Below are 57,671 nucleotides of genomic sequence, written 5' to 3' on the forward strand. Positions count from 1 at the left end.
TGCCCGACGAGTCTTCCGTGGACAGCGCGGCGACGAAGGCCTCCTGCGGCACCTCCACCCGCCCCACCATCTTCATCCGCTTCTTGCCTTCCTTCTGCTTCTCGAGCAGCTTCCGCTTACGCGTGATGTCACCGCCGTAGCACTTGGCGAGGACGTCCTTGCGGATGGCGCGGATGGTCTCGCGCGCGATGACGCGCGAACCGATGGCGGCCTGGATGGGCACCTCGAACTGCTGCCGCGGGATCAGCTCACGCAGCTTCGTGGCCATGCGCGTGCCGTACCCGTAGGCGTGGTCCTTGTGGACGATCGCACTGAAAGCGTCCACGGTCTCGCCCTGCAGCAGGATGTCGACCTTGACGAGCTCCGACATCTCCTCGCCGGACTCCTCGTAGTCCAGCGACGCGTACCCGCGCGTGCGGGACTTCAGCGAGTCGAAGAAGTCGAAGATGATCTCGCCGAGGGGCATCGTGTAGCGCAGCTCCACGCGGTCCTCGGACAGGTAGTCCATGCCGCCGAGCTGGCCGCGCTTGGACTGGCAGAGCTCCATGATCGCGCCGATGTAGTCGGACGGCGCGATGATGGTGCACTTCGTCACCGGCTCGTAGACCTCGGCGCGCTTGCCCTCCGGCCAGTCGGACGGGTTGGTCACGATGTGCTCGGCGCCGTCCTCCATGACGACGCGGTACACGACGTTCGGCGCGGTGGAGATCAGGTCCAGGCCGAACTCGCGCTCCAGGCGGTCCCGCGTGATCTCCAGGTGCAGCAGGCCGAGGAAGCCGCAGCGGAAGCCGAAGCCCAGGGCCGCCGAGGTCTCCGGCTCGTAGGTCAGCGCGGCGTCGTTGAGCTGCAGCTTGTCCAACGCCTCGCGCAGCTCCGGGTAGTCGGAGCCGTCGACCGGGTACAGGCCCGAGTAGACCATCGGGCGCGGCTCGCGGTAGCCCGCCAGCGGTTCCGAAGCGCCCTTCTTCTCGGACGTGACGGTGTCGCCGACCTTCGACTGACGGACGTCCTTCACGCCGGTGATCAGGTAGCCGACCTCGCCGACGCCGAGGCCGACCGACGGCTTGGGCTCCGGCGAGATGATGCCGACCTCGAGGATCTCGTGGGTCGCACCCGTCGACATCATCTTGATGCGCTCGCGGGGCGTGATCTTGCCGTCGACCACGCGGATGTAGGTGACGACGCCGCGGTAGGTGTCGTAGACCGAGTCGAAGATCATCGCGCGGGCCGGGGCGTCCGCCTCGCCGACGGGCGGCGGGACCTGCTTGACGACCTCGTTCAGCAGCTCGGCCACACCGAGGCCCGTCTTGGCGGAGACCCGCAGCACGTCCGACGGCTCGCAGCCGACGATGTGCGCGATCTCCTTCGAGTACTTGTCCGGGTCCGCGGCCGGCAGGTCGATCTTGTTGAGCACCGGGATGATGGTGAGGTCGTTCTCCATCGCCAGGTACAGGTTCGCCAGCGTCTGCGCCTCGATGCCCTGCGCGGCGTCCACCAGCAGCACCGCGCCCTCGCACGCCTCCAGCGCCCGCGACACCTCGTAGGTGAAGTCGACGTGGCCCGGCGTGTCGATCATGTGCAGGACGTGGTCCCGGCCGTCGACCTGCCACGGCAGGCGGACGTTCTGGGCCTTGATCGTGATGCCGCGTTCCCGCTCGATATCCATGCGGTCGAGGTACTGCGCGCGCATCGCCCGCTCCTCGACCACGCCGGTGAGCTGCAGCATCCGATCGGCCAGGGTCGACTTGCCGTGGTCGATGTGCGCGATGATGCAGAAGTTCCGGATCAGCTCCGGCGACGTGAACGTCTGGTCGGCGAACGTGCTCACTCAGATTCCTCGGGCAAGCGGGTGGGTGACCTTGCAATGGTCGCACGTCCACACCTGCGCCCGGCACGCAACGGCCTCCCCGGGACACCGGCCGGCGTCTCAGCGGGCGGAGACGTCTCGATTAGCGGTCGGACGAACGCGGGTGGCTAGCTTTCGCAAGTGGGACCGAAAATCGGGAAGGGGTCCTCATGCGAAAGACGTTGTCCGCCCTCATTCTGGTGGCCGCGACGCTTTCTGCCGGTGTCGCACCGGCCGTCGCCGAATCGAACGACGTGCACGTGATGTATTGGCAGAAACGTGGCAGCTACAGCGTGAAGAGCAGCTGCGACAAAGCACGCAACAACCTCATCGGTCTCGGTTATCCGCCGAGCTGGGTGAAGTGCGTGTACGAGAACCCATGGTGGGTCTGCTACCTCTGGGTGAAGTGAGCACCCGCTCGTCGCGCGCCAGGATCGCCTGCTCCAAGCGCTGGAGCTCGGTGCCCGGCTCGATGCCCAGCTCGTCGACGATCACCGAGCGCGCCCTGCGGTAGACGGCGAGGGCGTCGGCCGGGCAGCCGAGGCGGTACAGCGTGATCATCAACTGCCCGCACAGGCGTTCGCGCAACGGGTGCGCGGCGACCAGTTCCTCCAGCGCGTCGATGACGTCCTTGGCGGCGTCACGGGCCAGTTCGGCGTCGATGTAGTCCTCGTAGGCCCGCAGCCGGGCGGTCTCCAGCGCGACCAGCTCCGGCCAGTGGTAACCCAGCTCGGTCAGGTCCACCAGGGCCGGACCGCGCCAGAGGCCGAGCGCCGCGCGGAGGTGCTCGGCCGCCGAGTCGGCCTGTCCGTCCGCCAGCGCCGCCACGCCCTCGGCGGCGTACGCGCGAAAGACGGACAGGTCGACCACTCCCGGCCCGGCGCGCAGCGAGTAACCAGGCCGTTGGGTCAGCAGCATCGGCCCGAGCATCCGGCGCAATGACCAGACCATGTTCTGCATGATGTTGCGCGACGTCCTCGGCGGCCCTTCCGGCCACACGGCCTCGGTGATCCGGCTGGCCGGCACCACCTGGTTCACGTTCAACAGCAATATTCCGAGCAGTGCCCGCTTTTTCGCGCCACCGAGTTTCTGCACACGGCCGCGCATTGTGCATTCCAACGGGCCGAGCACCCGGAACATTATTTCCACGCCAGGCGACGCTAATGCCCGCCCTCGTTGCCAAAGTCCCGTGTGAGCGCAATCACGTGTTGACCTTCGATCTACTAGGATCCGCGCGTGCTTCAGAACGGTGAGGACCCCCGCCCGGCCAAGGGCGCGGTCCGGGAGATCTACGACGCGGCGGACGCCGTCAAGCTCGAGTACGAACCCGCGATGGACGGCGACGCCGATCCCGGCGAGGTCGTGTGGGCCTGGGTTCCCTTCGAGGAGGACCCCGCTCGCGGCAAGGACCGGCCGCTGCTGGTCGTCGGCCGCGCCAACGGTGACCTGGTCGCGCTGATGCTGTCGTCGAAGGAGCCGCGCCACGACTACGTGCAGCTGGGCGCCGGCGCGTGGGACCGCGAGGGCCGCCCGTCCTACCTGCGGCTGGACCGGGTGTTCGCGCTCGACAGCGATGACGACATCCGGCGCGAGGGCGCGGTGCTCGCGCCGGCCGCGTTCGGCCAGGTCGTCGACGCGCTGCGGGAGCGACACGGCTGGCGCTGACGCCCGCCGACAGTCGGTTGTGACGCACTGAGCGACGCCGCTAGAACTGGCTTGATCGTCAGTTCGATGGGGGAACATCGCATGCGTCTGCTCACCTTGTCCGTTGCCGCGCTGCTCCTGGCCGGTGTCGCCACACCGGCCGGGGCGGCGCCACCACCCGAACCGCCGACGGGGTGGAGCTATACCGGGTCACAGCTCGTCTGGACCGCGCCCGGCCCGGTGCCACCCGGCGGCGCCGCGGTCGAGTTCTGGGAGGGCGACCGGCTGCTCGGCCGCCCGCTGCCGTCCGCGGACCTGCGTTCGTTCACCCTGGACGGAGCCGAGATCAGCGGCGCCGGTGAGCTCCAGGTCCGGGCATCGGGCCGGCGGCTGGACGCCGAGGAACCGGTGCGGCCGACGAGCGCGCCGCCTCCCATCCCGGCACCGCTGCCCGCCGGCGAGGTGGACCCCGGCAAGCCCGGCCCGTTCCCCACTCGCACCGGCGAGTACGAGCTGGACCCGATCCAGGTGCCGGGATACGCGGCGCCGATCGAGATGCGCGCGGTGGTCGTCGCCCCGAAAGCCGCGCCCGGCGAACGGCCGCTCGCGCTGTTCCTGCACGGCAGGCACTACACCTGTTACGACGGCGACCACCCCACGATCGCGTGGCCGTGCACCGGGAACGAGCGGCCGGTGCCGAGCCACCGCGGTTACCTCCAGGCGCAGCAACTGCTCGCGTCCCAGGGCTACGTGACCGTGTCCATCTCGGCCAACGGCGTCAACGGACAGGACGCCGCCGATCCCGAGGCCGGAGCGGCGGCCCGGTCGGCGCTGGTCCGCGAACACCTGGCGAGGTGGGCCGGCTGGGCGGGCGCCGGGCGCCGGTCCGCGCCGGACATCGTGCGCACGGCACCGGCCGCCGACCTGTCGTCGGTCCTCCTCATCGGACACTCCCGCGGCGGCGAGGGCGTCAACCGCGCCGCCATCGACAGCATCAGCCCACCACCGGGCGGCGGCGCAGTCCGCTGGAAGATCCGCGGCACGCTGCTGATCGCCCCGACGATCTTCGGCCACAACCCGGCGCCGGACGTGCCGTCCGCGACCATCCTGCCCGGCTGCGACGGCGACGTGAGCGACCTGCAGGGCCAGCAGTACCTGGACGCGACCCGTGGTGTCAGCCGGGGCACCGCACTGCACAGCGCGCTGTACTTCGTGGGCGCGAACCACAACTTCTTCAACACCGAGTGGACGCCGGGCCAGGCGGTGGCCCCGGCGTTCGACGACTTCCCGCCCCAGTCCGGCGACGCGGTGTGCGCACCGGGCAAGCCCACCCGGCTGACCGCGACACAGCAACAGACCGCGGGCGCGACCTACATCGCGGCGGCCGCACGCCTGTTCCTCCGCGGCGACCAGCGCGTGTTGCCGTTGCTCGACGGCTCGGGCGTGCGCGCGCCGTCGGCCGGCCCGGCCCGCGTGCTGAGCCACGCCGTTGGCGGGGCGCGGACCGCGTTCGTCGTCCCGGACGACACGACGACGGCGAGCGGCAGTGCGCGGATGTGCGACCAGGTTCCCGCCAGCGCCACCACCGGCTGTGCGGACGGCGGCAGCTGGCGCACATCACCGCACTTCAACAGGTTCCACGGCATGGCACCGGAATCGGGCCGGCGCGCCGCGGCACTGAGCTGGTCCGCGGAGGGGGTGCCCGCGGTCGTCCGTCCCGGCCGGCCGGTGTCGCTCGCCGGGTCGCGCGATCTGGCGCTGCGGTTGATCGTTCCGCCGAACACCACCGGCAACCGCTTCGACGTGGCGATCATCGACACGAACGGCCGGCGCGCGCAGCTCGGCACGGTGCCGCTCGACGGTCTGCCCGCCACGGAACGCCTCTCCGCCAGGTGGGCACAGGAGGTTCGCGTTCCGTTGTCACGGACGGTCGATCTGGGCGCGGTCGCCGCGCTCGAACTCATCCCGCGCACCGCGAGCGGACAGGCCTGGCTCATCGACGCGTACGGGTGGGACAAGGGACTGCAGGCTCCGCACCCCGCCCGGCTGCCGCGGGTCGACGTGGGCACGTTGACCGTTGAGGAAGGCGACTCCGGTACGCGGACCGTCGAGGTTCCGGTCTCCGTCACGGGCGACGGCCCCGGCGCGGTGCGCCTGTTCGTCAGTGACGAGAAGGGCGCGTTCACCGAGCACATCGCGACCGTCCAACCGGGACAGCACACGATCGAAGTCCCGATGCGGGTCACCGGCAACACCCGGTGGGGTCGCGACCGCCGGCTCGGCGTGCTGGTCAAAGCCGTTCAGGGCACGGTCGTGGGCGGCCACACGGGCGGCCTCACCGTGCACGACGATGATCCGGAACCCACGCTCACGGTCACCCCGATCACCGACCGGGTCACCGAGGGCGGCGTGCTGAAGTGGCGCGTGACGCTGTCCGCCGCGGCCGACGACGCCGTCTTCCGGATCGCCGCACCGCTCGCGCCCGGTGGTCCCGAGCTGTCGAGCACCGACGTCGACGCCCGGTGGTTCCGGCAACGCGCCCACGGGGAGGATCCGCTGCCGTCCCGCCCGCTGTCCGCGACGACGCTGCAGGCGGGCGTGTACATCCCGCCGGGCGAGCTGAGCGCGGAGGTCACCGTGCCGACGGTCGCGGACGCCGAAACTGAAGCGGCCGAACAGGTCCGGCTGCGGCTGGCCCGCTACGACGCCGAGCTGACGGGCACGGTGACCGACCCCGCCTGAGTCAGGCCAGGCGGGTGATCTCCACGGTCACCTCCAGCGCGGACGCGGCGCCGCCCGAGTAGATCCCCTTGAGCGGCGCCACGTCGGCGTAGTCACGGCCCAGCGCGACCCATACGTGCCGCGGCCCGACCGGGATCGCGTTGGTCGGGTCGTAGCCCCACCACCCGCCCGTCCACGCCTCGATCCACGCGTGCGACTCGCCGCGCACGGTCTCCCGCAGCGCGCCGTCCTTCTTGGTGTGCAGGTATCCCGAGACGTACCGCGACGGAATCCCCATGGCGCGCAACAGCACCAGCGTGAGGTGCGCGAAGTCCTGGCAGACGCCCTTGCGTTCCCGCCACGCGTCGACCGCCGAGCTGTGCACGCCGGTGCTGCCCGGCTGGTACTTCAGCTGCTCCCACACCCACTGCGACGCGTCCAGCACAGCGTCCGCGGGTGTCTTGCCCTTCTTCAGATCGCGCGCGACGGACTGCAGCTCGCGGTTGCGCGGCGTGTAGAGCGTCGGTTCCAGGAACTCGGTGTAGCGATCGACCAGCGCCTCGGCCTTGACGTCCTGCCACGACCCGGTCGTCACCGGTTCGATCTCCGCACCCGTCTCCACCACGGACGACGCGACGACCTTGAGCTCCTTGTGCGGGGCGTGCAGGTCGAACGACGTGACCTCGGTGCCCCAGTAGTCGGTGTACCGGTAGGCACGGGTCGCCGGGTTGGTCTCGACGCGCGACACCACGACGTTCTGCCGCCGGTCGCCGCGCGGTGTCAGCCGGGCCTCGTTGTAGGACTGCACGACCGGCGTCTCGTAGCGATAGCCCGTCGTGTGAACGACCCTGACGCGCCACGACATCAGACCACCTCAGCGTTCGTCCAGGCGACCCACGGCGCCGAGTGGAAGTACTGCTTGGACACCGCGTCGCCCACGTCGCGCACGGTCTTCTGCAACGCGCCCAGCCGGCGTGGCAGGTCCTCCAGCAGGTCGTGCGGGCGCAGGAACTCCAGGTCGCTGCGGGCCCGGCCGAGCAGGCGCAACGCCTCCGCGCGTGCGCCGACGCGGACCGACGGCTGGTGGTCGAGCTGCTCCAGGCACGACTCGGCCTGCCGCAGCGCGTGGAAGACCGAACGCGGGAACAGCCGGTCCAGCAACAGGAACTGCACGACGCGGCCCGCGTCCAGCGCACCCCGGTAGGTGCGCAGGTACGTGTCGTGCGCGCCGGCGGACCGCAGCACCGTCACCCAGCCGGGAGAGGACGCCTTGTCACCGACGCGCGCGAGCAGCAACCGCACGATCATGTCGACGCGTTCGACAGAACGTCCGAGCACGAGGAAGCGCCAGCCGTCGTCGCGCGACATCGTGGAGTCCGCGAGACCGGCGAACATCGCCGCACGTTCCTCGACGAACGAGAAGAACGCGTGCGGGCCCATCGTGCGGGCGTAGCGCTGCCGTTCCGCGACGGCGTTCCACATCGCGTTGAGGCACTCCCACATTTCGGTCGAGACGACCTCACGGGCACCGCGCGTGTTCTCTCGCGCGCTGTTGACCGACGCGACGATTGAGGCGGGATTGTCCTTGGAGTACGCGACGAGCTCGGTCAGCGACCACACGTCGAACTGCGCGCCCTCTGGCGGTGTGATGCCCAGGACGTTGAGCAGCTGCCGCGACGTGCGGTCAGGATCGACCGTCGCGTCCTCGAGCAGCTGGTGGACCGAGACGTCGAGGATGCGCGCGGTGTCGTCCGCGCGTTCGACGTAGCGGCCGATCCAGTAGAGGGACTCCGCGTTCCGTGCCAGCATGTCGTCCCCTCACTGCTGCTGTTGCTGTTGTTGCTGGGACGTCGTGAGCTCCGGGCCCTGTTCGGCCGCGAACGCGTCCATGCCCGCGGAGGCGGCCAGGCCGGGTTCGGCGAGCTCACGTTCCACAGTGGACGACTTGGGCGCGAGCACCCAGGTGTCCTTGGAACCGCCACCCTGCGAGGAGTTCACGACGAGGCTGCCCTCCGGCAGCGCCACACGCGTGAGGCCACCCGGCAGGACGAAGACGAAGTTGCCGTCGTTGACCGCGAACGGCCGCAGGTCGACGTGCCGGGGCACCAGCTTGTCGCCGACCTTCGTGGGCACCGTGGACAGCTGCACGACCGGCTGCGCGATCCAGCCGCGCGGGTTGTTCTTGATCCGCTTGCGCAACGCCGTCAGCTCCTTCGCCGACGCGTCCGGCCCGAACACGATGCCGTAACCGCCGGAGCCCTCGACCGGCTTGAGCACCAGCTCGTCGAGCTTGTCCAGCACGTGCGCGCGCTCCTCGGGCAGCCAGCAGCGGAACGTGTCCACGTTGGGCAGCAACGGTTTCTCGCCCAGGTAGTACTGCAGGATCTCGGGCAGATAGGTGTAGACGAGCTTGTCGTCCGCGACGCCGTTGCCCACCGCGTTGGCGATGACAACGTTGCCCGCCCTGGCCGCGTTGAGCAGTCCGGCGATGCCGAGCACCGAGTCCGGCCGGAAGTGCACCGGGTCCAGGAAGTCGTCGTCGATGCGCCGGTAGATCACGTCGACCTGGCGTTCGCCCTCGGTGGTGCGCAGATAGACGAGGTTGTCGCGGCAGAACAGGTCGCGTCCCTCGACGAGCTCGACGCCCATCTGCCGCGCGAGCAGCGAGTGCTCGAAGTACGCCGAGTTCGCGAGACCCGGCGTGAGCACGACGACGTTCGGGTCGGCCGCGTTCGGCGCCGCGGCGTTGCGCAACGCCCGCAGCAGGTGCACCGCGTAGTCACCGACCGCGCGCACCCGGTGCCGGGCGAACAGGTCCGGGAAGACGCGCGCCATCGTGCGGCGGTTCTCCATCACGTAGGACACCCCGGACGGGCAGCGCAGGTTGTCCTCCAGCACGCGGAACGTGCCCTGCTCGTCACGCACGAGGTCCACGCCCGCGACGTGGATGCGGACGCCGTTGGGCGGGTTGATCCCGGCCGCCTCGCGGTGGAAGTGCTCGCATGACGTGATGAGCCGGCGCGGCAGCACCCCGTCGCGGATGATCTGCGCGTCGCCGTAGATGTCCGCGAGGAACATCTCCAGCGCGCGGACCCGTTGGACGATGCCGCGTTCCAGCTTCGTCCACTCCGACGCGGTGAGCACCCGCGGGATGAGGTCGAGCGGGAACGGCCGTTCCTGCCCGGACAGCGAGAACGTGATGCCCTGGTCCACGAACGCGCGCCCCAGTGCCTCCGACCGTGCGGTCAGATCGGCCACCTGGGAGGGCGCGATGGACTCGTACAAAGCCTTGTAAGCCGATCGCACGCCGCCGTTCTCGGCGGTGAACATCTCGTCGTACGCGCCTGCGTGCGGACGCTTCGGATCGAGATACCCGTTGAACAGCTCACCGAGGCGAGGCGCCGCGACCGTGCGGCTCCTGCGCAGTTCCGAAGTGCGAACTCGGCGTTCCATGGTCGACATCTTCACCCCGATGAAGGGTCCAGCGCACTACCCCGAGCGGAGAGAACCCGATTTCAGGGCATTCCCCGATGCGAGTGGCCGTGAGTGGTGGTGCCCTGGAGTCATGACGAATGCGCTGATGAAGGTGTTGGACCAGACGTTCGCCCATCCGTCGGGCCGGCTCGGCGAACTGGGCGGCAAGCTGATGGCGCGGATGAACGCCCCGGTCGAGGAGCAGGTCGTGTCCCTCGCCAAGCCCGCCGCCAACGAGACCGTCCTCGTCATCGGACCCGGACCGGGCGTCGGCCTGCGCGCCGCGGGCACCAGGGCCGCGCTCGCGATCGGCGTCGACCCGTCCGAGACGATGCTCACCGAGGCGCGGCACCGCTGCGCCGACCTCATCGCCGACGGCCGCGTCCAGCTCCGCCACGGCACGGCGGCCGCGACGGGCCAGGACACGGCGTCCGTCGACGTGGTCATCTCGGTCAACAACGTGCGCTTCTGGGAGGACCGCCGCGCCGCGTTCGCGGAGCTCGCCCGCGTGCTGCGGCCGAACGGCAGGCTCGTCGTGTCGATCACGCGCTGGATGCTGCCGATCACCGACCACGAGCTGGTGCAGGAGGCGCTCGCGGCGGGCTTCTCCGACGTGAACGTGGCGCTGCAGCGGTTCCCCGGCCCGGCGCCCGCCGTGCTACAGCTCACTGCGCGAGTCAGCCCGTAGCGGGTGGTCGTCGGGGACCTGGACGAGCACGATGTGCCGCCCGTCCGGGTCGATGAGCCACGCCTCGCGCAGCCCCCACGACTCGGTCTTGGGTGGCCTGATCAGGTGCTCCTCGAGCTCCTTGGCCGCCAGGTCGACGTCGCGGACCTGCAGCCACAGCTGCGTGGCCTCGGTCGGGGCTTCCTTGGCCTTGCCCGACACCTCGAGGAAGCCCTGACCGAGGAAGAACACCGTGCCGCCGGGGAACTCCCGGTAGATCGCGAGTTTCAGCTCGTCCCGATAGAAGGCGGTGGTCTCCGCCGGATCGGCCGACCTGATCAGTATCCGGCTGCTCAGTATCTCCATCTTGGGCATGATGCCCCGCATGGAGCCGAAGTTCTTCCCGACGCCCGCTGACTTCCGCTTATGGCTGAGCGCTCATCACTCGTCGGCGTCCGAACTGCTCGTCGGTTTCTACAAGAAGGACAGCGGCCGGCCGTCCATCACGTGGCCCGAGTCGGTGGACCAGGCGCTGTGCTTCGGCTGGATCGACGGTGTGCGCCGGTCGCTGGGGCCGGACGCGTACACGATCCGGTTCACGCCGCGGAAGGCCGGTTCGCACTGGTCCAACGTGAACATCGCGCGGGTGGCTGAACTGCGTGCCTCGGGGTTGATGACGCCCGCCGGGCTGGCGGCGTTCGAGGCGCGGTCTCCTGAGAGGTCGGGGCGAGCGTCCTTCGAACAGCAGGACGTCGCGCTGCCCTCGTCGTTCGTCGCCGAGTTTCAGGCGGCGGCGGGTGCGTGGGAGTTCTGGTTGGCGCAGCCTCCGGGGTATCGGAAGACTGCCACCTGGTGGGTGATCAGCGCCAAGCGCGAGGAGACGCGGCGCAAACGTTTGGCGACGCTGATCGAGGATTCCGCGAACGGGCTGCGGATCAAGGAGTTGCGCCGATGAGCCAGCGGTTCGTGCCGAAGGGCGGTGGCGGCAGCGACGAGCGCGACGACTCCGACGTCCCGGTCGCGCGGCTGGAACGCGAGTTCTCCATGCTGCCGATCGCCGATGTCGACGACCTGATGCGAGCGCTGGAAGGTCAGCAGATCCAGGTCCTGCCCGGACCGGCGGTCTCCGTGCGTGACGTGTTCGGCCGGGCGCAGCTCGAAACCTCGGGCGAGCCGCCGGTCCCCGTGACGGGACGGCAGGGCCACACCACCCCGTTGTCCGCGGTCACCTCCTGCTACCTCCCCGACGGGCGGACGGTGCTCGTGTCCGCGAGCGAAGGCGGCACGATCCGCCTGTGGGACGCACGCACCCAGGCCGCGCTGCGGGTGGCGGTTCCCGGCGACGCGACGCGTGCGGTCGTGGCGTTCGCGGGACCGGGCGGCTGGCCTTGGATCGCCTCCGGCGGTGACGATGGCAAGGTCCGGTACTGGGATCCCTACCTCGAGCCGCGCGCCCGCCTCGGCCAGGTGGTCACCCGCGGCCTGAGCGACCGGGCGGCCGAGGTGGACCTGCTGGGCCGCGGCGAGTTCACCAGGGCGCTCGGCGACACCCTGCGCAAGCCCGGCACGACCGAGGACTCCGGGCCCGCGGTGATCACGGTCGAAGGCCCGTGGGGTTCGGGGAAGAGCACGGTGCTGAACCTCGTGGCCGGGCAGTTCGGCCGTCCGGTGTTCATCCCGCCGAAGCTGCGGAAACTGACCGTGGCGGCGGCCGATGCCCTGTTGCGCAGCAACACGCCGCCGCCCGAGCTGCCCGCGGCACAGCCGGAATGGATCGAGGCGGCCGGCGAGATCGTCGTCACGTTCAACCCGTGGCAGTACCAGTCGAGCGACCAGGTGTGGGCCGGGCTCGCCCGAGCGATCACCCAGGCCGCGGAACGCGTGCTGGTTCCCACCGCCCTCAGGCGCGAGCGATATTGGTTCGGCTACAACGTGATCCGGGTCGATCGCCGGCATCTGCAGCGCGAGCTCTGGAAGCGGATTCTGTCGCCGTTCCTCAAGGTCGGCGTGCTGGGGCTGGGGCTCTCCGTGGTGTCCCAGCTCGCGAAGTGGCCGGTCCCGTTGCCCGTGCTCCTGGCGATTTCGGTGGCGCCGCTGGCTTTCGGGCTGCTGCACACGGCGGCGCGCTACCTGTTCGCGCGCGCGTCGGCGTTCCTGCCGGGCGAGCTCTTCGCCGGACCCGTGGCGTTCGCCGGTTCCACACCGGATCCGGTGGTCCGCGATCCGTACTACCAGGCCCGCTCCGGCTACCTGTACCTCGTGCAGCACGATGTCCGCGCGGTGCTGAAGGACCTCGAAGCCAGGGGACACCAGCTCATCGTCCTGATCGACGACCTCGACCGCTGCACGCCCCGCACGACCGCGGAGGTGTTCGAGGCGATCAACGTCTTCCTGTCGGGTGCGATGCCGCGCGCCAGGTTCGTCCTCGGCCTCGACCCGACGGTCGTCGCGTCCCATGTGGATCACGCCTACCGCGAACTGGCGGACGCTCGGGTGGTCACGCACCCCGACGACCCGAGCCCCGGCTGGACGTTCCTGCGCAAGCTGGTGCAGCTCCCGATCCGGCTGCCGCTGACCACCGAGGACAGCATCGGCCGCCTGCTGGACGGTCAGCTCGGCCCGGTCGACCAGCCGCACACGACCGGCATCGCCAGACCCCGACGACGCGAGCCGCGGGTGGGCGAGCCGCAGGTGGGCGAGCCCACGACCGTCGCTGCTCCGCCGAAGTCCGTGGACGAAGTCGTAATCGCCATCGAGCGGGATTCGAAGGTGCGGGAGGAACTGCACCGCAGGCTCGCCGCGCAGCCCGAGCACTCGGTGCGCGAGGAGAAGCGGCTGATCAACGTGTGGCAGTTCTACCTGCGCGTGCTCGCGTCGTCGGACGCCGAGCAGGCGTGCCACCTCGTGTCGGTGGCGGAGGTCGTCACGCGGTGGCCCGCCTACCAGCACCTGCTGCGCGGCCACTGGCGTGAGCTGGCCGAGGTGGTGGACGACGACGTGGCGTGGGGCGCTCTGGTCGCGAAGATCGGCTTCCGGCGGGAGGACGAGCGCGCGGCGAAGAACATCCGCGCGCTCCTCCAGGACTGCGACGCCGAGGCCGTCGCCGCGCTGGCCGACCGGCTCCTCTGATCCGTGCAACAAACCGGCGGGTCCGGACGTCTCAGACCGGTTGGCCTGAGTACCTGAGGAGTCGCCGATGACCGGCAACGACAAGAGTTACCGCTGGGTGCTCGCGTTCACCGGGCTCGCCATGTCGATCGTGGTGCACTTCGTCGCCATCCCGCTGCTGCCGACGGCGTTCAAGCTCGCGCTCGACCAGGGGCGAACCGGCACCTACGTCGTGGCGGACGATCCGGCATGTCGCAAGGCGACCTGCCGCACCGACGCGGGCACGTTCACGAGCGACGACGGCACCATACGTCGCGTAGGCGTCCGCATCTCGAGCAATCTGCCCAAGCCGCCGTACAAGGGCGACCGGATCCGTGTGGTGGATGTCGGAGACGCCGAGGTTTACCCGGACGACGGAGAACCGATATGGCTGTATCCGATCCTCATCACGCTTGTGACGTTCGGCGTGACGGTTCTCGCGTTGACGCTGTTGTGGCCCAGCCGGAAGAAAAGGCGGGACCGGCGCACCGGCCCCGCCTGAACCGTCAGGGCGCGTACGGGCCGACGTCCGCCTTCGTCAACGCCTTGCGCGACACCGAGCCGCCGAACTCGTCCGCGCCGACGTCCAACTTGCCGGTGCGGGAGTGCGGGTCGAAGTCGGTGGTGACGTACGGATACGCGCCCACCGCGGCGTCGATCGCCGGACTGCCGGCCGACAGGTGCAACAGTCCGTTGGCGTCCCGCGCCAACCGGGGATCGGCCGAGCGGTAACCGTTGGACGGCATGGCACCGCCGGTGCCACCCCAGATGATGTTGCCCTCGTACTTCACGATCGAGCCGCTGTGCATGCTCACCAGGCCACCGGAGCCCTGGATGACGTTGTTCGCCAGCACGCAGTCCTTCGGCTTGAACGGACCGCCGTCGCTGTCGACCACCGGCCCCGCGCCCAGCAGCGTGTTGAACGCCACCGTCACGCGGTCCGGCCGGTCGTGCAGCTTCGAGGTGGGCCCGCTGTCCGCCTCCTTGCCGGAACCGAACACCATCGCCCTGTCCCTGGTGTTCTCGACGTAGTTGTTGACGATCTTGTGGTCGTTGCCGTGGAACCGGATGCCGGTCTGGAACAACACGTTGCCGTCCACCAGGGTGCGGTGGCCGTGCCGCAGCACGAGGAAACCCCTGCTGTCCCGGATCGTGTTGTACCGCACGACGTTGTCCGACGACTTCACCGAGATCGCCTCGGCGTCGCCGTTCGCCTTCTCGAAGAGGTTGTGCTCCAGCAGGGTGTTGGCGGAGTTCTGCTGCCGGTCGCTGTTGCCGATCCGGACCGACTCACCGCCGTTGCCGCCGTTGAACCTGTGGTTGAAGAAGTAGTTGTGGTGCGCCCACGTCCGCTTCGCAATGCCGCGCGGCGGGCCGCCGACGTGCAGGTACACGCCCTCGTTCGTCCGGTTCTGGAACGTGTTGTGGTCGACTTCGACGTCGTCTCCGTTGACCTCGATCCAGCCGCCCGCGTCGTCCGGGATGACCGGCACGTCGATCTCGAGGTTGTTGCGGGTGATCCGGATCTTCCTCGCATCCACCGGGACGCTGAGCCTGCCCTTGTGCCGCAACGTGAAGCCCTCGATCACGACGTCGCTCACGCCCGAACCGAACACGAAGCCCGCGGACCCGCGGATCTCGGCCTTGCCGACGTGTGCGGCGGCGACCGTGATGCCGGACTTGCGGATCGTGATCGCCTTCGTGGACGTGTAGACGCCGTCCGCCAGTTCGATCCGGTCACCGGGCGAGGCGTTGTCGATCGCCGTCTGCAATGCGGCGAGGCTGGTGACCGGCGCACCGGCGGGCACGGCGATCACCATGCCCGCCAGCAGCAACGCGACCGCGATCATGGCGCGCTCGGGCCGACGTCGGCCTTGGTCAGGGCCTTGCGCGACACCGAGCCGCCGTACTCGTCGGCGCCCACGTCGAGCTTGCCCGAGCGGTCGTGCGGGTCGAAGTCCTTCGTGACGTACGGGTACAGGCCCTGCGCCGCGTCGATCGCGGGGCTGCCCGCGCCGAGGTGGTACAGGCCGTTGGCGTCACGGACCAGCTTCGGGTCGACGGACTTGTAGCCCGACGCCGGAATGCTGCCCGCGGAGCCACCGAACACGATGTTGCCCTCGTACTTGACCGTCGAACCCTGGCGGATGTCGGTCAGGGTGCCCGTGCCCTTGATGATGTTGTTGGACACGATGCAGTCCTTGGGCAGGTACTTGCCGCCGTCGCTGTCGATCACCGCACCGGTGCCGAGGACGGTGTTGAACGCGACCGTGACGCGGTCTGGGCGGTCGTGCTCCTTGGACGTCGGCCCGCTGTCGGCCTCACTGCCCGAACCGAACACGATGGCGCGGTCGCGGGTGTTCTCCACGTAGTTGTTGATGACCTTGTGGTCGTTGCCGTGGAAGCGGATGCCGGTCTGGAACAGGGCGTTGCCCTCGACGACGCTGCGGTTGCCGTGCCGCAGCACGATGAAGCCGCGGCTGTCGCGGATCGTGTTGTAGCGGACGATGTTGTCCGACGACTTGATCGAGATCGCCTCGGAGTCGCCGTCCGCCTTCTCGAACAGGTTCAGCTCGACGATCGCGTTCGCGGACTTCGACTGCTTGTGGCTGTAGCCGAGCCGGATCGACTCGCCGCCGTTCGAGCCCTTGAACTGGTGGTTGTAGAAGAAGTTGTGGTGGATCCACGAGCGCTTGGCGATGTCGCTGCCGGGCCCGGTGATCTGCAGGTACACGCCTTCGTTCGTGCGGTTCTGGAACAGGTTGTGGTCGATCTGGACGTCGTCGGCGCTCACCGAGAGCGACGCGCCGGACTTGTTGCCCGTGTAGGTGTTGCGGGTGATGCGGGTGGCCTTCGCCTCGGGCGGCACGGACATGCCGTCGTTGTTGTCGAAGACGAAGCCCTCCACGACGACGTGCCGCACCTTGCCGAGCTTGATGGCCGACGAGCCGGTGAGCACCACGCCGCCGGTTCGTTGCGCGGCGAGGGTGACACCGGGCTTGTTGATCGTGATGGTCTGGTCCGTCAGCCGGACGCCGTCCGCGACCTCGACCCGTTGGCCGGGCCTCGCGGAGTCGATCGCCGACTGCAGCGCCGACGCGCTGGACACGTGCACGACAGCGGCCGTCGCGGGTGTCTGGACGAGGAAGGACAGGAGAACAGCCGCGCTGAGCGCGACGCAGGGACGGTTCACGCCAACTCCCCACAGAGGATCAGGTAGTTGGCGGCGGTACCCAAAGCTACCGCAGGATGCCTGCGGGTGGGCTAGTGCGAAAGAGCCCGAGTGCCACGTCGAGGGATTTCACGCGCTTCAAATGTGGCACTTCGGCCAGGTCGAACCATGCTGCGAGGTCCGTGCTCCCGTCCGTCTCATTTCGCAATTCGCCACCAACGATCCGGACCTTGTAGAAGATCCGCAACGCGTGGTAATCGCGATCCGGCTCCTCGCGGTGCTCGGAGTCGATGCCCAGCAGCCGTTCGACCTCGACGTCGAACCCCGTCTCCTCCTCCAGCTCGCGGATCACCGCGTCGTGCGGGTGCTCGCCGTGGTCGATGCCGCCGCCGGGCAGGATCCACAACTTCTCGTCCGGGCCGAGCCACCGCGCCAGCAGGATTCGTTCGTCCTGGACACACACGCCGTACGCCGCCACCCGCTGCCGCTGGACCTTCATGCCTGCAGAGCCTAGAAGGCGGGCGGCGTGCGGAGGTGCCAATCGGTGATGTCCTGATAGGCCGCCGCCAGCGAGGCCAGCCGCTGCTCGGTGCGCGGCGGTCCGACCAGCTGGGCGCCCAGCGGCATGCCGGAGGCGCTGAAACCGCAGGGAAAGGCGATGGCGGGCAGTCCCGCGACGCCGGCGGGCACCGTGAACGCCATCAGCACCGCGACGAGCGGCAGACCGTCGATGTGTTCGGCGCCGTGGGGCAGTTCGGGCACCGGCACCGTCGGCATGAGGATGGCGTCCACGCGCTCGAACAGCGTCGCGTACTCGCGCTTGATCGCCGCACGCACCCGTTGGGCGTGCAGGAAGTCCGTGACCGGCACGGCCCGGCCGACCTCCAGGAAGGTCTCGATGTCGGCCGCGAAACCGCCCTGGTGGTCCCGGAACTGGGCGGCGCCCTCCGCGAACTGCAGCACGGACGCGACCGCTCCCGTGATCTCCAGCGACGGCAGCTCGACGGGTTCGATCTGAACGCCCAGCGCACGCATCCGTTTCAGGGCGTCGGCGATGTCAGGGTGCTCGACGACGCCGAGCCGGACGACCCCGGTGTCGATCCGCCGCAGCGGCTCCTGTTCCCCCAGCAGAACCTGGAGCAGCAGCCAGCAGTCCGCCGCGCTGCGCGCCATCGGGCCCACCGTGTCGAACGACGGCGCCAGCGCCATGACGCCATCGCGCGGCACCAGGCCGTGCGTCGGCCGGATCGCCGTGGTGCCACAGAACGCGGACGGCAGACGCAGTGACCCGCCGGTGTCCGTGCCGAGTGCGGCGGGCACCTGCCGGGCGGCCAGCGCGGCCGCACTTCCGCCGGACGAACCCGAGGTCATCCGGGCGGGGTTCCACGGGTTGCGGCTGTGCGGAGTGGACACACCGGCCGCGATCTCGTGCGTCGCGGTCTTGCCGACGAGAATGCCGCCCGCGGCCCGGATTCTCGCCACCACCGTCGCGTCCCAGGGCGCCATGCGGCCTGCGTACACCGCGCTGCCGCGTTCGGTCGCGAGGCCGTTCGTGTCGATCAGATCCTTGACGCCGAAGGGAATTCCGTACAGCGGGCCGCTCGGCCACGCGCCGTCCGCGACGCCCGCCTGTGCCCGTGCCGCGTCCTCGGCGAGCCGGACGAACGCGCCGATGACGTGATCGGTCTCGTGGATGCGAGTGAGACAGGCATCCACCAGTTCCAGCGGGGAGATCTTGCCTTGGCAGATGGCCGCCGCCGCTTCGAGCACGCCGAGCTCGCACGGCTCGACGTCCCGTATCGCGACCGGCAACGGGTCGCCGGACGGCAACAGCCGCGCTTCGGGTTCCGGTGCGTCGTCGGCGCCTTCGACACCGGCGAGGAGCTCGATGGCTCCGGCGAGCAGGGCGCGCGCGACGTCGATCACACCGCAGACCCTACTTGGCGCCGCGCCGAAAAAAGTGATATCACTTAGCTAGTCATTCGATAGACAAAGGGGGCGCCATGAGCGCGACGACGGACAGTGTGGTTCGGATGCCCGCGCCGGTCGTACGGGAACGGAAGGCCAACGACCTGCCGGGGATCGCGATGTTCTTCGCGGGACTGGCGGTGATCGCGGCCGGGGGCTGGATGTTCGCGACCGCCGTGGGCGACGGCTCGGACCCGGAGCCGGGATTCGCCGTGTTCGGCATGCTGGTCGTCATCGCGGGCGTGATCGTGCTGCGCGGACTGTTCACGGTCGCGCCGGGTGAGGCGCGCGTCCTGCAGTTCCTCGGCCGCTACGTGGGCACCGTCCGCTCGGACGGTCTGCGGTGGGCGAACCCGTTCACCACGCGCGAGAAGATCTCGACGCGGATCCGCAACCACGAGACCGCGACGCTGAAGGTCAACGACGCCGACGGCAATCCGATCGAGATCGCCGCCGTGGTGGTGTGGCAGGTCGAGGACACCGCGCGGGCGCGGTTCGAGGTCGACAACTTCGTGAAGTTCGTCGGCATCCAGACGGAGACCGCGGTGCGGCACATCGCGACCAGCTACCCGTACGACAGCCACGAGGAGCACGGCCTGTCGTTGCGGGAGAACGCGGACGAGATCACCGAGACGCTGTCGATCGAGATCGCCGCGCGCGTCGAGTCGGCCGGCGTGCGGGTGATCGAGTCGCGGCTGACCCACCTGGCGTACGCGCCGGAGATCGCCCAGGCCATGCTGCAACGCCAGCAGGCGGGCGCGGTCGTGGCGGCCCGCACCCGGATCGTGGAGGGAGCGGTGGGCATGGTGGAGCTCGCACTGGCCAGGCTGGCCGAGCAGGAGGTCGTGGAGCTGGACGAGGAGCGCAAGGCCGCGATGGTGTCCAACCTGCTGGTCGTGCTGTGCGGCGACCGATCGACCCAGCCCGTCGTCAACACCGGGTCGCTGTACACCTGAGATGGCGGACCGAAAGAGCGTTCTGCTCCGGCTCGACCCGGCCGTGCACGACGCGCTGACCCGGTGGGCGAACGACGAGCTGCGCAGCACCAACGCGCAGATCGAGTTCCTGCTCCGGCGTGCGCTGGCCGACGCGGGACGGCTGCCCAGCGAGGCGAAACAGCAGCCTCGCCGGGGCAGGCCGCCCAAGGGGCAGACCGGCTGACGTGCCGGTTCACCTGCATGAAACCGCTTCCACAAGATTTCCTCCTTTCGGTCCTGTCGGGTGCGTCCGGCCCCACGCCAAGGTGGGTCCGGGCGCCCGGACCGTGGAGGAGAGTTCGCGATGTTTTCCCGCAGGCGCGCCTTGTTCGGCGTGCTCAGCGCAACCGTTCTGATCACCTCTTTGAGTCAGGCCGGCGGCCAGGCGTCCGGTCTCGAGACCTACCGCGACGCCTCCGCTCCGGTGGACCGGCGGGTGGACGACCTGCTCCGGCGGATGACGCTGGAGGAGAAGGCCGGGCAGATGACGCAGATCCGCGTGGGCAAGCTGCGCGGTGACTGCCAGTACGCCAACGGCCCGTTGCGCGACGACTGCATGAAGACCGTGCTGCAGGACGCGCACGTCGGGTCGATCCTGTCCGGCGGTGGCGACTTCCCGGTGGAGAACACGCCGCGCGCGTGGGCCGAGACCACCAACGCCATCCAGAAGTTCGCTCTGGACCACGGCCGGCTGAAGATTCCCGTGCTGTACGGCGCGGACGGCGTGCACGGCCACTCGAACGTGGTGAGCGCGACGATGTTCCCGCACCAGATCGGCTTGGGCGCGACCTGGGACCCGGCACTGCTGGAGCAGCTCGGGCAGTCGACGTCGCGGGCGATGCGCGCGACCGGCGTGTTCTGGAACTTCGCCCCCGTGTCCGACGTCGCCCGCGACACCCGCTGGGGTCGTTACTACGAGACGTACAGCGAAGATCCTTACCTGGCCGGGACTCTGGCCGCCGCCAACGTGCGCGGGCAACAGTCTCATGTGGACGACACGGCGCAGCTGACCGCCACCGCCAAGCACTTCGCGGGCTACTCGCAGCCGTTGAACGGCCACGACCGCTCCCCCGCGCAACTGCCGGTGCGCCTGCTGCAGGACACCTTCCTGCCGTCGTTCCAGGCGCAGTTCGACGCCGGTGTGCGCACCGTGATGATCAACTCCGGGGCGGTCAACGGCGTGCCCGTGCACGCGTCCCGGTTCATGCCGCAGACCGAGCTGCGCGAGCGGATGGGCTTCAAGGGCGTAGCGGTCAGCGACTGGCAGGACATGCGGTATCTGGTCGACCGCTACCACGTGGCGCCGGACTACCGTGCGGCGATCGCGCTTTCGGTGAACGCGGGTGTCGACATGGCGATGGAGCCGTCCAACGCCGGCGAGTTCACCTCGTTGCTGCTGGAGAACGTGCGCAGCGGTGCGGTCTCGCGCGGGCGGATCGACCAGGCCGTGCGGCGGATCCTCCGGTTGAAGTTCGACCTGGGTCTGTTCGAGAAGCCCTTCGTCGATCCTTCCAAGGCGAACGCGATCGTCGACGGCGCGGATCGTGCGCTGGCTCGCTCCGCTGCCTCCGAAGGCACGGTGCTGCTGAAGAACGACGGCGTGCTGCCCCTGTCTTCTGGGGTCCGCAAGCTCGTGGTGACCGGTGAGACCGCCGACGACGCCCGCCGCCAGCTGGGCGGCTGGACCGTCGAGTGGCAGGGCGTGCCGGACGGCTACCCGATCCCGCCTACCGCGACCGTGCTGCAGGGCATCCGCGAGGCTGTTCCTGCTGCTTCGGTCGTGCACGCTCCTACCGTGCCGTTGGCTGTCGCTGAGGCCGCTTCCGCGGACGCGGTGATCGTCGTGCTGGGCGAGAAGCCCGGTGCGGAGGGGCCGGCCGACACCGAGAACCCCGCACTGACCGTTGAACAGCAGGCATGGGTGGACGCGGTCCGCGCGACCGGCAAGCCCGTGGTCGTGGTGCTGCTGACCGGCCGCCCGCAGGTGCTCGGGTCAGTGCTGGGGGCGAACGCCCTGGTCGCCGGCTGGCTGCCAGGATCGGAAGGCGGCCGCGGCATCGCGGACGTGCTGTTCGGCGCCGTCAACCCGTCCGGTCGCCTGCCGGTGTCGTGGCCGAAGGTCGTCGGCGACCAGCCGATGTCCTACGACCAGCTGCCCGGCGCCAACGGCGGCCCGTCGTCCAAGTACGACCCGGCGTTCGCCTTCGGGCACGGCCTCAGCTACACCACTTTTGCCACGTCGGGCCTGTCGGCGTCGGCCGGGACGGTCCGGTTCAGCGTGGCCAATACGGGCTCTCGCGCAGGCACCTTCATCGCGCCGGTCTACGTACATCAGCCGGTCAGCCCGGTGCTGGCGCCGGAGAACCGCCTGGTCGGGTTCGCCCGCGTGACGCTGGCCCCAGGCGAGAAGCGCGACGTTTCGGTGACGTTCGACCTTCGCCAGCTGGCCGTGACCGTCGGCGACGTGGACGCGTCCGGCAAGCGAGAGGTGCCGCGCGGCTCCTACGAGGCTGTGGTGGGCGACGCACGGGCCGGATTCGTGGTCCGCTGAGCTGCCCTGATATCCTTCCTCGGTCGTGCCGCGCGGCGCTCCGTCGTGGAGGAGAACCGCCCGTTTCGCGGGTGGTGCCGAATAAGCGCGGTACGAAACTCCGGTTTCGAACAGACAAGGGTATTCGCATGGCGAACATCAAGTCCCAGCTCAAGCGGATCAAGACCAACGAGAAGGCGCGCCTGCGCAACAAGGCGGTCAAGTCTTCCCTGAAGACGGCGATCCGCAAGTTCCGTGAGGCTGCCGAGGCCGGGGACAAGGACAAGGCGCTCGAGCTGCTGCAGGACGCGTCCCGCAAGCTCGACAAGGCCGCCACCAAGGGTGTCATCCACCCGAACCAGGCCGCCAACAAGAAGTCGGCGATGGCCCTGCGCGCCAACCAGCTCTGAGTTTCCTGAGCTTCTGAAGGGCGTCACCCTCGCGGGTGGCGCCCTTCTTGCTTACCTACGGCCGTGAGCTGCGACGATGCGCAGCACCGCTCGCTCGAGCGCGTACTCCGCGTCGGCCGCTACGCCCTTGACGTCGGCATTCAGGCCCGCGACGACCTGCATCGCGTCGGCCAGGCCCGCCTGGTCCCAGCCGCGCGACTGCTGCTGCGCCTTCTTGATCTTCCATGGGGGCATGCCGAGCTGGCCGGCGAGGCTGAACGGGTCCGCCCGTCCCACCGCCGACACCCGCGCAACCGTCCGCACCGCGTCCGCCAGCGCGTCTGCGACCAGCACGTGCGCGACCCCGAGCTGCATCGCCCAGCGCAACGCCTCCATCGCGCCCGCCCGGTCACCGACCACGGCCTTCTCGGCCACGGCGAACCCGGTGACCTCGGCCTTGCCCTGGTGGTAGCGCCGGATCTCCTCGACCGTCACCTTGCCATCGGTGTCCGCGACCAGCTGCGATGCCGCCGCCGCGAGCTCGCGCAGGTTCGAGCCGACCGCGTCGATCAGCGTCGCCACGGCCTCGGCGTCGATCTTCCCGCCCGCCTGGCGCACCTCGTTGCGGACGAACGCCTCCCGGTCGGCCGGCTTGGTGATCTTCGAGCACTCGGTCACCCGCGCCTTGGCCTTCTTGAGCGCGCCGGGCAGGTCCTTGGCCGCCTTGCTGCGTCCGCCACCGCTGTGCACGACGATCAGCGTGACCCCGTCCGCGGGCGCCTTGATGTAGGAGAGCACCGCGTCCGCGACCTCCTTGCCGATGTCCTGCGCACCCTCCAGGACGATCACCCGCCCCTCCGCGAAGAGCGAGGGACTGACCAGTTCGGCCAGCTCGGGCGGCGTGAGATCGCTCACCTGCACGCGCGTCAGGTCGGCCTGCGGGTCCGCCGCGCGTGCCTCTTCGAGGGCACCCCGGACCGCCCGTTCGACCAGCAACTCCTCCTCGCCGACGACGAGGTGCAAGGGATCCGCAGCACTCACATGGCAGATCCTCCCACGGGCCGTCCGTGTCTCATCTCGTGGACTTCGGTGGCCTGATCGCGAGATCTTGCCGTAGCTTGAATCCCACAACTGAACACCTTCATCCAGAGGGGCAGAGGGATCGGCCCGACGAAGCCCCGGCAACCGGCGTCACGCAACGTGGCGATCACGGTGCCAATTCCGACCCGCCGTGCGGGAAAGATGAGGAGATACCTCGCGATGACTGCTGTCACTGTGCCCTCGAGCACCACCACCTTCGACCTCGGCCCCGCTCGGGCGCTGCTGTGTCGCGAATGTGGCAACGAGACGCCGCTCGCCGCCGAATACGCCTGTCTCGAGTGTTTCGGGCCGCTGGAAGTGGCCTACGACTTCGGCAGGATTCGCCGTGAGGACATCGAATCCGGCCCCCGGTCGATCTGGCGCTACCGCGGCCTGCTCCCTGTTCCGTCCACTGTGGACAACCACCCCAACACCAACCCCGGCGGCACCCGCCTGGTCGAGGCGGACCGCCTCGCCAAGGCGCTGGGCGTGCGCAAGGTGTGGGTGAAGGACGACACCGGCAACCCCACCCACTCCTTCAAGGACCGGGTGGTCGGCGTGGCTCTCGCCGCGGCCCGCGAACTCGGGTTCAAGGTGCTGGCGTGCCCGTCCACCGGCAACCTGGCGAACGCCGTCGCCGCGGCCGCCGCCCGTGCCGGCTGGCAGTCGGTCGTCCTGGTGCCCTCCTCTCTCGAGCGCGCGAAGATCCTCATGACCGCCGTCTACGAAGGCGCGCTGATCGCCGTCGACGGCAACTACGACGACGTCAACCGCCTCGCCCAGGAACTCGCCGCGGAGCACGAGGACTGGGCGTTCGTGAACGTCAACGTCCGCCCGTACTACGCGGAGGGCTCCAAGACCCTCGGCTACGAGGTCGCCGAACAGCTCGGCTGGCGCCTGCCCGACCAGATCGTCGTGCCGATCGCCTCCGGCTCCCAGCTCACCAAGGTGGACAAGGCGTTCCGCGAGCTCGGCCAGCTCGATCTGGTCGACGCCAAGCCGTACCGCGTCTTCGGCGCCCAGGCCACCGGCTGCTCCCCCGTCTCGGCCGCCTTCAAGGAAGGCCACGACGTGGTCCGCCCGGTCCGTCCGGACACCATCGCCCGTTCACTGGCGATCGGCGCCCCGGCCGACGGCCCCTACGTCCTCGACGCCGTCCGCCGCACCAACGGCGCGATCGAGGACGTCACCGACGAAGAGGTCGTCGAGGGCATCAAGCTCCTGGCCCGCACCGAGGGCATCTTCGCCGAGACCGCCGGCGGCGTGACCGTGGCGACCGCGAAGAAGCTGATCGAGACCGGTCAGCTCGACCCCGACGGCGAGACCGTGCTGCTCATCACCGGCGACGGCCTCAAGACGCTCGACGCCCTGGGCGACACCATCGGTCCACGTGCGACGGTCCCACCGTCGGCCGAGGCCGTGATCAACGCCCTGAAGTAGTTCTCACAAGGCGATCTTGTCGGTCCGCTTCCAGCCGGTGTGCTGGAAGCGGCCGAGATCGCGGATCACATGGGGACCGACCTGGTTCACGGTGGTGCGCCAGGCGGTCACCTTCTGCGGCCACGGGGCCTGCGACTTCATCCGGTTGTAGACGTTGGCGTGCCAGGCGTCATCCTCGATGGTGAACTGATCGTCGAACAGTTCCTCGGCCAGCAGCTCGTAGACGTCGTACGGCGACGCGACTTCGGTCGGCGGCAACGCGTCGACGACTGTCGCCTTCCCGGTGATGGCTCTCCCGGTCTTCGTGTTCTCGCAGACGTAGTACGTGAAGCCGGGTATCAGCTCGTCGGTCGGCCATGGTCGGGCCAGGTACTTCGGTTGCCAGAGTGCCCAGCCGAGGTGGCTGTTGTCCTCTTCGGACGGAGCCCACCCGCTGTACAGGTTGATCCACACCGCGGCCATCGTCTTCTTCCTTTCCTGCGAACGATCCGGGCGCCCGGCAGCACGGCCAGGTCGCCGTCCTCATCGGTGCGCAACACCAGCGCACCTTGCTTCCTCAACACGTCGAGCACGTGCGGACTCGGGTGCCCATAACGATTTCCGGCCCCCACGCTCACCAACGCGACCCGCGGACGTACCCGCGCCAGGAACGACGGCAGCGAGTAGCGCGACCCGTGGTGCGGCACCTTCAACACGTCCGCGCTCAGGTCCCGGTCGAGCAGTCCGGCCTGACCCGCCAGCTCGATGTCGCCGGTGAGCAGCACCCGTCCTGCGGCGGTGTATGCCCGCAGCACCAACGAGTAGTCGTTCACCACGGTGTTCGAGTCGCCGATCGCGACCACCGGCCCGCGGCGCGGTCCGATCACCTCCAACTCCAGTCCAGGCCAGGCGAACCGCTCACCGGCCACCGGCTCCACCACGCGCACGCGCTTGGCGCGCGCCTGTCGTTCCACCTCCCGCCAAGCCCAGTCGGGCGCCCGCAACGGCCCCACCGCGATCACCCCGACCGTCCGGTCGGCGAGCACCGCGGACAGCCCGCCCACGTGGTCCGCATGGAGGTGGGTCAGCACGAGCATCGGCACCTCGTGCACTCCAAGTGCCCGCAGACACCCGGCCGCCGCACCGGGATCGGGCCCGGTGTCCACCACGACGGCCTGACCCGGCACCGCCGTCGCAAGCACGACGGCATCCCCCTGACCGACGTCGCACCCGACGACGGCCCACCCGTCCGGCGGCCAGCCCGGCGCGATCCCCCGCAACGGCACCAGTGCGACGAACCCGCCCACCAGCACCGCTATCGCCAGGACCCGCGTCCGCCGCAACCGCAGCACCAGGACCGCGACACCGATCACGACGGCCAGCAGCAGCGCACCCAGCCAGCCCTTCGGCCAGGTGACCGCCGCTCCCGGCACCGCGGCCGCGTGCCTGCCCACACCGAGGAGCCAGTCCACTTCCGGCCCGGCGATCCGCACGAGCAGTTCGGCCACCGCGGGGTGCACCTGCGCCACCACCGCCGCGAGCACGCCCAGCACCGTCGCCGGCGCGACGACCGGCGCGGCCACCAGGTTCGCCCCCACCGCGACCAGGCTGACCTGCCCGGACAGCCCCGCCACGAGCGGCGCGGTAGCAAGGTTCGCCGCCACCGGCACCGCAAGGGCCTCCGCGACACCGACCGGCACGCCCCGATCCCGCATCGCCCGCGCCCATCGCGGCGCGAACAACACCAGCGACGCCGTCGCCACGACCGACAACGCGAACCCCGGCTCGGCGGCGAGCGCCGGGTCGTAGAACACGAGCCCGAGCACCGCGATCGCCAACGCGGACAACGCCGACCGTTCCCGGCCCAGCACCAGCGCGAGCAGCCCCACAGCGCCCATCACCGCGGCCCGCAGCACACTCGGCTCCGGCCCAGCGAGGACAACGAACCCGACGAGCGCCACCATGGCGCCCACGGCACATGTCCTCGGCCCCGCCCGCAGGAAGCGCAGCAGAATCAGGACCGCACCGCACAGGATCGCCAGATTCGCACCGCTGACGGCCAACAGATGCGACAACCCCGCCGTGCGGAACTCGTCCACCACTCTCGGCGACATACCGTCGGTGTCTCCGGCGACGAGTGCCGGCAACAGGCCGGCCGCCTCCGGGTCGAGCACCTCGCTCGCCTTGCGCAATCCGTCGCGAAGCTCCGCCGCGGCACGCTGCCAGACCGGTGCTTCGGTTATGTGTGCCGGCGGACCGCGCACCCGCAGCAGCGCAACTGTCAGGTCGCCTTTCCGTGGCGGGACCAAGGTGCCGCGAACGTCGACCGTCTGGCCGGGGAGCAGGTTTCGCCACCGTTCGGCCGGGGCCAGCACGACCAGCGTCGCGCCCTGCACCTTCGCGAGGAAGACCACCTGCGACACGCCGCCCGGCCTGGCGCCGAAGCCTTCCGTGCGGACGCCGCGCGGCCTCTCGACCACCTCCGCCTGAGCGGTGAGCGGGGCACCTCGTTCCGCGGCCAGCCGCAGCGGGTGGGTGTCGGCGCGGTGGATCTGGCCGCCGATCCAGATCGCCGCGATCGGGCCGCACAGCATCAGGGCTACCGCGCACACTCGGCCGCACCACATGCGGCGGAGGGCGGCCAGTCCGGCTAGGCCGGCCAGTGCGCCTACCGCCAGAGCCGCCGGCCAGCCCAGGTAGAGGCCGGTGAGGGCGATTGCCCAGACCGCCAGGGCTGCCGGGATGAGGCGGGAGTCGACGCTTGTCGCGGATGGGCCTCGTCGCTTCACGCGACCACCGGCCAGTCGGGCGACGCTCGCCTGGGGAAGGCCTGTCGGCTGGGTGGATGAAGTGCGGCGTTGGGTGAGGGCGGGTGAGCGGAATGACGCGCCGCTGGTGACGGATGGGTCGGTGTCGCGGCGCCAGCCTGCCTACGTGCGCGGAGCTGGCCGCAAGGGGCTGCGGTTGGCTGGGCACTAGGTGAGCGGTGCGGCATCCCGGCTGTGGGTGGCCAGGCGTGCATCAAGCGATGCGACACCCGGCTCTCCGGCGACCACCTCAGCGACACGGCCGGAAAGCGCACCATCGCGCCAACAGGTAGGAGTCCGCGCGAGACACCACGCAAGCGCTGTGCGTCGGCGGAGCGACGGTGGGCCGCGGGTTGGACGACGGCGTGCGACACCGGGATGCGGAGGTACGGAGCCACGCGCAGGAGGCCGGCGCCACTGAAGGCGGATGTGCTGCCGACGGATTGGGGGACGCGGCGGGATGTCGTGGGTGGCGGGAGGGTTGTGGGGGCTGAGGCGGGGAGGGTGGGTTGGCTTCGGGGTGGCGTTGCGGTCACGTGTGCACCAGCTCGGTGAGCTTTGCGAGTTTGTTGTCACCGATGCCGTCGATCTCGCGTAGTTGTTCGACCGAGGCGAAAGAGCCGTGGCGCGTTCGCCACGCGACTATTCGTTGTGCGGTTACCGGGCCTACGCCGGGCAGACCGTCCAGTTGGGACTCCGTGGCGGAGTTCAGGTCCAGCTTCTGCTCGGGTGCGGCGCCGCCCTGTGGGGGCGGGACGCCGACTGCGATCTGTTCGCCGTCGGTCACCTTGCGGGCGAGGTTGAGGCCGTGCAGGTCCGTGCCGGGTGCGGCACCGCCGGCGGCGTCCAGGGCGTCGGCCACGCGGGCGCCGCTCGTGACTGTGACCAGGCCGGGTCGCGGCACGGCGCCCACGACGTTGACCACCAGGCGTTCGGGAGCTGGGGTCGAGGCGACCGCGAGGGTGGGCGGGCGTTCTACCGAAGGTGGCTGTTGCCACCACGCCGCCACGCCGATGACCAGGCCCGCGAACGCGACCGCCCACGCGAGCAGGCCGCGTCTGGGCAGGGGGATCCGCAGGCGGGAACGGGAGTGACCGTGTTCGTCGGCGTCTTCGGACTTGGCGAAGACGACCGTGGGGTTGGCTCGGGCCTCGTCGGCCAGGGCGCGGAGGCGGGCTTGGGGCTGGTCCTCTCGGGGGAAGGGCATGGGGGCGACGCTAGGTGGGTGGGTGGCGCGGTGGGGGGCTTGATGATCGAGATGTGGATAAGTCGCGGGGTGTGGATAGGTCGCGATCTTGGGCGGCCTGGGAGGGCGGAATTGTCAGTGGGGTGTGGTAAGGCCGCCCGGCAGGACCACCACGCCCAGCACGCCCGGACCGGTGTGGGCGCCGATCACCGCGCCGACCTCGGAAATGAGGCAGCCGGACGAGCCCGGCAGGCGTTCGTCGAGCCGGGTCGCGAGCTCGGCGGCACGATCCGGCGCGGCCAGGTGATGCACCGCGAGACCGACAGGTCCTGTTCCGGCCGCCGCAACGGCGAGATCCACCAATCGGCCGACGGCGCGCCCCATCGTGCGCACCTTCTCCAACGGCACGATGCGGCCGTCGTCCATGTGCAGCAACGGTTTCACCGCCAGCGCCGTGCCCACCAGAGCGGCCGCGGTACCAATGCGGCCACCACGCCGCAGGAAGTCCAGCGTCTCCACGCAGAAGAACATCCGGGTCTGCACACCGGCCGCGGCGGCGAACACCTCATCAAGCGACTCGCCGCGCTCGACGGCCGCGCACGCGGACAGCACCGCGAACCCGAGCCCCATCCCGGTCGACCGCGAGTCGACGACCCGGATCGCCGCCGGATCCACCTCCTCGGCCGCCAGCCGCGCCGCCTCCCACGTGCCGGAAAGGTCCCGCGAGATGTGCAGCGACACGATCGCGTCGGTCCCGGACGACAACAACGACCGGTAGACCGAGGCCAGCTCGCCCGGTGTCGGCCGCGACGTCGTCACGCGACGGTGCTCCCCCAGCGCGGCCGCAAGCTCGGCTGGACCGAAGTCGACGCCGTCGAGCCGCCCGCTGCCGTCCACCGCCACGTGCAGCGGCACCACGGTGATCGAATGGCGCTGCGCGAACCCCTCCGGCAGGTACGCCGTGGAGTCGGTGACGATGGTGATGCGCACGAGCGACGAGCCTACGGCCCTCACCCTTCGGAGTGACTGACCGCCACGGACCTGATCAGTTCAGCCATGGCGGCACCGACCAGCGCGTGCCCCTCCCAGCCCCAGTGCATCCCATCGGGGTTTCCCTGACCGGAACGCACGTGTGGGCCGATCACCGAGGGCAGATCCAGCAGCGGCACTCCGGCCGACGCTCCCCATGACCGCACCGCCCGCACCGCGGCGGCATGCCCGGTGTGAACACCGCCATACGACGACGCCCGGTGCACGGACGGCACGATGCCGACCACGGGCATGAAGTACTCCAGGTTGCGCACCGATAACACGGAGTCACGCAGGTACTTCACGGTCAGATGCGGCGGCAACGCCACCGGCCGCCCACCAAGCAACCGCGCGAGATGTGGCTGCGCGGAGACATACGTCTGCCGAGCCCACCGACGCAGCCCGTCCGGCCGCACGTACCGCAGCCCCTGCCGCAGGTAGGTGGGCAACGGCGACGGCAACGTGTCCATGCTGCCCACGGCGAACACGATCACGTCCGTGCGCGGCAGCAACGACCACACGCGGGGATCCCCGGTCAACGCCCACCAGGCGTCCCGCGCGGTCCAGCCGAACCCGGCGGCCAGCTCGGCGTGTCCGCCCAAAGCCGAAGCGGCGATGTTGTGCCAAAGACCCGGATGGTCCGCGGGCAGCGGGCCATCCGGGCCGTGAAAGGAAAGCGAGTCCCCCAGGACCAGCAGTCTCAACGCGTGATGCCCGCGTTGTACGACGACAGCCGCCACCGGCCGGCCCGCCGGGTGAACACCGTCCAGTGACAGTTCGAGATGCCGGCGAGCTGGGACCACGTGTCCACCGGCAGATCGAGGATCCGCCCGGTCAACGCGCTGATCAGGCCGCCGTGAGCGCACAGCATGGCGGTACCGGAGAACTCCGAGTCGATCTCCTCGACCACTTCCAGGGCCCGTTTCGCCACGTCGACGCGACTCTCGCCGTCCGGCGGCGTGAACGTGGGGTCGGACCGCCAGATAGCCACCTGACCAGGCCATTCGCGCTCGACCTCGTCGAGCGTCAGGCCCTGCCACTTGCCGAGGTGCGTCTCCCGCAGCCGCTCGTCGATGCGCAACGGCACGTCCACCGTCGAGGTGAACACGGTCGCGGTGTCCCGCGCACGGCGCAGGTCGGACGCCACGACGATCTCGGCCCCGAACCCGGTCAGCACCGGTACGGCGAAGCGCGCCTGGTTGAAGCCCGTCTCGGTGAGCGCCGAGTCCAGGTGACCCTGCATGCGACCGGTCGCGTTGTATTCGGTCTCACCGTGCCGCCACAGCACGAGCCGGCTCAGGGTCATGGCTGCCTCAGGCTTCCGCGGACTGGGGAGCCGCGTCGAACTCGATGCGCGGGCAGTCCTTCCACAGGCGCTCCAGGCCGTAGAAACTGCGCTCCTCGACGTGCTGCACGTGCACCACCACGTCGACGAAGTCCAGCAGCACCCAGCGTCCCTCGCGGGCACCCTCGCGACGCACCGGCTTCGAGCCGGTCTCCCGCATCTTCTCCTCGATGTTGTCGACGATCGCGCCGACCTGCCGCTCGTTGGGAGCGGAGGCGATCACGAACACGTCCGTGATCACCAGCTGGTCGGAGACGTCGAGCACCATCACGTCGTGCGCCTTCTTGTCGGACGCCGCGTTCGCGGCGACCAGCGCCAGCCGTCGTGCCTCGTCGGTGGCTGCCACGTCACTCCTCTGACTTCCGGTGAGCGCGGATACGCCCACACGAGTTAATGAGGGTACCGGCGCCGACCAACTGCGACTTTCCTGGTTTTCCCGGACATGACGAAGCCCACCCCGCACGGGAGGTGGGCCTCGTGGAAAACCTGGTGCCTTACAGCGGCCTGACCTGCTGGGCCTGCGGCCCCTTCTGACCCTGTCCGACCTCGAACTCGACCTTCTGGTTCTCCTCCAGGGAGCGGAAACCCTTCGACTGGATCTCCGAGTAGTGCACGAAGACGTCGGCGCTGCCGTCGTCAGGTGCGATGAACCCGAAGCCCTTTTCGGAGTTGAACCACTTCACGGTGCCTGTAGCCAAAGCCTTGCCTTTCACCAACCGCCAACAACGGGTCGATTGTCGTCCTACGGGGCTCGAAGCGCGAGTGAAATCCACCCGAACGTGGCTCAGGCGTCCGGTTCGCTGTACAGACCGGTCTTGGAGATGTACTGCACGACGCCGTCCGGCACGAGGTACCACACGGGCAGGCCTGCGGACGTACGCGCACGGCAGTCCGTCGACGAGATGGCCATGGCGGGCACCTCGATCAGCGACACCGCGCCTGGCGGCAGGTGGTGGTCGTTGAGCGTGTACCCCGGACGGGTGACACCGATGAAGTGCGCGAGCTCGAACGCCTCGGCCGCGCGGCGCCACGACAGGATCTGCTCCAGGGCGTCCGCGCCGGTGATGAAGAACAGGTCGGCGTCCGGAAACTGCTTCTTGAGGTCCGTGAGCGTGTCCACGGTGTACGTGGGGCCGCCGCGGTCGATGTCGACGCGGCTGACCGAGAACCTCGGGTTGGACGCCGTGGCGATGACCGTCATCAGGTAGCGGTCCTCGGCGGGCGAGACCTCGCGCGTGGACTTCTGCCACGGCTGGCCGGTCGGCACGAAGATCACCCGGTCCAGGTCGAACCGGGCCGCGACCTCACTGGCCGCCACGAGGTGACCGTGGTGGATGGGGTCGAAGGTGCCGCCCATGACGCCGATGCGCATAGCCGATCAGCGTAATGGGCAGCTGGCCGCTCCCTTGGCCAGCTGCCCATTCGCCTTGATCACACTCGGACGGTCCGGGGGGAGGAAGGACCGTTCGAGGCTGCGCGGCTCACCCCGAAGTCGCAGCCGCGCATCCGAGGAACGCGCCCGTCACCCACCCATGACGCGGATATCGAAGATTTTTCTCACCACGTCACGAGCAGCCTGCGCGGGCCGCGGACCAGGGTGCCCTGGCGGAACTCGACGGGTTCGGCGAGCCGCAGCCCAGGGAACCGGCGCAGCAGCGTGCCGATCGCGACCTGCAGCTCCATCCGGGCCAGCTGAGCGCCCAGGCAGAAGTGGATGCCGTGTCCGAACGCCAGGTGATGGCCCGCGTCCCGGTGCAGGTCGAACCGGTCGGCGTGGTCGTAGACGGACTCGTCCCGGTTCGCCGAGGGCACGCTGACCAGCACGGTGTCGCCCTTCGGGATGGTCACGCCACCGATCTCGACGTCCTCGAGCGCCACCCGCGGGAAGCCCGCCCCGCGCCCGAGTGGAATGAACCGAAGCAGCTCCTCGACCGCGGCCGGCAGCAGTTCCGGGTCGGCCCGCAGTGCGGCCAGCTGGTCGGGGTGGTCGAACAGGGTCACCATCGCGTTGCCGATCTGGTTCGCCGTCGTCTCGTGCCCGGCGACCAGCAGCGTCACGCCGAAGACGACCAGCTCCTGCTCACTGAGCCGGTCCTCCTCGTCGCGCGCGAGGACGAGCGCGCCGAACAGGTCGTCCGTCGGCCGCGTGCGGCGGTCCGCCACCAGGTTCCCGATGTAGCCGAGCAGCTTGACCAGCCCGTCCGCGCTCTCCTCCGGGCTGAAGGCGCCCGCGGTGAGCAGCTGCTCGGACCACGTCCGGAAGTCCGTGCGGTCCTCGAACGGCACGCCCAGCAGCTCGCAGATGATCGTGATGGGCAACGGCATGGCGAGGCCCTCGACGAGGTCGGCGGGGTCGTCGAACGCGTCGATCAGCTCGTCGGTGATCTGCTGGGCGCGCGGGCGGAGCTCTTCCATGCGACGCACGGTGAACGCCTTGGACACGAGCCTGCGTAACCGGGTGTGGTCCGGCGGGTCCATGGTCAGCAGCGAACCTCCGACCACGAGGTTCGGCGCCATCCTCGGCACGTCGTTGCCGACGGCCGCCGATCGGCTGAACCGGTGGTCGCTCATCACCGCCTTGGCGTCGTCGTACCGGGTGACGAGCCAGCCCTCGCCACCGTACGGAAAGCGCAGCCGAACTATCGGCTCGTCACGCCGAAGCCGGGCGTAGGTGGGGTCGTGCTTGAGACCGTCCGGCTCGCTGAAGGGGTAGCTCCTCGACATTCACCCGACGTTAGGACTCAAGCGCGCGGGCGCACATGCCCGTCGCCCCAGGCCACCCACTTGGACGAGGTGAGCTCCGAGAGGCCCATCGGTCCGCGCGCGTGCAGCTTCTGGGTGGAAATGCCGATCTCCGCGCCCATGCCGAACTCGGCGCCGTCCGTCCACGCGGTCGAGGCGTTGACGAACACCGCGGCGGCGTCGACCCGTGCGGTGAACTGCCGGGCGGCCCGGACATCGGAGGTCACGATGGCCTCGGTGTGGCCGGAGCCGTGCCGCGCGATGTGCCGCACCGCCTCGTCCAGCGAGCCGACGACCTTCGCCGCGATGTCGAGCGAGAGGTACTCGGTGTCCCAGTCGTCGTCCGTCGCGGCGACGACGCCGTCCTGCTGGGCGAAGCGCTCGTCGCCGTGGATGGTGACCTCGGCGTTCTGCAGCGCCTTGGTGATGCGCGGGACGAACACCTCCGCGACGTCGGCGTGCACGAGCAGCGACTCGGCGGCGTTGCACACGCTGGTGCGCCGCGTCTTGGAGTTGAGGACGATGCTTTCGGCCATGTCGAGGTCGGCGTTCGCGTCAACGTAGACGTGGCAGTTGCCGACACCGGTCTCGATGGTGGGCACGGTGGCCTGCTCGACGACGGCGTTGATGAGGCCGGCGCCGCCGCGCGGGATGACCAGGTCGACGAGGCCGCGTGCGGTGATGAGGTGCGTGACGGACGCGCGGTCGTGGCACGGCAGCAGCTGCACGCAGTCCGCGGGCAGACCGGCCTTCTCCAGCGCGTCGCGCAGCACCGCGACGAGCGCGGTGTTGGAGTGTTCGGCGGTGCTGGAACCCCGCAGCAGCGCGGCGTTTCCGGACTTCAGCGCGAGACCGGCGGCGTCCACGGTGACGTTCGGACGCGCCTCGTAGACCATGCCGACGACGCCCATCGGAACGCGGATCTGGCGCAGTTCCAGACCGTTCGGCAGGATCGAGCCGCGCAGCACCTCGCCGACCGGATCCGCAAGTCCCGCAACGGTTTCCAGTCCCTTGGCCACGCCTTCGACCCGCGCTTCCGTCAACCTGAGCCGGTCGAGGATGTTGTCCGGCAGGCCCGCGGCCTTCCCGGACTCGATGTCCTTCTCGTTGGCCTCGAGGATCTCCGGCGCGCGGCCGCGCAGCGCCGCTGCCATCTCGTGCAGCGCGGCGTCCTTGATCTCACGGGTGGCCAGTACCAGCTCGTCGGCGGCGACGCGGGCACGGCGGGCGGCGGCGTGCACCTGGTCGCGCAGGTCATCGGTCACGCCACACAGCTTACGACCTGCGGCAACACGGAATTGTCAGGGCTGTGTGCAAAGGTGCTTCCCGTGGACGACATCGCACTCCGGGAAATGGCCGAGGAACGCCTGCGGGCCCTTGCGGGTCCCGAGGCGACGCTGCGCGAGGACCAGTGGACCGCCATCCACGCGCTGGTCGCGCTGCGCCGCAGAGCCTTGGTCGTGCAACGCACCGGATGGGGCAAGTCGGCCGTGTACTTCATCGCGACCGCGCTGCTGCGCGAGCTCGGCGAGGGACCGACCGTCATCGTGTCGCCACTACTGGCGTTGATGCGCAACCAGATCGACGCGGCGGCACGGCTCGGCGTGCACGCGGCGACGATCAACTCGGCGAACACCGAGGACTGGGACCACGTCCAGGACCAGGTGACCGCGGGCGAGGTCGACGTGCTCCTGGTGAGTCCGGAACGCCTGAACAACCCGGACTTCCGCGACGCCGTGCTGCCGTCGCTCACCGCGTCCGCGGGGATGCTCGTGGTGGACGAGGCGCACTGCATCTCCGACTGGGGCCACGACTTCCGGCCCGACTACCGGCGGCTGCGCACGTTGCTCACCGAGCTGCCCGCGGGTGTGCCGGTGCTGGCGACCACCGCGACCGCGAACGACCGGGTGGTGCGGGACGTTACCGAGCAGCTCGGGCTCGGGGCGGAGTCGGACACGCTGGTGATGCGCGGGCCGTTGGACCGCGACAGCCTGCATCTGTCCGTGGCGCGGCTGCCGACGGCCGAGGCCCGCCTCGGGTGGCTCGCCGAGCACCTGGAGCGGCTGCCCGGTTCCGGGATCATCTACACGCTGACCGTGGCGCAGACCGACGACGTGGCCTCGTTCCTGCGCGACCGCGGCTACGAGGTGGCGGCGTACTCCGGCCGGACCGAGCAGGCGGATCGGCTGAAGGCCGAAGACGACCTGCTCGCGAACCGGGTCAAGGCGCTCGTGGCGACGTCCGCGCTCGGCATGGGCTTCGACAAGCCGGACCTGGGTTTCGTCGTGCACCTGGGAGCGCCGCAGTCGCCGATCGCGTACTACCAGCAGATCGGTCGTGCGGGTCGTGGTGTCGAACGGGCCGAGGTGCTGCTGCTGCCGGGCCCGGAGGACAAGGACATCTGGGCGTACTTCGCCTCACTGGCGTTCCCGCCGGAGCAGGTGGTCCGGCAGGTGCTGAACGTCCTGAACGACCGTCCACTGTCGACGGCCGCGATCGAGCCGATGGTGGAGCTGTCGCGGTCACGCCTGGAGGTCGTCCTCAAGGTGCTGGACGTCGACGGCGCGGTCCGGCGCGTACGGGGCGGCTGGGTATCGACCGGGCAGCCATGGTCGTACGACGCCGAGCGGTATTCGCGCATCGCGGTGGCCCGCCGCGCCGAGCAGGACGCGATGATCGCCTACCTCGGGACCGACGAGTGCCGTATGCGGTTCCTGCAGCTACAGCTGGACGATCCGCACGCCCGCCCGTGCGGACGCTGTGACAACTGCACCGGCACCCGCGTGTCCACCGAGGTGTCGTCGGCCGCCGCGGGTGCGGCCCGCGATCGCCTGATGCGTCCCGGTGTGGAGATCGCGCCCCGCAAGATGTGGCCGACCGGAATGGCCGCGATCGGGGTGTCGCTCTCCGGGCGCATCAGGGCGGACGAGGTGGCGGAGAACGGCCGCGCGCTGGGCAGGCTCACCGACATCGGCTGGGGCAACCGCCTGCGGACTCTGTTCGCCTCGGCGGATGCGCCGATCCCGGACGACGTGTTCGCCGCGTGCGTCAAGGTGCTCTCCGGGTGGGGCTGGACGGAGCGCCCGGTCGGTGTCGTGACCATCGGGTCGCGCAGCCGCCCGGAGCTGGTCGGCAGCTTCGGTCAGCGGATCGCCACCATCGGCCGGCTTCCGCTGCTGGGCCAGGTGTGGGTCGGCGAGTCGCCGCGTCGGGTGAACAGCGCACAGCGGCTCGCCGGGCTCGTACGGCACACCGAGGGGCCGGACCTTTCCGGCGTCGGCGGTCCCGTCCTGCTGATCGACGACCAGGTCGACACGGGCTGGACCATGACCGTCGCGGCGCGGCTGCTGCGGCAGGCCGGCGCGCCCGCGGTGCTGCCCTTCGCCTTGGGGGTGACGGCCTAGCGAACCTGCGACACAACTGAATCCGGCAAACGCGGCACGACCGAGTCGCTGTGCAGGTAGCGGTCACGCGGATCCGCTGACAAGTAACGCAACCCCGGTGCAGGACGGGGTGGCAGGTCACGACTTCGAACGCCACGCGGCCCCAGCAAACCGAGGCACTCGCGGCATCGCACCCGCAGCACGGACCCACTGACCCGCAACACAACCCCGACGCAGGACGGGGCGGCAGGTCACGACTCCGAACGCCACGCGGCCCCAGCAAACCGACGCACCCGCGGCATCGCATCGCCACCGTCGCGGCATCGCGCCCCGCGCAACGAGACTCGCCCCGCCACGAAACCACCCAGCCGATCACTGCACCCAGCGGCAACGCAGATCCACTGACCAGCAACACAACCCCGATGCAGGACGGGGCGGCAGGTCACGACTCCGAACGCCACGCGGCCCCAGCAAACCGACGCACCCGCGGCATCGCATCGCCGCCGTCGCGGCATCGCGCCCCACACAGCGCGACTCGCGCCGCCACGAAACCACCCAACCGATCACTGCACCCAGCGGCAACCCGGATCCACTGACCGGAAAGACAGCCCCGGTGCAGGACGGAGTGGTCGTAGTGTCTGGCCATGACCCCGGACGTGGTGCGGTTCCGGCAGGCGGACGTGCTGGCGGCGTTGCACCGCCGCTTCGGCCCGGTAGTGCGGCTCGGCCCGTACACGTACCTGCTGGGCCCGGAGGCGAACCGGTTCGTCTTCGCCAACGCGCAGCTGTTCCGCGTCGAGGAGGCGTTCCAGGCACTCGTACCGGTCGACGGTCCGACGTCGCTGATCGTCAGTGACGGCGAGGACCACCGGAGGCGCAGGCGGCTCGTGCAGCCCGCGTTGCACCACCGGCAGATCGCGGGCTACGTGAAGGTCATGGCGGACAACGCCGACGCGACCATCGACGCCTGGCGACCGGGCCAGGTCGTGGACGTCTACCAGGAGTTCCGCGCGGCCATCCGGCGCAGCACGATCCAGTCGCTGTTCGGCCGGCGGCTCGCCGGGGACGCGGAGTTCTTCGGCACGGAACTGCAGGCGCTGCTCGACCTGATCGACCGCAACCCGCCGGTCGTCGCGTGGCTGCGGCGGCTGCGGACGCCGACCTGGCGGCGTGCAATGGCGGCGCGGGCCAGGGTGGACGCGCGGATCTACGCGGAGATCGCGCGGGTGCGTGCCGGTGAGGGCGACGCGGACGACAACGTGCTGTCCACGCTGGTGCACGGCCGCGACGAGGACGGTTGTGCGCTGAGCGACCTGGAGATCAGGGACCAGGCGGTCACGCTGATCGCCGCCGGGTACGAGACGACGAGCGCGGCCATGGCGTGGGCGGTGTTCAGCCTGCTGCGCCACCGGACGGTCTGGGATCGGGCCAAGGCCGAAGTGGACGCCGCGGGCGAAGACCTGAAGCGGTTGCCGTACCTGACCAGTGTGGTCAACGAGACGCTGCGCCTGTACCCACCGGCGGTGGTCTCGGCACGCACCGCTGCCCAGGACTTCGAGTTCGCCGGCAGACGGATCAAGCAGGGCACCTTCCTCCTCTACAGCCCGTACGTCACGCATCGGCTGCCGGACGTCTGGCCGGATCCGCTGCGCTTCGACCCGGACCGCTGGTCCCGGAAGCCGGCGCCGCACGAGTTCCTGCCGTTCGGCGGCGGGCCGCACCGTTGTGTCGGCGCGACGCTGGCGACTACAGAGCTGACGGTGATGCTTGCTCGACTGCTCGCCAGGGCCGAGCTGAAACTCGTGCCGCAGCGCGTGACGCCGACGAGCGTGGCCGCGATGCGCCCGAAGTACGGCGTGCTGGCCGAGGTCACACGATCAGCATGACGAGAGCACCAGCAGACGCCACTGTGCGGACGTGGTTCCACAGCGTCCATCGCGAGAGGTACTCGGGCCAGTACGCATCGTCGGTCCGCTCGAGACGGTTGTTCATCGGCACGTTGACGAACATCGTCAGCAGCAGCGACCCGACGATGTAGAGCAGGCCGCCGATCACGCGCCCGTTGAATACCGCGATGCCGCTCAACACCCCGGTGCCGAGGAACACCAGCAGGAACAAGGGGTTCTGGATCCGCACGTTGACGCGGCGCATCGCCGCGCGCGCAGCATCGGCGGACAGGTCGCGCAGCCCAGGCATCACGGCGGTGGAGAACGAGAAGAACAGCCCGGCCATGAGACCGGACCCGACTGCGGCGAGGAGCGTGATGGTCTGCATGGGTTCACTGTCCAACGTGATCACGGGACCATCAATGACAGTTCATCGCGAAAGCTTGCTCGTTCGTCCAGACTGAAGCCACCCCGGTCTGACCAAGCTGCTGATCGTGTTCTGCGTCGGGCTCGCGCTCTGCCCGGGCGATGACGTCGATCGCGCCCGCGTTGATGAGCGAGCTGTTCCCGACCGAGCTGCGTGGCCTGGGCATCGGCGCCTGGTACAACCTGACGGTCGCGCTCTTCGGCGGCACCGCGCCGCTGGTCATCCAATGGCTCAGCGACGCGTTCTTCTGGTACGTCGCGGGCGGCGCGGTGATCGCGTTCCTGGTGATCCTCACGTTGCCGGAGACCAGGAACGCCGAGCTCACCTAGCGAGCGGCACCAGGTCGTCGGCGTGCACGACCTCGCGGCGCTGCTCCTCCGGCAGGTGGTGGCTGGAGCGGCCGATCAACGACGGCAGCTCGGCGGCGTCGAACCCCGCCACCCCGCGGGCGACGACAGCACCCGTGGTGTCCACCAGTTCGACCACGTCACCGGCCTCGAAGTCTCCGTCGACACCGGTGATGCCGGCTGCGAGCAGGGAACGGCGACGGCCCACGACCGCGGCGACGGCACCGTCGTCGAGGTGCAGCCGGCCGACCGCGTCGGCGGCGTAGCCGAGCCAGAACCGGCGCGCAGACAACCGCGAGCCGCCGGCGGCGAAGGCCGTGCCGACGGAAGCGGACGACAACGCCGCAAGAGCGTCCGAAGCGCCCGCCAACAGCACGGGAATGCCCGCCGCGGAGGCCAGCCGCGCGGCGGCAAGCTTGGACGCCATGCCACCGGTTCCCAGGCCCGAAGCGCCGGACGTACCCGCCGACACACCGTCCACATCGGACGCCGACTGGACCTCGGTGATCCGCGAGGCACCGGGCTTGCGCGGGTCACCGGAGTAGAGAGCGTCCACATCGGACAGCAGGAACAACGCATCGGCGCCGACCAGATGCGCCACGAGGGCGGCGAGCCGGTCGTTGTCACCGAAGCGGATTTCCTCGGTGGCCACGGTGTCGTTCTCGTTCACCACCGGCACGGCGCCCAGCGCCAGCAGCCGCGAGAACGTGCGCTGCGCGTTGCGGTAGTGCGAGCGGCGCACGACGTCGTCCGCGGTCAGCAGCACCTGGCCGACGGTCAGCGAGTAGCGGCCGAACGAGTTGGCGTACGCGTGCGCGAGGGTCAGCTGCCCGACCGACGCGGCGGCCTGCTGCGTGGCCAGGTCACGCGGGCGGCGGGCGATGCCCAGCGGCGCGAGGCCCGCGGCGATCGCGCCCGACGACACGAGCACCACCTGCGAACCCGCGGCCACCCGCGCCGACAGCGCGTCGACCAGGGCGTCGAGCCGGGAGACGTCCAGGCCGCCCGCCGCCGTCGTCAACGACGACGAGCCGACCTTCACCACGATGCGGTTCGCCGAAGCGACCGCCTGCCGAGCCTGTGAGACCACGGGGGCCGTCACTGGTTACTCCTCGTCGAACTCGTAGTCTCCGGGCAGGCGCCGAGCCTTCTTGGCGGCCTTGCGGTCCGCGGCGCCGACGCGCTCGTTGCGCTCCAGCCGGGCGTCCGTGCCACGGCCGGTCATCGTCATCGCGATGCCGGCGGGCGTGGTCGGCTCCCAGTCGAACACCAGGTCGCCGATGGTGACCTGGCAACCGGGCACGGCGCCCAGCTTGACCAGTTCCTCCTCGACGCCCAGGCGGTTGAGCCGGTCCGCGAGGTAGCCGACGGCCTCGTCGTTGGAGAAGTCGGTCTGCTTGATCCACCGCTCGGGCCGGTCGCCCCGCACGATGAAGCCGCCTTCGGTCTCCGGGTCCTCGACCACGGTGAACCCCGCGTCGTCCACGGCGGTCGGCCGCAGCACGATGCGCGTCGCTTCCTTCTCCGGCTGCGCGGCGCGGTACTCGCGCACCACCTCGGCCAGCGCGAACGTCAGCTCGCGCAGACCCTCGCGCGAGGCCGTCGAGATCTCGAACGCGCGCAGGCCGCGCGCCTCGATCTCCGGCTTGACGATGTCCGCGAGGTCGCGAGCGTCCGGAATGTCGATCTTGTTGAGGATCACCACGCGCGGCCGGTCGGCGAGATCGCCGCCGAGCGACGGCGTGTACTGCGCCAGCTCGGCCTCCAGCGCGTCGATGTCCGACAGCGGGTCGCGGCCCTCTTCGAACGTCGCGCAGTCCACGACGTGCGCCAGCACCGCGCAGCGCTCGATGTGCCGCAGGAAGTCGAGGCCGAGGCCCTTGCCGTCCGACGCGCCCGGAATGAGGCCCGGCACGTCGGCCATGGTGAACACGGTCTCGCCCGCGGTGATCACGCCCAGGTTCGGGACGAGCGTGGTGAACGGGTAGTCGGCGATCTTCGGCTTCGCCGCGGAGAGCACGGAGATCAGCGACGACTTGCCCGCCGACGGGAAGCCCAGCAGGCCGACGTCCGCGACGGACTTCAGCTCCAGCACCAGATCGCGGGTCTCGCCGGGCTCGCCGAGCAACGCGAAACCGGGGGCCTTGCGCGCCTTGGACGCCAGCGAGGCGTTGCCCAGACCACCACGGCCACCGGCGGCGGCGATCAGCCGGGTGCCCTCGCCGACCAGGTCGGCCACGACCTCGCCGTCCTCGGTGAGCACCACGGTGCCGTCCGGCACGCGCAGCTCCAGGTCTTCACCGTTCGCGCCATCCCGGTTCGCGCCCGCGCCGGCCTTGCCGTTCGTGGCGGCGGCATGCGGGCGGAAGTGGAAGTCGAGCAGGGTGTGCACCTGCGAGTCGACGACGAGGATCACGTCGCCGCCCTTGCCGCCGTTGCCCCCGTCGGGGCCGCCGAGCGGCTTGAACTTCTCGCGGTGCACCGAAGCACAACCGTTGCCCCCGTTGCCGGCGGCAGCGTGGATCACCACCCGGTCTACGAAGCGGGCCACGGAACTACTTCCTTTCCAACGACACGCAACGAGGGGCGGAGCCGGATGACCGGTCCCGCCCCTCGCTGGGGTGTCTAACTAACGCGCGGAACAGGCCTTCAGACCTGGGCCGGCACGATGTTGACGGTCTTGCGACCACGCTTGGTGCCGAACTCGACCGCACCGGCGGCGAGCGCGAACAGCGTGTCGTCCTTGCCACGGCCGACGTTGACGCCGGGGTGGAACTTGGTGCCGCGCTGGCGGATCAGGATCTCGCCGGCCTTGACGACCTGACCACCGAACCGCTTGACCCCGAGGTACTGCGGGTTGGAGTCACGGCCGTTGCGGGAGCTGGATGCACCCTTTTTGTGTGCCATGAGAAGTCAGGTCCTCACTTACCGGTGATGCCGGTGACCTCGACGCGGGTCAGCTTCTGACGGTGACCCTGGCGCTTGTGGTATCCGGTCTTGTTCTTGAACTTGTGGATGCGGATCTTGGGACCCTTGGTGTGCTCGACGACCTTGCCGGTCACCGAGAACTTCTCCAGGGCCGCCGCGTCAGCGGTCACGTCGGTGCCGTCGACCACGAGCAGTGCCTGGAGGGAGATTTCGGTGCCCGGCTCGCCCTCGAGCTTCTCGACCTCGACGATGTCGCCGACAGCGACCTTGTACTGCTTGCCGCCGGTCTTGACGATCGCGTACATCAGGACGGAAGTCTCCTGCTACTCGATGGTGACGGGCCATGCGCCTCCCCATCAGCAACCGTGTTGATTCCTACTGGCAGCTGAGGGGGCACACGACGGGACCCGCCGGATGACGGGCCACGCAATAGGTTACGGGAGCCGTGCGCCGCCGGGCAAACCGGGGTGCCCGAGGCGACGCTCCGCCTCGGCGAGATGGGACCGCACCAAGCGCGTACCGGCCGCGTCGGCGGGTTGACCTGCCCGCAGTCGCAAGCTTTCCAGCAGCAGACGGCGGGCGACAGTGGCGGCCTCGGCCGAATCGAGCGCCCTCGGTGTGTCTTCTCTCACAAGCCCTCCCCTCGCACCAATGCTGCCACCGAACCGTCCGTCAGCGCAGCCCCGCCGAGGTGCGCGAGGCACCGCGCGGTGCCGATCTCCTCGTCGAGTTCGCGGTACATCCCGAGTGCGCGCGTCCACCGCTTCACGGCCTCCGGGTGCCGGCCACGCCGCCAGCTCGCCACCCCGAGCAGCTCGATCGCGTGCGCCCGCGTGGACCAGTCACCGGCGTCGCTCGCCAGCTCGGCGGCACGCGCCAGGTGTTCGTCGGCCTTGACCGGCTGTGCCTGCCGCAGCCGCAGCACGCCGAGGTTGATCCGCACACACGCCTGTCCGGCCAGGTCGTCGTGCGGCAGCAGGTCGAGCGAGCGGCGCAGCGACCGTTCCGCGGTCTGCAATGAGTCCGCATCGGACCGTTCCAGGTGCAGCAACGCCCACGCGAGCTGCTCGCGTGCCGCGAACGCCGGTACCCGCCGGTCCTCGGCCTCGGCCAGCGCCGACGCGGCCTCGTCGATCCGTCCGGCCATCCGCAGCGCGGTCGACCGGCGCACGGCCGCGAGCGCGCCGACACCGAGGTCGTGCTCACGGTCGGCCGCCGCGGCGAGCGCGTTCGCGACGGCCAGCAGTTCGGCCGCGCGCTGCTCCCGGCTGTGCCAGCCGTCCAACGCGTCCGCGATGCGGCAGACGTCCGCGAACGGCCCCGGCTGCCGCACCAGCTCCAGCAGCAACGCCTCCTCGGCGAGGAACCACTCGCTGGCACGTTCACTGGTCTCCGGCGCCACCAGTTCCAACGCGCGCGCTTCGGCCAGGTCCGCGTAGTACCGCACGAGCCGCGCCAACGGCCGTTGCGCACCACGCTTCTTGCCCTCGGTGCTGTGCTGCACCGCCCGCCGCACCTCCAACGGCATCCGGTACCGCCCCGGCGGCACGTACCGCACGAGGTCGCGGTCGGTCAGCTCGCGCACCGCGTCGTCACCGGACGGCACCAGCGCGGCCACGGCGGCGGGCGGCAACGCGGTCACCGGTAGCCGGGCCAGCGCCTCCATCAGCCGGATCGCGTTGGGCGACAACGATTCCCGGATCCGGCCCAGCACGGCGACGCGCACGCGGAACACGTGCCCCGGAGTGTCCTCAGTGGACTCGACTGCGGCGACGAGCGATGCGAGCGTCCAGTCGCCCTTGAGCTGCAGGGCCACGTCGCGGATCGCCCTGGGCCGGCCGAGACACGCCGCGACCAGCCGGTGCACTAGATGCTCATCGGACCGGTCGACCTTCGCCCAGCCCAGCTCCGCCAGCAGCATCCGCGTGCCGTCCTCCGGGGACAACGGTCCGACCTGCACGGCCTCGTCCGGCCGCACGGCGTCCGCGACCCGTTGCTCACCGGCGATCACGACGGTCGTGTCGCGGCTGCCGACCAGCAGCCAGCGCACCTGGTCCGGTTCGGACACCTCGTCCAGGAACAGCACCGCGGACCGGCCGGCGAGCTCCTCGAACAGCCGGTGCGCGGCGTCGGTCAGCGAGGCGTCGTCGTCGCGGGCGGGCACGTCGAGCTTGAACGCCGACAGCAACCGGCTCACCACGACGCGGACTTCCTCGGGCTCCTCGGACGACCGGCTGCGCATGTCCAGCCGGTACTTCGGGCCGGGCAGCTTGCCGACGACCTCGGCGGCCAGCGCGGACGTGCCGATGTCGCGTGGACCGACGATGGCCACGACGTGGTGCTCGGACGCGCGCCGCACGGCGTCCAGGACCTCGTCGTCGCGGCCGAACAGGCCCGTCGCGGGCGGCTCCCAGTCCAGCGGCGGCGCCGGGGCCGTCGGCTCGATCGACGCACCCGGCGGCCGGTCGCCCTTGCCCCGCCGGACCGCGAGCACCAGCCACACGACCACGCATGCGGCGATCACGACCAGCGTCGGGATCGCGATCGCCTTGCGCACCGCGGGGCTGAGGACCTTGTCCGACACCACGTCGCTGAGCAGCTGCACGGCGATCGCGAACACCAGCGCGGCGAGCACCTTGTACAGGTCGATGCGGGTGAACCGCCGCTTCATCGCGCGCCTCCCGTCAGCCCGCGCACCACGTACCGCCACGTGCAGAGCAGCAGCACGACGGGCACGACGGCGGACAGCACGGCACCGGCGGCAACCGGGCCGATCGACGTCACGAAGTGCCGCGACTGGCCCCACAGCACGACCGACAGCGGCGTCGCGCCGTTGACCAGCAGCCCCACCACGAAGTCGTTCCACACCTGGACGAACTCGAGCACGGCCACCGCGATCGTCGCCGGCGCGGCGTAGCGGATCACGTGCTCGTACGCCGCGCGCCGCCCGACCTCACCCGGCCGCGCGCTCGCCACGAGGTGCGGCGGCGCGGCGACGAGAGCGGCCCGCAGCAGCAACACCGCGAACGGCACGCCCGCGGCGGCGTGCACCAGGATCAACGGCGCCCGCGAGTTCGCCAGCCCGAACTGGCCGAACACCGCGTTCAACGGGTCCGCGTACATCTGCACCGGCACGACGGCGAGCAGGGTCAGCAGCACGACCAGCACCCGCACAACGCGTTGCGGCACATCACCCCAGGCGAGCTGGTGCGCCGCGGGCACGGCCACGAGCAGCACCAGCGCGGTCGCGGTGACCGCGATCAACGCGGTCGACCCCATCGCGTCCGCCAGCCCGTTGCCGAGCACCTCCGTGTAGGAGTCCACGCTCGGCGCGGACCACTTGCCGACGGCGGCGTCCAACGGCGCGCGCAGCGACGTGACCAGCAACGACAGCAGCGGATACGCCCACAGCAGCGCGACCACCACCGCGATCGCGGTGCCCCACCGGCGCCGCGGCCGCGGGTTCTCCACCCGCTCGTCGCGGCGCGGCCACGGGTTGTGCCGCAGTCCCCGCACGCCGACCAGCGCGACCACGGCCACCACTGCGAACAGCACGACCGACAGCGCGGCCGACTCGCCCTCCGTCCGGCCTCCTCGTTCGCGCCACCAGTTGACCGCGACGACGTCGACGTCCGGCTGGATGGAGCCGGGCACCATGACCAGCACCAGGTCGAACAGCCGCACGGCCGCCACCACGACGGTCAGCAGCACGACCGCGGTGACCGGGCGCAGCAGCGGCAGGATCACGGTGCGCAGCTGCCGCCACCGTCCGACGCCCTCGACCTGCGCCACGCGCCGGAGGTCCGGCGGCACGGCGTCGAGTCCGGCGCGGAACAACGCGGCGGCGAAGCCCACCCACGCCCAGACGAACGCCGACGCCAGGACGAGTCCGATCCAGTTCGGTCCGAGCCAGTCCGGCGGGGTGAAGCGCGGCGCGATCGCGTCCTCGGGGATGACCAAGTAGTACCCGGCGTCCGACGTGCCGACGTCCAGCTGGAACACGCCGCCGGGCCCGGTGACGGTCTCCCCCTTGAGCTCGCCGAAGCTCCACGCCGACACGGGAACGCCCGCGAGCGCCCCGGTCGTCGCACGCACGCGTCCGCTGATCCGGCCGCGCTCGGCGGCGGGCGGCGACGTCGGCTCGGTGCCGGTCACCGTGACCCCGACGACCCGCAGATCGGCCACCCCGCCCTGCTGGAACGTGCCCGCCGTGCGCAGGCCGCCGGCGGCGGGCTGCCAGTCGAGCCGGTCCGGCCCGTTCACCGAACTGTCCGGTCGCGCACCGGCCGCGGGAGCCGTGCCTTTCAGCGCGTCGTGCGCCGCGGTCACCAGAGCCGAGACGACGCCGCGGTGTTCGGACGGGTCGTACATCTGCCGGAACGCGATGCCCGCGACGAGCGCCGACACGGCCATCGGCGCGACTAGCACCAGGAGCAGAACCGTTGCGCCCCAACGAACCCGGCGCGTGAGCACGGCGAGTGCGAACCCGCCCGCGGTCACGCCGACCGCGACGAGCACCCACAGCAGGCTGTTGCGCAGCGCCACCCAGGTGTCCGAATCGGACAGTACGTGTCCGTAGCTGCCGAAGCTGATCCACACCGTGTACGCGACGGGCGCGGCCAGCACACCGCCGACGAGCAGCAACGCGGGCAGCCCGAGCAGCCAGCCGAGCGTCGCCCGGCGCGGGTTGCCCGTGACGACCGGCCCGGAGAGCTCGCGGACCGCGAGCTCCAGCTCGAGCGCCGGACCACTTGTTTCAGTGCTCACGCCGCACCCCCGCCGCGATCCGTTCCATCCGCGCCGCGGCGTCCTCGGCAGCAGTGTCCACACCGGACGGATTGCCGCCGACGACGCGCAGGAAGTCCTGCAGCACGCGCCTAAGCCCGTCGCCGATCGCGCCGAGCTGGTCGGCCAGGTCGTACACCAGCGCGCCCTCGGCGTGCCGGACTTCCGCCGCCAGGTCCGCGACTCGGGCGTTCGGGTACGCGGACTGGTCGACGCCGACGTGAACCGACAACATGCCGCCCTCACCGGCCCAGATCCGTTGTGCCTTCGCCTGCGCCAGCCATCGTGCGAGCGCCAGCGCACCCTCGGTCGCGGGCGCGGGCACCACGACGATGTCCGCACCGACCTTCGGCGCGCGGTGGTGGTTGTCGTCGCGCGAGGGGAAGTGGAACCAGTCGAGCCAGCCCGCGGGCAGTCCGGGTTCGGCGTGCCGCGCGATCACCGGGTAGGTGAAGTCGGCGCCCGCGACCATCGCGGCCCGGCCGGGCAGGAAGTGGTCGACGACGGCCCCGTCGCCCTGCGTCAGCAACGCGCCGTCCGCGCCGCCGGAGAGCGTGCCCGGCGGCGCCCACATGCGTCCGACCTCCTGGAACGCCCGGACCACCTCACGCCGCGTCCACCCGGTCGGGTTCTCGACGAGCGCCCGGTACGCCTGGTCGTCCCCGGCGTGCAGCACGTTCTCGAAGAAGTCGCTGAGAATCCACCCGTCCGCCCCGCCGAGCGCGAGCGGCGCCACGCCGCGGTCCGCGAGCCGGGCGTTCAGGGCGAGCCAGTCCGTCCAGCGCTCGGGCGGTTTCTCACCGAACCGGTCGAAGACGTCCTTGCGGTACCAGACGACGGACTTGTTCGCGATCTTGAACGGGATGCCGCGCACGGCGCCGTCGAGCGTCACGATGTCGCGCCACGCCACGGGAAACCGGCCGATCGGGACGAAGGCGTCCAGTGGCGCCAGCTGGGCGCCGTTCTGTCGTACAGCGCCGATCTGGGGCAGCATCACGACGTCCACCGCGCCGCCGCGCCGGGAACCGAGCACCGCGGAGATGTCGTCGCCCAGCGGCACGACTTCGGTGGACAGTCCGCTCTCGGTCTCGAAGACGTCGAGGACCGCGCGGAAGCGGGCGAGTTCCCAGCCGCTCCACGTGACAGCCACGCGCACCGGACCCGTCACCCCGCACCCGACGGCGAGCGCGAGAGGTGCGGCGAGGACCGTTCGACGACGGATCACGCGACCTCCAGCACGGTGTCCGCGAAGCCGATCACCCTGGTTCGGTCGTCGGTGATCACCAGAACAGCCGTGCCGTCGAGCGCGTCGCGCGGGGTCAGCTGCGCCGCCCACGACGGGCGGTCCGCCCGGTCCTCCAGCACCAGCGCGAGCGGTGAACGCAGCAGGGCGCGCGCCAGCCCGACGCGCAGCCGCCGGCCCGCGGTCAGCTCGTGCGGACGCGAGTCCAGCACGTCGAGCAGGCTCAGCTGGGTCGCCGCGGTGCGCAGCTGGCCCCGCAGCTGGTCTTCCCTCATGCCCTCGGCAACGCACCGGCCGTAGAGGATGTTGGCTTTCACGGTGAGATGCGGGAGAAGTCCCCCGTCCGGCGGAACGAGCGCCACCGGTGACGGCACACCTGGCCTGGGCGCGGCGAGCGGGCTCCCGTCGACCAGGACGTCGCCGCCGGCGGGTTCCGCGATGCCCGTGACGACGTCGGCGAGCGCGGTCGCCACAGGATGGGGCAGCACGAGGGCCACCACCTCGTCGAGCTCCACGGTCACGGTCAGCGGCTCGGTCAGGCCGGGCACCCTCAGCGCGCGCAGCTCCAGACCGATCACGCCCTGCACCGTAGCGATGGACATCGGAGGACCTGTGCCGAACGGGCCCGCGCCGCCCGATCGGCCCAAAGCCAGGAGTTGCTATGAGGGGAGCTTTGCCAGCGCTGACCGCTGGCAAAGCTCCCCTCATGGCAATCGAGCCGGGGCGGTGTGCCCCGGCTCGTTCGCTTCTGGTCAGCCCTCCTGGACCGGCGGTCCCGCGGGCCGCGACACGCCGCGGCTCCTGCGGGTGGTGGTGACCACCGGTGCGGGCATTTGGGGTTCGGGCTGCTTCGGCGGCTCGACCAGGGCCACCGGCGCGGGCGCCTCGTGCTTCACGGGCGCACCGGCCGAACGTCGCGCCGCGCGGCGACGGGTGTTCGCCTTCGGCGCGGGCTGCTCGGCAACGACGGGCTCGGTGACGACCGGCTCAGCAGCAACCGGCTCGGCGACGACCGGCTCGGCGACGATGGGCTCCGGCTCGACCTCGGCGGGCGCGGTGTCCGCGACCGGCTCGACGGCGGTGGGTTCGGGCTCGGCCCGCACCTCGGGCTCCGCTACGAGCTGCGGCTCCTCGGCGACCGGCTCGGCGACTGCAGGCGCGACCTCGGCCGCAGCAGCCCCGGCATCTACAGCCCCGGCTTCAGCAGCCTCAGCCACATCAGCCTCGGCCACCTCGGCGTCAGCGACGTCAGCCTCAGCCACCTCGGCTCCGGCGACCTCCGCCTCGGCCTCCTCAGCCTCGTCGTGCGGCACGTGGCCGTTGAGCGGCTGGTCCTCACTCACCACGAGGTCGACCTGCGCACCCGAGTCCCGGCGACGACGGCGACGGCGCTCACGGCGCGTGCCCGTCGGCTCCTGGTCGGCGATCAGCGCGGGCTCGGCGTCCTCGGGCAACGGCTCGACGACGGGCTCGTCGACGACCGTCTCGGTGGCCGCCTCGACCACGGCAGGTGCCTCGGCGGGAGCCTCGCCACCCTTGTTGCGGCGCGACTTGCGGCCGCCCTGCTGCTGTTGCTGCTGCTGGGGCTGGCCGCCACCGCCGCCGTGCGTGTGCACGGGCTCGGTGGACACCAGCACACCGCGGCCACGGCAGTGCTCACACGTGGTGCTGAACGCCTCCAGCAGGCCGGTGCCGACCCGCTTGCGCGTCATCTGCACCAGGCCCAGCGAGGTCACCTCGGCGACCTGGTGACGCGTGCGGTCGCGGCCGAGGCACTCGGTCAGGCGGCGCAGCACCAGGTCGCGGTTCGACTCCAGGACCATGTCGATGAAGTCGATGACGATGATGCCGCCGATGTCGCGCAGCCGGAGCTGGCGGACGATCTCCTCGGCCGACTCCAGGTTGTTCCTGGTGACGGTCTCCTCGAGGTTTCCGCCCGATCCGGTGAACTTGCCGGTGTTGACGTCGATGACCGTCATCGCCTCGGTGCGGTCGATGATCAGGTAGCCACCGGACGGCAGCCAGACCTTGCGGTCCAGCGCCTTCATCAGCTGCTCGTCGATGCGGTACTCGACGAAGGCGTCGTTGTTGCCGACGTGCTTCTTCAGGCGGTCCTGCAGGTCCGGCGCCACGTGGCGGACGTAGCCGTCGATCACGTCCCACGCCTCGTCGCCCTGGACGACGAGCTGCGCGAAGTCCTCGGTGAACAGGTCGCGGACGACCTTCACCAGCAGGTCCGGCTCCTCGTAGAGCAGCGTCGGCGCCTTGGTGGAGGTGCTCTCGGACTTCTCCTTGATGACCTTCCACTGCGCCTGCAGACGCGTGACGTCGCGGCCCAGCTCCTCCTCGGAGATGCCCTCCGAGGCAGTGCGGATGATCACGCCCGCGTCCTCGGGGACGACCCGCTTGAGGATGTCCTTCAGGCGCTTGCGCTCGATGTCCGGCAGCTTGCGGCTGATGCCGGTCGCGCCGCCGCCGGGCACGTACACGAGGAACCGGCCGGGCAGGCTGATCTGCGTGGTCAGGCGGGCGCCCTTGTGGCCGACCGGGTCCTTGGTGACCTGGACGAGCACGCTGTCGCCGCTGGAGAGCGCCTGCTCGATCTTGCGGGACTTGCCCTCGAGACCGGCGGCGTCCCAGTCCACCTCACCGGCGTACAGCACGGCGTTGCGGCCGCGGCCGATGTCGATGAACGCGGCCTCCATGCTCGGCAGCACGTTCTGCACGCGGCCGAGGTAGACGTTGCCCACGATCGAACCGCTGCCCGACGACGTGACGAAGTGCTCGACGAGCACGCCGTCCTCGAGCACGCCGATCTGCGTGCGGTCACCGCGCTGGCGCACGACCATCGTCCGGGCCACGGCCTCGCGGCGGGCCAGGAACTCGGCCTCGGTGAGCACCGGGGCACGGCGGCGGCCGGCCTCGCGGCCGTCGCGGCGGCGCTGGCGCTTGGCCTCCAGGCGCGTCGAGCCGCGGATGCTGCGGACCTCGCTGCGGGCCGCCTCGCTCTGGGCGGCCTCGGTGTCGGCCGCCTTGTCGTCGCGCGCCTCGCGGACGTGCACGACCGTGTTCGGCGGGTCGTCGTCCTGCGCGACGGTCTCGTCGTCGGCGCCCGTCTTGCGGCGGCGGCGACGGCGACGGCGACGGCTCGAGCTGTCCGCGTCGTCCTCGTCGGCCTGCTCCTCGGCCTCGCCGGCCTCCGGCTCGTCCGCGGACTCCTCGGCCTGGTCCTCGGCGCCGCTGTCCTCACCGACGCCCTTGCCCCGGCCACGACCGCGGCGGCCCCGGCGGCGACGGCGACGGCCCTCGCCCTCGTCGTCACCGGCGTCGTCGGCCTGATCGGGCTCTTCGGCGGCGGGCTGGGCCGCGGGCTCCTCCTCCGCCGGCTCCGCGAAGACCGGCTGCGGCTTGGGCCGCTCGACCGGCTGCGGCGGCAGGAACACCGCCGACGGCGCCGCGAAGACGGGGGTGAGCGCGGAGACGTCCCTGGCCGGGACGGCGGGCTCCTCGTAGTCCTCGGTGATCTCGCCGGACTCGATGTCCTCCCAGTTCAGGAGGGTTTCGGCGACCTTCAGCGCGACGTCGCGCGACACGCTGGACTGCGCGCTGCGGACGCTCTCACCGAGGTCCGCGAGCGCGGCGACGATCTCCTTGCTGCTGACGTCCAGCAGCTTCGCCAGCGCGTGCACCCGCAGCTTCGAGGGCAGATCTGCCAGCTCGGGCCGTGCGGATACCACGCTGTTCCCGCCGGCACCGCCGGCGGGCTTGTCAGTGTTCGACATGCAGCTCCTCCACCCCCGGGCGCGTCCTGGTGAGGACGCGGCCGCGCAGGGGCCTCTTTTGTCTCTCTCCGCGCCGCTGCTCGCGGCGGGAATCCTTGCCTCGCGCCGGGTGTGGCCGGGCTCGGCTCACATCTCGGCAGGTCCCGCGACGACGCCGTCAGCGTCGCTCCTGCTCTACTCCTCGTCGGCCGCCGGGGCGCCCTGCGTCGCCGAGGACCCTCTGTCCTGGGCAAACGGGTCGACCAGCCGGCCTTCGTCGTCGAGCCGTCCCTGCGCCATCCGGGTCGCCTTGGCGGGAACCGGTGGCACGAGGTCGGCGACGACATGAAGCGCGTTCAGTACGTCGTCGGGTCGGACGGTAGGCGTTACCTGCCGGACGACCGTCATGAGTATCCCATACGGCTGTGACAATCCGGCCTCATCGTGTCCGGCGTCGCTCGAATGGGCCTCGACGTGCGCCGATATCACGGCCGGTCGCACGTCGATGGTGCGCTTCCCGTCCTTCGTCAGCCGCTCGACCAGCACTTCCTCGCACGCGAGGAACCGGTCGACCGCCGCGCTCAGCTCCTCCGGCGACACGCCGTCGAGCTCGACGCGCCACTCGCTCGCGTCGATGCGCTCCGTGAGGTTGCCGCCCTCGGCCTGCACGACCTCGACCACGTCGATACCGGGCGGCAGGGCCGCGTCCAGCGCCGTGCGCAGCGCCTCCGGGTCGACCCGCTCGACGACCGACACCTCGACGTACTCGGCCTCACTGGCGACGCCGGTCGGCGCGGCACCGACCCACGACACCTTCGGGTGAGGACTGAACCCCTGTGAATAGGCCATCGGCACACCGGCGCGCCGCAGGGCCCGTTCGAAGGTCCGTGCGATGTCGCGGTGCGACGTGAACCGCAGCCTCCCCCGCTTGGTATAGCGAAGGCGCAGCTTCTGCACGGCTGCGGCAGACGGGTTGTTGGGCTGCTGGCGACTCAGTGTTACTCCCTAGATCACCCGATGGGTGTGCAGTCCCATCGGCGCAGGCTGTTGCTCCGCAAGGACGGTACCGTGAACCCGATTCGAAGCGTTCGGCTTGTCTAGATCGTTGCACCTGGCTACCGTCCGGCTGACTGGACGCCTGGCCACCTGGAGGTCCCCCGTGCCTCTGCTCCGTCGCGCGCGGGCGGCAGCGGTAGTGACCGCGCTGCTCGCGGGCGGTTGCCTGGCAGCGTCACTGCCGGCAGGCGCAGAACCCGTCGTTGTCGTCGCCGAGCCCGGCTGCATCCAGCCAGGGCCGACTCTGCGCTACCTGGTGGTGTTCCCCAGGGGTACGACACCGGCGAGCGCCGAGGCGGAGATCGGCACGGCCTGCGGGTTCACGACGGTGTACTACCCGGAGATCGCGGTCGCGGTGGCGACGTCACCGGACCCGAGCTTCCTGAAGCTGATCGGCCCGGACCGCGCGTACAGCGCCCAGGCCGAGCGCACGGGCAAGCGGGCGGAGAAGCGCAAGAAGGACGAGACCGAGCTGCTGTCCGCGAGCGGGATCTCCAGCCGGGCCGCCGAGCAGTGGGACATGGACCTGATCCAGGCTCCCGAGGCGCACCTGGTGTCGACCGGCAGCAAGTCGGTCGTCGTCGGCGTGCTGGACTCCGGTGTCGACCCGAACCACCCCGAACTCGCCGATGCGTTGGCCCCCGAGCTCTCCGCCGGCTGCCTGACCGGCCAGCCGGACCAGGCGGCCGCCGCGTGGTCGCCGACCACCTCCGCGCACGGCACGCACGTCGCGGGCACCATCGCCGCCGCCAACGACGGGCGCGGCGTCACGGGCGTCGCGCCGGGTGTGCGCCTCGCGTCGGTGAAGGTCGTCGACGACGACGGCTACATCCTCCCCGAGTACGCGGTGTGCGGGTTCATGTGGGCCGCGGCCAAGAACATGACCATCACCAACAACAGCTACTTCGTCGACCCGTGGCTGTTCACGTGCCAGAACGAGCCGGGCCAGTCGGTCGTCTACGAGGCCGTGAAGCGCGCGGTCGACTACGCGTCCTCGCGCAACGTCCTCAACGTCGCCGCGGCCGGCAACAACGGCGTCGACCTCACCCGCCCCGGTCACGACACGGCGAGCCCCACGAACGCGGCGGAACCGCGCTCGCGTGGCGTCGACGCCTCGTGCGTCATGCTGCCCGCCCAGCTGCCCAAGGTCGTCGGCGTGTCGTCGGTCTCGTCGACGTCGACGAAGGCCGGCTACAGCTCCTACGGCCTGGGCGCCATCGACGTGACCGCCCCCGGCGGAGACCAGCGCGACAAGCCGGGCTGCGTGCTGTCCACCGTGCCGTCCGGCTACGACTACTCGTGCGGCACGTCGATGGCCACGCCGCACGCCTCCGGCGTGGCGGCGTTGATCGCCTCGACGCACCCCGAGGCGGACGCCGCGTCCGTCGGCAAGATGCTCAACGCGCAGGCCAAGACGGTCGCGTGTCCCGCGGACTACGACCTGAACGGTACGGGCGTCCAGGACGCGTTCTGCACCGGGTACTCCGAGTACAACAGCTTCTACGGGCACGGCATGGTGGACGCGCTCGCGGCGGTCACCAACTAGCTTCGGGTCAGCGCCGGGTTGCGGACCGGCGAGCCCTTGCCGACCGGCGTGATCGGGATCAGGGTCCGGCCGGTCGGCCCGACCTCGATGTCCGTGCCCATTGCCGGGCACACACCGCAGTCGAAGCACGGGGTCCACCGGCAGTCGTCCTGCTCGCGCTCGTCGAGCGCGTCCTGCCAGTCGGCCCAGAGCCATTCCTTGTCCAGCCCCGAGTCCAGGTGGTCCCAGGGCAGCACCTCGAGCTCCTCGCGCTCCCGCGTGGTGAACCAGGCGAGGTCGACGCCGAGCGGTTCGAGGGCCTCGGCGGCCTTGGTCGTCCACCGCTCGTAGGAGAAGTGCTCGGACCAGCCGTCGAACCGTCCGCCGTCGCGCCACACGGCCTCGATGACGTGACCGATGCGCCGGTCACCCCGGCTGAGCAGGCCTTCGATGAGACTGGGCTTGCCGTCGTGGTAGCGCATGCCGATGTTGCGCCCGAGGCTGCGGTCGGTGTTGATCGCTTCCCGCAGCTTCCGGAGGCGGTCGTCCACGGTGTCCGGGTCGCACTGCGGTGCCCACTGGAACGGCGTGTGCGGCTTCGGCACGAATCCGCCGATCGAGATGGTGCAGCGAATGTCCTTGCGGCCACTGGCTTCCCGGCCCGCGCGGATGACGTTCTTGGCCATCTCCGCGATCTGCAGGACATCCTCGTCCTCCTCGGTGGGCAGGCCGCACATGAAGTACAGCTTCACCTGCCGCCACCCGTTGGCGAACGCGGCGGACACCGTCCGGATGAGGTCCTCTTCGGACACCATCTTGTTGATGACGCGGCGAATCCGCTCGCTGCCGCCCTCCGGCGCGAACGTCAGACCCGAGCGCCTTCCGTTGCGGGACAACTCGTTCGCGAGGTCGATGTTGAACGCGTCCACCCGAGTACTCGGCAGGCTGAGGCCCGTGTTCGTGCCCTCGTAGCGGTCCGCGAGGCCCTTGGTGATCTCCGCGATCTCGGAGTGGTCGGCACTGCTCAGGCTCAGCAGCCCGACCTCTTCGAACCCGGTCGCTTCCAGTCCTCTTTGGACCATCGCGCCGATGCCCTCGATGCTGCGTTCGCGGACCGGCCGCGTGATCATGCCCGCCTGGCAGAACCGGCAGCCGCGCGTGCAGCCGCGGAAGATCTCCACGCTCATCCGCTCGTGCACGCTCTCGGCGAGCGGCACCAGCGGCTGCTTCGGATAGGGCCACGCGTCGAGGTCCATCGTGGTCCGCTTGAACACCCGGTACGGCACGCGCTCCCGGTTCGGCACGACGCGCTGAATGCGCCCGTCCGGCAGGTACTCGACGTCGTAGAACCGCGGGATGTACACCCCACCGGTCTCGGCGAGCCGGGTCAGCACCTCGTCGCGCCCGCCGGGGCAGCCCTCGGCCTTCCACTGCTTCACGATCTCGGTGATCTCGAGGACGGCCTCCTCGCCGTCACCGAGGACCGCCGCGTCGATGAAGTCCGCGATCGGCTCGGGGTTGAACGCCGCGTGCCCGCCGGCCACCACGATGGGGTGGTCTTCGGTCCTTTGTTCGGCGTGGATCGGGATACCCGCGAGGTCCAGCGCCGTGAGCATGTTCGTGTATCCCAGCTCCGTGGCGAAGCTGATGCCGAACAGGTCGAACTCGCTCACGGGCCGATGCCCGTCCACGGTGAACTGCGGCACGTCGTGCTCGCGCATCAGCGCTTCCAGGTCCGGCCACACCGCGTAGGTGCGCTCGGCCAGCACGTCCGGCAGCTCGTTGAGGATTTCGTAGAGGATCATGACGCCCTGGTTGGGCAGGCCGACCTCGTACGCGTCCGGGTACATCAGCGCCCAGCGGACCGTGGTCTCGTCCCAGTCCTTGAGGGTCGCGTTGAGCTCCCCGCCGACGTACTGCACCGGCTTGGACACCCTCGGCAGCAGCGGCTCCAACCTGGGGAAAACAGACTCGACACTCACGCCGAACAGGGTAACGGCACGGCCACGGGACAACCGAATTGCGGTCCCGCTCACACCGCCTGCCGGGTGCGGGGTGGGTGAAGGGGCAATTCGCAGGGGTTGGGTGGGCGACACGCGGGGGCTGAACGGGCAACACGCGGGACGAAGTGCGGGAACGTACGGCTCGGGGGTCGGGAACGTACGACTCGCGCGCCAGCGCGAGCCC

At 70.4% G+C, this 57,671-nt stretch carries 48 protein-coding genes, 1 pseudogene and 1 riboswitch; of the genes and pseudogenes, 15 read left to right on the top strand and 34 right to left on the bottom strand.

Annotation, left to right across the window (positions count from 1 at the left end; genetic code table 11):
* Both lepA and QSK35_RS30840 read right to left on the bottom strand, forming a co-directional pair.
* Nucleotides 1-1,828, bottom strand: a 1,828-nt coding sequence (gene lepA / locus QSK35_RS30835) for a translation elongation factor 4 (protein ID WP_285751085.1), incomplete at its 3' end; no start/stop codon positions are given.
* A gap of 345 nt (nucleotides 1,829-2,173) precedes the next feature.
* The gene (locus QSK35_RS30840) at nucleotides 2,174-2,986 is read right to left on the bottom strand and encodes an AfsR/SARP family transcriptional regulator (RefSeq protein WP_285751135.1); all 813 of its coding nucleotides are present in this window, start codon (nucleotides 2,984-2,986) and stop codon (nucleotides 2,174-2,176) included.
* 96 nt (nucleotides 2,987-3,082) lie between these two features.
* On the opposite strand from QSK35_RS30840, the gene QSK35_RS30845 reads away from it, so the two are divergent.
* Together QSK35_RS30845 and QSK35_RS30850 are read left to right on the top strand one after the other, a co-directional pair.
* Nucleotides 3,083-3,511, top strand: coding sequence for a type II toxin-antitoxin system PemK/MazF family toxin (locus QSK35_RS30845; protein ID WP_285751086.1), 429 nt, complete (start codon nucleotides 3,083-3,085; stop codon nucleotides 3,509-3,511).
* A gap of 81 nt (nucleotides 3,512-3,592) precedes the next feature.
* Nucleotides 3,593-6,232 carry an alpha/beta hydrolase family protein gene (locus QSK35_RS30850; protein WP_285751087.1) on the top strand — a complete coding sequence of 880 codons (2,640 nt, stop codon included), beginning with the start codon at nucleotides 3,593-3,595 and terminating at the stop codon, nucleotides 6,230-6,232.
* A gap of 1 nt (nucleotide 6,233) precedes the next feature.
* Here the strand turns inward: QSK35_RS30850 and QSK35_RS30855 are convergent, their stop codons facing one another.
* The 3 genes from QSK35_RS30855 to QSK35_RS30865 are packed head-to-tail and all read right to left on the bottom strand — an operon-like array spanning nucleotide 6,234 to nucleotide 9,664.
* Nucleotides 6,234-7,076 carry a transglutaminase family protein gene (locus QSK35_RS30855; protein ID WP_285751088.1) on the bottom strand — a complete coding sequence of 281 codons (843 nt, stop codon included), beginning with the start codon at nucleotides 7,074-7,076 and terminating at the stop codon, nucleotides 6,234-6,236.
* Nucleotides 7,076-8,020 (bottom strand): alpha-E domain-containing protein, encoded by a 945-nt coding sequence (locus QSK35_RS30860; RefSeq protein WP_285751089.1) that lies wholly within the window; start codon nucleotides 8,018-8,020, stop codon nucleotides 7,076-7,078. The genes QSK35_RS30855 and QSK35_RS30860 overlap by 1 nt, the downstream gene beginning before the upstream one ends.
* Nucleotides 8,021-8,029: 9 nt before the next feature.
* A complete protein-coding gene (locus QSK35_RS30865; RefSeq protein WP_285751090.1) occupies nucleotides 8,030-9,664 on the bottom strand; it encodes a circularly permuted type 2 ATP-grasp protein in 1,635 nt (544 codons plus the stop codon).
* A 112-nt stretch (nucleotides 9,665-9,776) separates the two neighbouring features.
* Between QSK35_RS30865 and QSK35_RS30870 the strand changes: the two genes are divergently transcribed.
* Nucleotides 9,777-10,373 carry a class I SAM-dependent methyltransferase gene (locus QSK35_RS30870; protein ID WP_285751091.1) on the top strand — a complete coding sequence of 199 codons (597 nt, stop codon included), beginning with the start codon at nucleotides 9,777-9,779 and terminating at the stop codon, nucleotides 10,371-10,373.
* Here the strand turns inward: QSK35_RS30870 and QSK35_RS30875 are convergent.
* Complete coding sequence (locus QSK35_RS30875; protein ID WP_285751092.1) at nucleotides 10,344-10,718, bottom strand: VOC family protein; 375 nt, start codon at nucleotides 10,716-10,718, stop codon at nucleotides 10,344-10,346. The two genes, QSK35_RS30870 and QSK35_RS30875, sit on opposite strands and share 30 nt — an antisense overlap.
* A gap of 19 nt (nucleotides 10,719-10,737) precedes the next feature.
* Here QSK35_RS30875 and QSK35_RS30880 point away from each other — a divergent pair, with 19 nt between their 5' ends.
* From QSK35_RS30880 to QSK35_RS30890, 3 genes are all read left to right on the top strand, one after another.
* Nucleotides 10,738-11,307, top strand: coding sequence for a YdeI/OmpD-associated family protein (locus QSK35_RS30880; RefSeq protein WP_285751093.1), 570 nt, complete (start codon nucleotides 10,738-10,740; stop codon nucleotides 11,305-11,307).
* The gene (locus QSK35_RS30885) at nucleotides 11,304-13,481 is read left to right on the top strand and encodes a P-loop NTPase fold protein (protein WP_285751094.1); all 2,178 of its coding nucleotides are present in this window, start codon (nucleotides 11,304-11,306) and stop codon (nucleotides 13,479-13,481) included. Before QSK35_RS30880 ends, QSK35_RS30885 begins: the two co-directional genes overlap by 4 nt.
* A 67-nt stretch (nucleotides 13,482-13,548) precedes the next feature.
* The gene (locus QSK35_RS30890; protein WP_285751095.1) at nucleotides 13,549-14,001 is read left to right on the top strand and encodes a hypothetical protein; all 453 of its coding nucleotides are present in this window, start codon (nucleotides 13,549-13,551) and stop codon (nucleotides 13,999-14,001) included.
* Nucleotides 14,002-14,005: 4 nt separating this feature from the next.
* On the opposite strand, the gene QSK35_RS30895 is transcribed toward QSK35_RS30890, so the two are convergent.
* Genes QSK35_RS30895 through QSK35_RS30910 form a run of 4 tightly spaced genes read right to left on the bottom strand, consistent with a single transcriptional unit; the run spans nucleotide 14,006 to nucleotide 18,597 of the window.
* The gene (locus QSK35_RS30895) at nucleotides 14,006-15,349 is read right to left on the bottom strand and encodes a polysaccharide lyase 6 family protein (RefSeq protein WP_285751096.1); all 1,344 of its coding nucleotides are present in this window, start codon (nucleotides 15,347-15,349) and stop codon (nucleotides 14,006-14,008) included.
* Entirely contained in the window at nucleotides 15,346-16,692 is a 1,347-nt protein-coding gene (locus QSK35_RS30900; RefSeq protein ID WP_285751097.1) for a polysaccharide lyase 6 family protein, read from the bottom strand. The genes QSK35_RS30895 and QSK35_RS30900 overlap by 4 nt, the downstream gene beginning before the upstream one ends.
* Before the next feature lie 46 nt (nucleotides 16,693-16,738).
* Nucleotides 16,739-17,170 carry an NUDIX domain-containing protein gene (locus QSK35_RS30905; protein WP_285751098.1) on the bottom strand — a complete coding sequence of 144 codons (432 nt, stop codon included), beginning with the start codon at nucleotides 17,168-17,170 and terminating at the stop codon, nucleotides 16,739-16,741.
* 11 nt (nucleotides 17,171-17,181) lie between these two features.
* Entirely contained in the window at nucleotides 17,182-18,597 is a 1,416-nt protein-coding gene (locus QSK35_RS30910; protein ID WP_285751099.1) for an amidase, read from the bottom strand.
* 77 nt (nucleotides 18,598-18,674) lie between these two features.
* Between QSK35_RS30910 and QSK35_RS30915 the strand changes: the two genes are divergently transcribed.
* The 4 genes from QSK35_RS30915 (at nucleotide 18,675) to rpsT (ending at nucleotide 22,556) form a co-directional block, all read left to right on the top strand.
* Nucleotides 18,675-19,595 (top strand): SPFH domain-containing protein, encoded by a 921-nt coding sequence (locus QSK35_RS30915; RefSeq protein ID WP_285751100.1) that lies wholly within the window; start codon nucleotides 18,675-18,677, stop codon nucleotides 19,593-19,595.
* 1 nt (nucleotide 19,596) lies between these two features.
* A complete protein-coding gene (locus QSK35_RS30920; protein ID WP_285751101.1) occupies nucleotides 19,597-19,800 on the top strand; it encodes a type II toxin-antitoxin system antitoxin in 204 nt (67 codons plus the stop codon).
* A gap of 120 nt (nucleotides 19,801-19,920) precedes the next feature.
* Complete coding sequence (locus tag QSK35_RS30925; protein WP_285751102.1) at nucleotides 19,921-22,167, top strand: beta-glucosidase; 2,247 nt, start codon at nucleotides 19,921-19,923, stop codon at nucleotides 22,165-22,167.
* Between the two features lie 128 nt (nucleotides 22,168-22,295).
* On the top strand, nucleotides 22,296-22,556 hold the full coding sequence (rpsT, locus tag QSK35_RS30930; RefSeq protein ID WP_285751103.1) for a 30S ribosomal protein S20: 261 nt from the start codon (nucleotides 22,296-22,298) through the stop codon (nucleotides 22,554-22,556).
* Nucleotides 22,557-22,607: 51 nt separating this feature from the next.
* On the opposite strand, the gene holA is transcribed toward rpsT, so the two are convergent.
* Nucleotides 22,608-23,576: a DNA polymerase III subunit delta gene (gene holA / locus QSK35_RS30935; RefSeq protein ID WP_285751104.1), complete on the bottom strand. Its 969-nt coding sequence runs from the start codon at nucleotides 23,574-23,576 to the stop codon at nucleotides 22,608-22,610.
* A gap of 97 nt (nucleotides 23,577-23,673) precedes the next feature.
* Nucleotides 23,674-23,784, top strand: a riboswitch (SAM riboswitch).
* A gap of 11 nt (nucleotides 23,785-23,795) precedes the next feature.
* On the opposite strand from holA, the gene thrC reads away from it, so the two are divergent.
* A complete protein-coding gene (gene thrC / locus QSK35_RS30940; protein ID WP_285751105.1) occupies nucleotides 23,796-25,055 on the top strand; it encodes a threonine synthase in 1,260 nt (419 codons plus the stop codon).
* Between the two features lie 3 nt (nucleotides 25,056-25,058).
* Here thrC and QSK35_RS30945 read toward each other — a convergent pair whose 3' ends face one another.
* The 11 genes from QSK35_RS30945 to QSK35_RS30995 all read right to left on the bottom strand — a co-directional run bounded on the left by QSK35_RS30945 (nucleotide 25,059) and on the right by QSK35_RS30995 (nucleotide 35,408).
* Nucleotides 25,059-25,508, bottom strand: a complete 450-nt coding sequence (locus tag QSK35_RS30945; protein ID WP_285751106.1) for a hypothetical protein — start codon at nucleotides 25,506-25,508, stop codon at nucleotides 25,059-25,061.
* Nucleotides 25,394-27,823, bottom strand: coding sequence for a DNA internalization-related competence protein ComEC/Rec2 (locus QSK35_RS30950; protein WP_285751107.1), 2,430 nt, complete (start codon nucleotides 27,821-27,823; stop codon nucleotides 25,394-25,396). The genes QSK35_RS30945 and QSK35_RS30950 overlap by 115 nt, the downstream gene beginning before the upstream one ends.
* Nucleotides 27,824-28,373: 550 nt before the next feature.
* A complete protein-coding gene (locus tag QSK35_RS30955) occupies nucleotides 28,374-29,048 on the bottom strand; it encodes a ComEA family DNA-binding protein (protein WP_285751108.1) in 675 nt (224 codons plus the stop codon).
* 114 nt (nucleotides 29,049-29,162) lie between these two features.
* On the bottom strand, nucleotides 29,163-30,017 hold the full coding sequence (locus QSK35_RS30960) for a DegV family protein (RefSeq protein ID WP_285751109.1): 855 nt from the start codon (nucleotides 30,015-30,017) through the stop codon (nucleotides 29,163-29,165).
* 20 nt (nucleotides 30,018-30,037) lie between these two features.
* A complete protein-coding gene (gene octT, locus QSK35_RS30965) occupies nucleotides 30,038-30,760 on the bottom strand; it encodes a diglucosylglycerate octanoyltransferase (protein WP_285751110.1) in 723 nt (240 codons plus the stop codon).
* On the bottom strand, nucleotides 30,757-31,362 hold the full coding sequence (locus tag QSK35_RS30970) for a histidine phosphatase family protein (RefSeq protein ID WP_285751111.1): 606 nt from the start codon (nucleotides 31,360-31,362) through the stop codon (nucleotides 30,757-30,759). Before QSK35_RS30970 ends, octT begins: the two co-directional genes overlap by 4 nt.
* 7 nt (nucleotides 31,363-31,369) lie before the next feature.
* Nucleotides 31,370-31,747 carry a ribosome silencing factor gene (gene rsfS, locus QSK35_RS30975; RefSeq protein WP_285751112.1) on the bottom strand — a complete coding sequence of 126 codons (378 nt, stop codon included), beginning with the start codon at nucleotides 31,745-31,747 and terminating at the stop codon, nucleotides 31,370-31,372.
* A 148-nt stretch (nucleotides 31,748-31,895) separates the two neighbouring features.
* The gene (gene cspE, locus QSK35_RS30980) at nucleotides 31,896-32,099 is read right to left on the bottom strand and encodes a transcription antiterminator/RNA stability regulator CspE (protein ID WP_285751113.1); all 204 of its coding nucleotides are present in this window, start codon (nucleotides 32,097-32,099) and stop codon (nucleotides 31,896-31,898) included.
* Nucleotides 32,100-32,185: 86 nt separating this feature from the next.
* The gene (gene nadD / locus QSK35_RS30985; protein WP_285751114.1) at nucleotides 32,186-32,773 is read right to left on the bottom strand and encodes a nicotinate-nucleotide adenylyltransferase; all 588 of its coding nucleotides are present in this window, start codon (nucleotides 32,771-32,773) and stop codon (nucleotides 32,186-32,188) included.
* A 185-nt stretch (nucleotides 32,774-32,958) separates the two neighbouring features.
* Complete coding sequence (locus QSK35_RS30990) at nucleotides 32,959-34,125, bottom strand: cytochrome P450 (RefSeq protein ID WP_285751115.1); 1,167 nt, start codon at nucleotides 34,123-34,125, stop codon at nucleotides 32,959-32,961.
* A 17-nt stretch (nucleotides 34,126-34,142) separates the two neighbouring features.
* Entirely contained in the window at nucleotides 34,143-35,408 is a 1,266-nt protein-coding gene (locus tag QSK35_RS30995) for a glutamate-5-semialdehyde dehydrogenase (protein ID WP_285751116.1), read from the bottom strand.
* A gap of 63 nt (nucleotides 35,409-35,471) precedes the next feature.
* Here QSK35_RS30995 and QSK35_RS31000 point away from each other — a divergent pair, with 63 nt between their 5' ends.
* Entirely contained in the window at nucleotides 35,472-37,547 is a 2,076-nt protein-coding gene (locus QSK35_RS31000) for a RecQ family ATP-dependent DNA helicase (RefSeq protein ID WP_285751117.1), read from the top strand.
* A gap of 623 nt (nucleotides 37,548-38,170) precedes the next feature.
* On the top strand, nucleotides 38,171-39,412 hold the full coding sequence (locus QSK35_RS31005) for a cytochrome P450 (RefSeq protein ID WP_285751118.1): 1,242 nt from the start codon (nucleotides 38,171-38,173) through the stop codon (nucleotides 39,410-39,412).
* Here QSK35_RS31005 and QSK35_RS31010 read toward each other — a convergent pair.
* Nucleotides 39,396-39,800, bottom strand: coding sequence for an anthrone oxygenase family protein (locus QSK35_RS31010; RefSeq protein WP_285751119.1), 405 nt, complete (start codon nucleotides 39,798-39,800; stop codon nucleotides 39,396-39,398). The genes QSK35_RS31005 and QSK35_RS31010 overlap by 17 nt on opposite strands.
* An 82-nt stretch (nucleotides 39,801-39,882) precedes the next feature.
* On the opposite strand from QSK35_RS31010, the pseudogene QSK35_RS31015 reads away from it, so the two are divergent.
* Nucleotides 39,883-40,168: pseudogene (locus QSK35_RS31015) on the top strand (MFS transporter); the annotation flags it as partial.
* Here QSK35_RS31015 and proB read toward each other — a convergent pair.
* From proB to QSK35_RS31065, 10 genes are all read right to left on the bottom strand, one after another.
* Nucleotides 40,161-41,288 carry a glutamate 5-kinase gene (gene proB / locus QSK35_RS31020; protein ID WP_285751120.1) on the bottom strand — a complete coding sequence of 376 codons (1,128 nt, stop codon included), beginning with the start codon at nucleotides 41,286-41,288 and terminating at the stop codon, nucleotides 40,161-40,163. The pseudogene QSK35_RS31015 and the gene proB overlap by 8 nt on opposite strands.
* A gap of 3 nt (nucleotides 41,289-41,291) precedes the next feature.
* Nucleotides 41,292-42,737, bottom strand: a complete 1,446-nt coding sequence (obgE, locus tag QSK35_RS31025; RefSeq protein ID WP_285751121.1) for a GTPase ObgE — start codon at nucleotides 42,735-42,737, stop codon at nucleotides 41,292-41,294.
* A gap of 98 nt (nucleotides 42,738-42,835) precedes the next feature.
* Entirely contained in the window at nucleotides 42,836-43,093 is a 258-nt protein-coding gene (gene rpmA / locus QSK35_RS31030) for a 50S ribosomal protein L27 (RefSeq protein ID WP_285751122.1), read from the bottom strand.
* A 14-nt stretch (nucleotides 43,094-43,107) separates the two neighbouring features.
* Nucleotides 43,108-43,419 carry a 50S ribosomal protein L21 gene (gene rplU, locus QSK35_RS31035; RefSeq protein ID WP_109642823.1) on the bottom strand — a complete coding sequence of 104 codons (312 nt, stop codon included), beginning with the start codon at nucleotides 43,417-43,419 and terminating at the stop codon, nucleotides 43,108-43,110.
* A 323-nt stretch (nucleotides 43,420-43,742) separates the two neighbouring features.
* Nucleotides 43,743-45,785, bottom strand: coding sequence for a tetratricopeptide repeat protein (locus QSK35_RS31040; protein ID WP_285751123.1), 2,043 nt, complete (start codon nucleotides 45,783-45,785; stop codon nucleotides 43,743-43,745).
* Nucleotides 45,782-47,881 carry an ABC transporter permease subunit gene (locus QSK35_RS31045; protein WP_285751124.1) on the bottom strand — a complete coding sequence of 700 codons (2,100 nt, stop codon included), beginning with the start codon at nucleotides 47,879-47,881 and terminating at the stop codon, nucleotides 45,782-45,784. The genes QSK35_RS31040 and QSK35_RS31045 overlap by 4 nt, the downstream gene beginning before the upstream one ends.
* Nucleotides 47,871-49,124: an ABC transporter substrate-binding protein gene (locus QSK35_RS31050; RefSeq protein ID WP_285751126.1), complete on the bottom strand. Its 1,254-nt coding sequence runs from the start codon at nucleotides 49,122-49,124 to the stop codon at nucleotides 47,871-47,873. Before QSK35_RS31050 ends, QSK35_RS31045 begins: the two co-directional genes overlap by 11 nt.
* A complete protein-coding gene (locus tag QSK35_RS31055; RefSeq protein WP_285751127.1) occupies nucleotides 49,121-49,744 on the bottom strand; it encodes an ATP-binding cassette domain-containing protein in 624 nt (207 codons plus the stop codon). Before QSK35_RS31055 ends, QSK35_RS31050 begins: the two co-directional genes overlap by 4 nt.
* Nucleotides 49,745-49,894: 150 nt before the next feature.
* Nucleotides 49,895-52,924, bottom strand: a complete 3,030-nt coding sequence (locus tag QSK35_RS31060) for a translation initiation factor IF-2 N-terminal domain-containing protein (protein ID WP_285751128.1) — start codon at nucleotides 52,922-52,924, stop codon at nucleotides 49,895-49,897.
* 174 nt (nucleotides 52,925-53,098) lie between these two features.
* On the bottom strand, nucleotides 53,099-53,860 hold the full coding sequence (locus QSK35_RS31065; RefSeq protein ID WP_285751129.1) for a TIGR03936 family radical SAM-associated protein: 762 nt from the start codon (nucleotides 53,858-53,860) through the stop codon (nucleotides 53,099-53,101).
* Nucleotides 53,861-54,062: 202 nt separating this feature from the next.
* On the opposite strand from QSK35_RS31065, the gene QSK35_RS31070 reads away from it, so the two are divergent.
* Nucleotides 54,063-55,505 carry a S8 family peptidase gene (locus tag QSK35_RS31070; protein WP_285751130.1) on the top strand — a complete coding sequence of 481 codons (1,443 nt, stop codon included), beginning with the start codon at nucleotides 54,063-54,065 and terminating at the stop codon, nucleotides 55,503-55,505.
* Here QSK35_RS31070 and QSK35_RS31075 read toward each other — a convergent pair.
* Nucleotides 55,502-57,466, bottom strand: coding sequence for a TIGR03960 family B12-binding radical SAM protein (locus QSK35_RS31075; RefSeq protein WP_285751131.1), 1,965 nt, complete (start codon nucleotides 57,464-57,466; stop codon nucleotides 55,502-55,504). The two genes, QSK35_RS31070 and QSK35_RS31075, sit on opposite strands and share 4 nt — an antisense overlap.
* Nucleotides 57,467-57,671 lie beyond the last annotated feature (205 nt).

The organism is Lentzea sp. NBRC 105346, from assembly GCF_030269605.1.
GTDB lineage: Bacteria > Actinomycetota > Actinomycetes > Mycobacteriales > Pseudonocardiaceae > Lentzea.

Bases quoted from the DNA above. Each gene is read 5' to 3' on its own strand.
- QSK35_RS30840 (WP_285751135.1), bottom strand. From the start codon at position 2,986: ATGTTCCGGGTGCTCGGCCCGTTGGAATGCACAATGCGCGGCCGTGTG.
- QSK35_RS30850 (WP_285751087.1), top strand. From the start codon at position 3,593: ATGCGTCTGCTCACCTTGTCCGTTGCCGCGCTGCTCCTGGCCGGTGTC.
- QSK35_RS30855 (WP_285751088.1), bottom strand. From the start codon at position 7,076: ATGTCGTGGCGCGTCAGGGTCGTTCACACGACGGGCTATCGCTACGAG.
- QSK35_RS30860 (WP_285751089.1), bottom strand. From the start codon at position 8,020: ATGCTGGCACGGAACGCGGAGTCCCTCTACTGGATCGGCCGCTACGTC.
- QSK35_RS30865 (WP_285751090.1), bottom strand. From the start codon at position 9,664: ATGGAACGCCGAGTTCGCACTTCGGAACTGCGCAGGAGCCGCACGGTC.
- QSK35_RS30870 (WP_285751091.1), top strand. From the start codon at position 9,777: ATGACGAATGCGCTGATGAAGGTGTTGGACCAGACGTTCGCCCATCCG.
- QSK35_RS30875 (WP_285751092.1), bottom strand. From the start codon at position 10,718: ATGGAGATACTGAGCAGCCGGATACTGATCAGGTCGGCCGATCCGGCG.
- QSK35_RS30880 (WP_285751093.1), top strand. From the start codon at position 10,738: ATGGAGCCGAAGTTCTTCCCGACGCCCGCTGACTTCCGCTTATGGCTG.
- QSK35_RS30885 (WP_285751094.1), top strand. From the start codon at position 11,304: ATGAGCCAGCGGTTCGTGCCGAAGGGCGGTGGCGGCAGCGACGAGCGC.
- QSK35_RS30890 (WP_285751095.1), top strand. From the start codon at position 13,549: ATGACCGGCAACGACAAGAGTTACCGCTGGGTGCTCGCGTTCACCGGG.
- QSK35_RS30895 (WP_285751096.1), bottom strand. From the start codon at position 15,349: ATGATCGCGGTCGCGTTGCTGCTGGCGGGCATGGTGATCGCCGTGCCC.
- QSK35_RS30905 (WP_285751098.1), bottom strand. From the start codon at position 17,170: ATGAAGGTCCAGCGGCAGCGGGTGGCGGCGTACGGCGTGTGTGTCCAG.
- QSK35_RS30915 (WP_285751100.1), top strand. From the start codon at position 18,675: ATGAGCGCGACGACGGACAGTGTGGTTCGGATGCCCGCGCCGGTCGTA.
- QSK35_RS30920 (WP_285751101.1), top strand. From the start codon at position 19,597: ATGGCGGACCGAAAGAGCGTTCTGCTCCGGCTCGACCCGGCCGTGCAC.
- QSK35_RS30925 (WP_285751102.1), top strand. From the start codon at position 19,921: ATGTTTTCCCGCAGGCGCGCCTTGTTCGGCGTGCTCAGCGCAACCGTT.
- rpsT (WP_285751103.1), top strand. From the start codon at position 22,296: ATGGCGAACATCAAGTCCCAGCTCAAGCGGATCAAGACCAACGAGAAG.
- thrC (WP_285751105.1), top strand. From the start codon at position 23,796: ATGACTGCTGTCACTGTGCCCTCGAGCACCACCACCTTCGACCTCGGC.
- QSK35_RS30955 (WP_285751108.1), bottom strand. From the start codon at position 29,048: ATGCCCTTCCCCCGAGAGGACCAGCCCCAAGCCCGCCTCCGCGCCCTG.
- QSK35_RS30970 (WP_285751111.1), bottom strand. From the start codon at position 31,362: ATGACCCTGAGCCGGCTCGTGCTGTGGCGGCACGGTGAGACCGAATAC.
- nadD (WP_285751114.1), bottom strand. From the start codon at position 32,773: ATGCGCATCGGCGTCATGGGCGGCACCTTCGACCCCATCCACCACGGT.
- QSK35_RS30990 (WP_285751115.1), bottom strand. From the start codon at position 34,125: ATGTCGAGGAGCTACCCCTTCAGCGAGCCGGACGGTCTCAAGCACGAC.
- QSK35_RS31005 (WP_285751118.1), top strand. From the start codon at position 38,171: ATGACCCCGGACGTGGTGCGGTTCCGGCAGGCGGACGTGCTGGCGGCG.
- QSK35_RS31010 (WP_285751119.1), bottom strand. From the start codon at position 39,800: ATGCAGACCATCACGCTCCTCGCCGCAGTCGGGTCCGGTCTCATGGCC.
- rpmA (WP_285751122.1), bottom strand. From the start codon at position 43,093: ATGGCACACAAAAAGGGTGCATCCAGCTCCCGCAACGGCCGTGACTCC.
- rplU (WP_109642823.1), bottom strand. From the start codon at position 43,419: ATGTACGCGATCGTCAAGACCGGCGGCAAGCAGTACAAGGTCGCTGTC.
- QSK35_RS31040 (WP_285751123.1), bottom strand. From the start codon at position 45,785: ATGAAGCGGCGGTTCACCCGCATCGACCTGTACAAGGTGCTCGCCGCG.
- QSK35_RS31055 (WP_285751127.1), bottom strand. From the start codon at position 49,744: ATGTCCATCGCTACGGTGCAGGGCGTGATCGGTCTGGAGCTGCGCGCG.
- QSK35_RS31060 (WP_285751128.1), bottom strand. From the start codon at position 52,924: ATGTCGAACACTGACAAGCCCGCCGGCGGTGCCGGCGGGAACAGCGTG.